Origin of the sequence: Glaciimonas sp. Gout2, from assembly GCF_035018905.1 — a bacterium.
GTDB lineage: Bacteria > Pseudomonadota > Gammaproteobacteria > Burkholderiales > Burkholderiaceae_D > Glaciimonas.
Window position 1 is genome coordinate 115,343 of record NZ_JASJXA010000007.1, and the last position, 56,312, is coordinate 171,654.

The following is a 56,312-nucleotide window of genomic DNA, read 5'->3' on the forward strand; positions in this document are numbered from 1 at the left end:
GGTCGCACTTTGCCCTGGAACAAAGCCACTTAGCGCATAATTTCCACCACTTAGCGTGGCTGTTGTCGCGCCGTCGTAAACTTTAGTCGGGTTATTAGCAATAGCCACCGTCAATGGTGCTGGCGTGATAGTGCCGATACCAGTTACTGATGACGGGAAGCTATAGTTTGACAGCAAAGTGCCATTTGCTGCTGAAAAGTCAGGCCCAGATAAAGTAGAGGTAACGGCTTGCGTACCCGCATTTGGAGAACTATACGTCGCTGATGTAGTTTGTAAAACTGTTGCACTTTCCCCTGATATAAAACCTGAGACAGAAAAATTACCGGTTCCGAGCGCGGCGGTACTGCTGCCGTTATACACCTTGGTGGGATTGCCGATGAGTGAAATGGCAAGCGCCGCTGGTGTAATATCCGCCACGAGACCGGTGGGCTGAACGAGTTGATAATTTAAAGCTGCCGTGCCCGAAATGCCAAATCCTGATGAAGACACCGCTAATGCGCTACCAACGTTAGCTGACGCAAACGCGCCGGTCGCATTGGACGAAGAAAGTGAGACGTTGGATGCATCGCTATTCACCACCCCGGATAGCGCAGCACCGCTGATGTTCAGGGCGTCTGCACGCGTGGCATCATAAACTTTATTGGTTGCTGACAAACCGGTGATCGTGAGAGATTTTGGTGTGATATTGGCTACCAGATTCGATGGCTCAACTATTTGATAATTGGCTGCGCTATTACCCGACAAAGCAAAACCGCTAACACTTACTGCTAGATTGTTACCGACATTTGACGTCAAAAACTGACCGCTCGCACCGCTACTGACTAAGACAACAGCACCAGAATCGATTGGAATAACACCATAGATTCCTGCATTAGTAGTATTTAATGCGTCCGTGGCTGTTCCGTTATAAATTTTGTTGCTTGACAGAACACCTGTCACTTCGACTGCCGCTTTATTGATTACTCCGGCTCCGCTGGCCGATGTAGGTAAAGTGTAATTGAGTAAATTGGTACTGCCGCCGGCGACAAAATTCGAGGTAGAAAAGGTCGCGGAGACCGTTTGTGCGCCGGCATTGGCCGCACCGTATGACACGCTGGAAGGTTGATTCACGGTGGCGCTCTGACCGGCCGTGAATCCTGCAAGCGCGTAATTTGACGCAATTAAGGTTGCAGTCATCGTACCGTCATACACCTTGGCAGGCGTACCTATTATCGATGCAGTGAGCGCCGCTGGTGTAATAGTACCGATACCTGCAGTTACAGCCGGGCCGACAATCCCGTAACCATATACGTCAATACCGGCGGTATTTTTTGCCAATAAACCTGCAGATGCAAGCGAGGACGAAACAGCCATATTAGTACCAGCATTGGATGATCCAAAAATACCCGCCATGGATGCAAACGTATCGCTATTTATCAAGCCCGACACAGCAACATTTGAGGCTGATAGCGCTGCACTCGTGTTGCCATCGTAGGTTTTGCTTACCGCTCCTGACAGTCCTGTCACAGTCAATGTGGGCGCGATGCTATACAGAGAAGCGTTACCTGCGGCTAAGGCTGGCGTGGTTTGATAGGGGGCGTTGTATTGGATAAAATTGGGGATTAGTCCACCAAGCGTATCTAATGTTGGGCTCGTGGAATAGATGACCCATTTTGAGGCCGATGCTGACACCGCCGAGGCACCCGCGTTATTGACAAAATTTGCCCCGGTAGCCAGGGTGACCCCGGCATCACCACTTACTGAACCGGCAGAACCGATGGTTATATTTCCACCGGCTGCTTCCATGACTACGGAACCCGTACCATGAACGGCAGCGTTGACGTTAATGGCATGATAAGCGGAAAGCGTCAACTTTATACTGGGATCTACATTGGTCCAGTTGATCGCCGCATTGACATTAATGTCACCTGCACCAGCCGTTTGCGTACCCGATCCACTCGCACCGTTGGCAGTCGTCTGCTCGGTAACGCTGGTTCCGCCCGTCAACGTACTGGCGATCGTCGTTGCTGCGCTGGCGTCGATAGTTAAGTCAGTTGGATCAATTAACCATGTGCCCGCCTGCCCTTGCCTGGCGCTGGCAGTGATGATTGCGTTGTTCGCAACCCTTACTTGCGCTGCACTGGTTTCGATAGCACCACCATTGCCGCCATTGGGTGCGCTGGCATCCAGCGTGCCACCAACATTGACCTGGCCAGACTGCATGCCGCCTAACAAAGTGATGACACCGTTGTGATCGTTGACGGTACGCGCATAAATCACACCGGTATTGTTCACCACACTGGCCAATACTGTGTCTTTTGCACCGGCTGTCATAGTCACCTGACCGCCATCAGCCTGGATCAATTGCTTGTTTTCGGCAAGGTTATCCAACGTACTTTGATCAACTTGCAGATGGACTAGCTGGTCACCGCTAAACGTCAATGTCTCAGCGCTGCCGCCACCCAGCGCCACCGTTCCTAGCGTGGCAGAAATGACACCCTGATTCGAGACAGTATTACCGATCAGCGCGACATAGCCTCCGCTAGCCGCGGTGATCGTTCCTTTGTTAATTATGCTGCCGGTGCCAGAGCCGCTAAAGCTGACGCTGCTTGATCCAAGGGCGTTATCCGACACATTTAGAGTCGAAGCCACTAAACCACCGACATTAACCTGCGCGTTCTGACCGAATAAAATCCCGTTCGGGTTAATCAACCACACTTGACCATTGGCATTCAGATGCCCGAGTATCTGACTTGCGGTTGAACTTTGAATCCGATTAACTGCGATTGAATTACTTCCCGGCTGAACAAAATTTACCGCCTCATTAGCAGCCACATTAAAGCCTTGCCAGTTCAGCGACAGATTTTGGCTCGATTGCTGAATCGTAGTGGTGGATGCTGCCTGATTTATAGTGCCGGTTCCCGCCGTTATCTGGCCGCCAAATGGTGCGGCCTGAACAATCCCTGCAAGGCCTAGCGAAATAGACAGTAAAGAAAGCATAGGAATGGCGCTACGCAGACTAGTGCCGGCACGACGCGTGCAGCTTGCACCGCGCTGCGTACTGCGGGCAAATTCGCAGGCTACCACCCATTGATTAATGGCGCGATTCCAGACCAGACGGTAAATATTGTTCATGTTATTTTTTTTAGAAGCGTGTTTTTGAATGGGGCGCACGTCCGCTTCTATTAAGAAGCCATTCCGCGCCTACTGATTGCACTGCAGTCTTGTTCCGGGGGAGCTTGAAACTGGTTGGAGTCGTAAAGTGATACCGAGACCAAATACACTAGGAGGAGGTGCGCGCGACATTGATGCGCTGGGCTTGTTCCGCGTTTGGTTGCAGTGCCGTAATATGAACGACGCAGACTGCCCTCGCGGATGCATCACGATGTGCTCCTGACCGCCGAATCGCTTCCGAGTACCATCTTTCATGAAATAATTATATTCAGGAAATAATGTCAGCAAACCGACCAATATCGATAGTTTCTGACATTGAGAATTGGGGATATGCATAATTCTTCTGATGCACTGCGAAGAAAATCTAGTGCACTAAAATGCAAAAATCCAATAAGGATCCTGATGTGTCCAGTTACAACAAAATACAACAAAAGCGGAGGGAAGCAGATGCATTTAGGCAATACGTATACTATATTTCGGCTTAACCGATGATGGCAGTCGATGCATTGACTAGTCATTGAACTACAACAGAATTAACCGTAACAGAAGACGTCGGCGTCCCCGATTGCCATTGGCGTGCGCGTCGGTTCAAGTTGAGTCGAGAATGTTCGTAACAACGTCTATCGCCTTTGTCGTATGCTGACAATTATCTGCAGCAGATCGTATGGGGTGTGCGGTAACCGACATTCGGCGATAGGCTTTGCAGTTTTTAAAAATGAATTATCAGAATTTTGGAAACTGCTAGTGAATGTAGTCACTCTGATTCGGAATCAATTTTAAGGAAAATCATATGTTTAAACTCATCAGCGCAACACCTAGTCCATACGCACGTAAGGTACGCATTGCATTGGCCGAAAAAAAGATACCTTTCGAACTGATCACCGAAATTCCATGGCATGACACAACCAGTACCCCGCGCTACAATCCATTGGAAAAGCTCCCGGTATTGATTCTTGAGGACGGATCTGGCGTCTATGAATCAAGCTATATTCTGGAATATCTGGAGTTGAAATATCCTCAAATACCGCTACTGCCACAGGATATCGATGAACGGCTTATTGCGCGAAAACTGGAGGTGCTATGCGATGGCATATGCGATGCGGTTGTGCTCACGCTGTTCGAGAAAACACGTGAAGGTGGCGGAAGCCCAGAATGGCTTGCGCGTCAGCGTCGAAAAATTGAGGGTGGTTTGGCTGAGATGGCTAAAATTGTTGGCTCACGGAATGTCGCAGTAGGTGAACATTTTGGACTTGGCGACATTGCTGTTGGTACGGCTGTCGGCTATCTCTCGGTACGCTTTCAGGAACTGCCGTGGCGCACGCTGTATCCAGAGCTTGCATTATTTAATGATCGGCTTGACTTGCGACCATCGTTTAAGGATTCGGTCCCTTATGCGCAAACCATTACGGCTAAAATTATGTAGGATGTCTTCTTGCAACACTCGCGCACTCATATAGAGTAAAAAATATTACTCAGCGACAAGCCTGATGTATACAAATAGTACAGCCATTAAAATAGCACCACTTTACGCTATTCAGCACGGTGCTAATCTATTCTTAGACTCTAGTTGTATACGATCACGCGTCGGCGATTATTTTTGATATGGATATCCGATAGCGCTACGTGGCCCTACTCTCCCGCATCCCGTATTTTATTGAGTGCGTCGTCAATCCGCTCGACACCGATCACGGTTAAACCTTCGATTTTATGTTTCGGTACATTCGATTTTGGAATGACCGCAATCGAAAATCCTAATTTTGCTGCTTCACGCAAGCGTTCCTGCCCCCGTGGCGCTGGCCGAATTTCACCGGCTAGTCCAACTTCACCAAAGACAACTAAACCACGCGGTAGCGGCTTATTGCGCATGGATGAATTAATCGCCAGCAATACCGCCAGATCAGCCGCCGGTTCAGTAATTTTTACACCACCGACCGCATTGATAAACACATCCTGATCAAATGCAGCAATCCCGGCGTGACGATGCAAAACTGCCAGTAACATGGCGAGTCTGTTTTGGTCAAGACCGACCGACAGACGACGTGCGTTGGGCGCATGCGATGCATCGACCAGCGCCTGAATTTCAACAAGCAAAGGGCGTGTTCCTTCCTGCGTGACCATCACACAGGAACCGGCCACAGCGACATCGTGTTGCGAGAGAAATAATGCGGAAGGATTAGACACGCCCTTCAGCCCTTTTTCGGTCATTGCAAAAACACCTAACTCATTGACCGCACCAAATCGATTTTTGACAGCGCGCACCAGACGGAAGCTGGAATGGGTATCGCCCTCGAAATACAGGACGGTATCGACGATATGCTCCAAAACGCGCGGTCCCGCTAATGCGCCCTCTTTTGTCACATGACCGACCATGATGATGGTGATGCCGGTCTGCTTGGCAACGCGGGTTAACTGCGCTGCGCATTCACGCACTTGCGCGACCGAACCGGGCGCAGAAGACAGAGCGTCGGAGTAGACGGTCTGAATCGAATCGATCACCACCACTTCTGGCTTGTGCTCAACCAAGGTGCTGAGAATTTTTTCTAACTGAATTTCTGCCTGTAATTTAAGGTCTTTGGCGTCTACCGCCAGCCGTTTGCCGCGCATGGCAATTTGCGCACCCGACTCTTCGCCGCTGACGTACAGCACTTTTTTGACACGAGAGAGATTTGCCAGCGCCTGCAATAGCAACGTCGACTTACCGATACCGGGATCGCCGCCGATTAATACTACGCCGCCAGCCACCAAACCGCCGCCCAGCACGCGATCAAACTCTTCGATTCCTGTGCCAAAACGTGGGATATCAATCGCATCGATATCCGACAAACTGACTACCGGCGCGGTCTGTGCCAAGCCTTGATGCTGAATTGAAAACCGATTGCTGCCGGATTCGACGATGGTTTCGACCAACGTGTTCCACTGTCCGCAGGCTGGACATTGCCCAGTCCATTTGTTAGCAACGCCGCCGCATTCGGTGCAGGTGTAATTGGTTTTTGCTTTGGCCATCAGGATCGGAATCGTTTCTATAAAAAAGGGACAAACCAGAGCGCGACCATGGCTAAGAAAGGCGACAATCTCAACTTGGTGCAACGCTTAATAATGTTCGGTAAGCGGAACGTTTAATAACAGTGGTCTCGTTGAGGCCACTCCAAAACATATTTAATATGGCTCGGAAAATATGAGGTGAAACGATGGAAATAAAGAACAAAACAGCTAAGTCACAAACTAAGTCACCAAAAGCCGATGCTGATTGAGGAATATTGCTGACACCACGGGCTGGTAAGCATACAAACTAAATTTAACATTAACACACGCTAAAACAAACCTTACTCAGGTGCATCAACAGTCATCCTCAATCCTTACATTGCTCCTTCAATCGCCCATCGCTTCAGATCTCGATAAATCGAACGCGCGGTGCAACAGCGCAGAGTAACTCATAACCGATAGTACCGGCCGCGTGTGCGACCTCATCAACGGATAGCGCACTTCCCCACAGCACCACTTCGCTACCCACATGCGCACCCGGTACGTTCGTGAGATCGACCGAGAACATGTCCATCGATACCCGTCCGACGGTGCTAGTCCGAACACCATCCACGATCACTGGCGTACCGGTTGGTGCATGACGCGGGTATCCGTCGGCATAACCGCAGGCAACGACACCTACAATCATCGGTTCGTCCGCAACAAAACGGCTGCCGTAGCCGATCGCTTCTCCGACGGCAACTTTCTGCATACCGATAATCCTGCTAGTCAACGTCATCGCAGCGCGCAGACCGAACGATTCTGCGGTTCCACCACCCGGCGTTGCGCCGTATAACATGACGCCGGGCCGAACCCAATCAGAGCGTAACTCGGGGTGCATCAAATCGGCGGCTGAATTGGCCACACTATGATCGCCCGGAAGGTCGGCAATTCCGCGCTCAAAACGGGCGAGCTGCTGTTCTAACGGCAGTCCGGGGTTAAAGGGATCGTCGGCATTAGCGAGATGGGTCATTAACGTGATGCTGCCAATTTCCGGCATTGCACGCAGACGTTGGTATGCCGCACGGAAAGCTTCGGGCGCAAAACCGAGACGGTTCATGCCGCTATTCATTTTAAGATGAATCGATAACTTGTAAGGCACTTGTTGCTTTGGCAATGCATGCTCCAGTAATGCAATTTGCTCATCACAATGGACGGTGGTTTCTAGTTTTGCGCTGATAACAAGATCGAGGTCATCCGCATCAAAGAATCCTTCCAATAATAATATCGGCTTTTTCCAGCCAAGTTCACGCAGCTGCACTGCATAATCCGGCTCAATTAAGGCTAGTCCGTCGGCTTCGGCAAAGGCGCGCACTCCCCGCTCCAGACCGTGACCGTAGGCATTTGCTTTAACGACTGCCCAGACTTTGGCGTGCGGCGCACGCGCTTTGGCGATGCGCAAATTATGTTGTAAGGCTGAAATATCAACGCTGGCAAGAATAGGCCTTGGCATAAGAATGGCTGTCTCATGAAAATGTGATTGACTGCCTATTTTACCGGATGCCAAGGCAACACGAATCCTCCATTTTTTATTCAAGGAAATAACTTAAAGTCAAACAATAGACGGGCAAATCGGTGCATTAATGTTGGCCCAACGTTGGACCAACGTTCTTTACAAGCAAATTGGAATACAAGCTTGCCTTAAACTTGGGCGAGCGATATTTTCATGGTATAAAGCATGCCGGGGACACTAAGAACAACATTTTTAAGATGCGAATGAATCGCGGTTTTTACACCATCATGGCGGCGCAGTTTTTTTCTTCGCTGGCTGACAACGCCCTGCTTATAGCGGCGATAGCATTATTGATTGAAATGTCGTCACCGACCTGGATGACGCCGTTACTCAAATTGTTTTTTGTCTTGTCTTACGTCGTTTTAGCGCCTTTTGTCGGCGCGTTCGCCGATTCACTGCCCAAAGGGCGCGTGATGTTCGTGACCAATTTAATCAAAATTTTCGGTTGCGTGATGATGTTTTTCAGCATCCATCCATTACTTTCCTATGCAATGGTGGGCTTCGGTGCCGCAGCATATTCCCCTGCTAAATACGGTATTCTGACCGAATTGTTACCGGCAGAAAAACTGGTAGCCGCAAATGGCTGGATTGAAGGTTTAACGGTCTCATCCATCATTCTTGGCACAGTAATGGGTGGCGCGCTGGTCAATCCGCATGTCTCGGCGGTACTTTTGACGCTGCATGTGCCGATCCTTAACTGGAGTCCGAATACACCAACTCAGGCGGCACTTAGCGTGATCGCTGGCCTTTACATTGTAGCCACCATCTTTAATCTGAAAATTCCGGATACAGGCGTGCGTTATCCGCATCAGGAGCGCAATCCAATCAAACTGGTCGCTGACTTTGCCCGCTGCAATGCCACGCTCTGGAAAGATAAACTGGGACAAATTTCTCTCGCTGTCACCACGTTGTTTTGGGGCGCGGGTGCCACGCTGCAATTCATCGTGCTGAAATGGGCGGAGAAGTCACTTCATATGCCCCTTGATAAAGCGGCAATTTTACAAGGCGTCGTTGCAGTAGGCGTTGCTATCGGGGCCGTGGCGGCCGCCCGCTTTGTCCCACTAAAGAAGTCGCTGTCCGTGATGCCGATGGGCATCGTCATGGGCTTGGTTGTCATGTCAATGACACTTGTTCACTCAATTTGGGTGGCCTATCCGTTATTAGTGCTGATTGGTGCGCTTTCTGGCTACTTTGTAGTGCCAATGAACGCCTTGCTCCAGCATCGTGGTCACGTCCTGATGAGCGCCGGCCACTCGATCGCAGTACAAAATTACAATGAGAACTTGTCAGTATTAACCATGTTGGTACTGTATGCAGTAATGGTAAAACTAGATTTGAACGTCAATCTGGTCATCATCATGTTTGGTGTCTTTGTATCCGGCACCATGTTTTTGGTGATGCGCAAACATTCTGCCAATCAACGAGAGCATGATTCGCTGGCTTTGATCGGTGAGCACAAACATTGAGGCGCTGATTGATTCTCTGAATATGATTCTTTGAATAGATTGAGTTGTACGTGAAGGGATTGAATTGTAGAAGTGGGACGTTTACCCATCTACTCCGGTTTTACAAATCGTTCATAACAGCTTGATGCCAACGGAGTCAGGACTTAAGTGCAACCTTCACCGTCGCCAGTCTTCGCGTCGTTGCAGCTCGCGTCGCCCAATCGTCTGGCACGATAAATCCCCTTCTGCTCTCTAATCCCTCGTTATCGCAGACCCGTAAAGTTGCCAGTAATACCGGTCCGCTGTCCTGATTAAAATGCAACAACAGGGCATTACTTAGCTCAGCAGCAGTTAACGTATCTGTAAGAGACGCCTTTGCAGGTGCCAACCAGCGTTGTTTCGGCAGAATCAGATAACGAAAGTTGTCATCAATCACAAGCTGCGACCACGCGCACCAATAACCACGGCAATGTCCAGCCGAAACACCTAGCCCAGTGGGAACAATGAATCCATCATGTTGATAAAACAGCCAACCTTTGATTAGGGCCAGAGCAGAAACTACTGGTTCGGTTAAATACGCTTTAGCCACTGGATTCTGCGACAACATCAATTGGCGACTAAGAATTTTCTGGATTTTTTGGCCTAACGAATCTGTGAGATTAGGGCCAATAAAATCATCGGCCACTAAATTACCGTCTACCGTTTCCAGCAGATAAAATTTGGTAGCAAATTCCCAATGGACTAAGCCGGATGGCTGCCGTAAAAGAAAGTCAAATTCACCGACGGTAGATCCTTTTTCGGTTCTGACCTGCAACCCATGGGCGACCAATATTTCTTGTTGCTGAAAATAAAATGCCATTAACTTTTCTGCATACAGTCCCAGCCGCGTGGATGAAAGAGTATCCATAAAAGCATGTAAAACCTGAAGCTTTTCGGGCTTGCTATCCAGCGCCTCAAGCCATGTCGCCCAGCGTTGATTTACTTTAAGATTGCCATCATCCGCGCGCCCGATGTGGGCAATCTTGCCCTGCCATTGCGATGCCTGGGTATTCAGTAAATCGGGAGAGTCAAGCAGCCAGGCAAGCGCTCTGACGTGGTGATCATTGAGGTGATTCCAGCGCTGATGAAACCGGCCCTGAAAGCCATCCCAATGGTCCGAGGACGCCTGCGGAAAGGATGTCGACGTGCTGCGGCTATTCGAGAACGGGCGCATGGCAGGTCATCGCGAGGCACAAATCACTCCATACTTTGGCTTTATCTGCTGGCTTACGCAATAAATAGGCGGGATGATAAGTCACCACCAACGGCAATCCAGCATAACGATGTATCGTCCCACGCAATGAGGCGACCAGCGTTGACGGATCTAATGCCAACAGTGCCAGCGCCGCTGTTTTACCTAAAGCGACCAAAACAGTGGGCTCGATAAGCGCAATCTGCCGCTGGAGATGCGGTAGACATGCGGCGATTTCTTCGGCTGACGGTGATCGGTCATGACCTTCATCATTGGTAGGGCGACATTTGACGATATTAGCGATGTAGGCATTCTCGCCGCGCTTGACACCTATCGCTAAAAGCATATTGTCGAGCAATTTGCCAGCCGGGCCGACAAATGGCTCGCCAACTTGATCTTCGGACTGACCCGGTCCCTCTCCAATGAATAGCCATTTGGCGCGTTCGTCACCGACACCAAATACCGTATGCGCACGACCGTGGCACAAACCGCAGCGGGTGCATTCACTCACTGCAGCCTTAAGTTGCCGCCAATCCATTCCAGCGATATCGGCTAGAACCGTGTCGGAGTCGGTCGCAATATTCTGCGGTATTTGCTGCAATGGATCGAATGTAGTCGGCGCTGTAGATATCGGCAACGATGTCTCTTCCCAGGCTGACATTAAATCGTCTGCTTCAGCTTGGGCACCAGGCGCTTGCGCTGCTGGCAGCGCAAGCGCTGGAGTTAATATTATAGCAACACTATCAACAAATTCCGCCTTTAGGATCGCAGGCGCCAGAGCAACTATTGTACCAACAGGAGCATTCGCAATCTCGGCTATCAAGACCTCTGGCTGGGTTACCAGTTGCACAATCTCAGCGTGACGTCGCACCCACAAAGGACCGACACCGCACTCGTCAAGAAAAATAGCACGCCGCGTCGAGGTATTCATAACGACAACCTCATGACGATGGCGTCTTCACGTTGATTACCAGCAGCGGGATAATACGATGGCCGCCGGCCAATCTCGATGAAACCAAAGCGCTGATAAATGACGATAGCGCGGGGATTGGATGGTCGCACTTCCAGAAGCACTGACGCCATAGCGTGTTCTCGTGCCAGCAGCGCGACCTTATCAAGTAACTGCATACCAATACCACGCCCCTGATAATTGGCGTGGACACTGATGTTTAATAAATGTGCTTCATCCACAACGTACATCATAAAAAAATAGCCAAGCAATTCTTGATTGGCATGGCGTAGTGTCCAGCATTGATAACCATGCGCGATGGAATCAACAAAATTACCATGCGTCCATGGATGCGAATACACCCGATTTTCGATTTCGACCACTTCCTCCAGGTCATCAATTGACATGGGCATGAAAGAAAATGGCGATAGTAAAGTATCGTTACTTTTATCGTTACTTTTATCGTTACTTATTGGTCCCAGGCTCGCACTCATACTGCCACCTTGGCAGCGCGTTCTGCTGTAGTAAAAGCCACTTTATTGCGAAGATAAAGCGGCTGTGCCTCAACCGCTGGCAGACCTAGACCTTGTTCAAATGCCTTTAAACCAAGCCGTGCGATTTGCCGCGCATGTGGCATGAGTCCAGGCTGTGCATTTGCGGCAAATGGGGCCGCAGCAAACAGTTCGGCGTAAGCCGACAATCCATTGCCACACGCCAGTAGTGCCGATGGCGTATTTAGCACCAACGTATCTAACGGTAATACGTGTGCGGGTGCGGAAAGCGTTGGCTCAACAACAATCTCCCATGCATCATTGGTATAGCGATACTGTGCCCAGTAAACCTCGCCCATGCGGGCATCCAGAATACTCAGCACTTCATTGGCACCAACTGCCTCCTGACAAGCTTGCGCCATGGCGGCCAAAGTGACTATCGGCAATACCGGCAGGGCAGCGCCAAACGCCAGCCCCTGAACAATACCGCAAGCAGTCCGAACCCCGGTAAACGAACCGGGGCCGATACCGAATGCCAGCGCATCACATTGCGCCAGGCTGATACCGGCTTCAGCCAGCAGGCTTTGTACCATGGGTAAAATGGTGTGGGAATGGGTTTGAACGCCGGCGGATTCACGGCTAAATACCTGACCATCGCGCAGTAGCGCAGCGGAGGCAAGTTCGGTTGAAGTTTCGATGGCTAGAATAATCGGCATACCACTATTTTACCGCGCCAGACCGATCCAGCGCAGTTTCAATCGATGGTTCTCATCGCGACATTGAATAAATTTTGCCTGTACACCACTCTTACGCCTCAGAAGCCGTTTTGAACACCCCAAGAAAAGTCTAGTCACGGTAAAATAGTGTAATGCCTGTCCTGATTATTGATAACGAAAATCGCCCCCAACTTGCTCAGATTCTGGCTGATGACGGCTGGGTGGTCGCTTGCCTTTGCGCTGCATGGTGTGGGAGTTGTCGTGAATATCAAATAAACTTTACGGCATTGGCGCACCGCCACCCTGATACGCGATTTGTTTGGATTGATATTGAGGATCAAGCCGATCTTATGGATGATCTTGACGTGGATGATTTTCCGACATTGCTGATTCAGCGTGGTCAAGTCGTCACATTTCTTGGTCCCGTCGAACTCGACCTGCGGTTAGCTGAACGTATATTCTTGGCGCAACATAAAAAATCACCAGCCGATCTGGCCGCTGAAGCTCACAGCACCGCCGAACGACGTCATTGGCAAAGCAATGGCAATTTGGTATTACGGCTTCAAAACGCTGTTGCAAAAAAAAACCTCTCCTAAGCTCGTTGCGGACTATCGCGTCAGCGCCTTAACTTAGGTTTCAGATGGTGTAAATATCCAAATATGCGGTTATGGCCCTCGAAACAGGAAATTTTTGAGTCCCGTTTAGCATCGAACCATTAAGCCTAATAAATCCTGCCGCTAATTTTGAGCGCGTCCTAAAACAATATTACCCCGCCAACCAGGGATCGCGATCTGGATACGGAAATTCAGCCATCATAAAGTCAACAAAACTGCGGACTTTGGCTGACAATAACCGTCTACTCGGATACACCAATTGCACCGAAACCTTGCTGATGGGATGATCCGCCAGGACCCGTACCAGACTCCCTGTTCGCAGATCATCGCCGAGCGAATACGAACTGCGCATCGCAATTCCCATTCCGGCAAGAGCGCAATGACGCAACAAGTCAGCATTATTCGACATCACCTTGCTCGTAATCGGTACAGTCGAGACCCCATCTGGCGAGTGGAAACTCCAATGATGGCGGAGATGCTCTAAAGAGAAATTGAGGCACGCATGGTGCTGAAGATCTTCGGGTAGTTGAGGACTACCGTGTTTGCGCAGATAATCGGGCGAAGCACATAACAATACTTCGGCAATCCCCAATTGGCGGGCTACCATGCTGACGTCGAACTTCTGAAATACCGTAAAAATACCAACATCGAAACCTTCTTCGACCAAATCGACCGTACGATCCGACATTGTGACGTCAAGCGCGACATCTGGGTATTGCATAGAATATTTGGGTAATAAGCGGGTTAATTGCAATTGCCCAAAGCTAATTTGAGAATAGATATTTAAGGTTCCTGCAGGCCTTTTGGATACTGCTGAAGCAACCGCATCAGCTTCGTCTATCTCGGCAAGTATGCTGCGTACGCGCTCCAAATAAGCTTGCCCGGTTTCGGTCAATGACATTCGACGTGTTGATCGATTCAATAAACGCGTGCCGAGATGGTTTTCCAAATCAGCGACGTGACGGGTAACGACCGCATTGGACAGCTCCATAACTTTGGCCGCGCCAACAAAACTACCCTGCTCCACCACTTTTGAAAATACCCGCATTGACTGTAGGCGATCCATATTTTTATGCATCCTTTATGAGATTTACTACATTTTAAGTCATCTAAATCTGGTGTTTACTCAATCTAACTATCTACCTGTGCGTGCATTTTTTTATCATCAGGTACGCCAAAAATGTTACCAATACCAAATGGGGCTCCATGAGCTGACTTTTAAGCAAAAAACCAAATCATTCATTAAACGCTTAGCCGCAACGGCAAATCACGCAGACGCTTACCGGTTAACGCAAATACTGCATTCGCTACGGCAGGCGCGATGGGTGGCACTCCCGGCTCACCAACACCTTGCGGCGCTTCAAGGCTAGGCATAATCACCGTTTCAATCACTGGCACCTGATGTATTCGCAAGACCGCGTAATCATTGAAATTTTGCTGTACCACTTCGCCATTCTTTATTGTCACCTCGCCGAGTAGCGCCGCACTCAAACCAAAGACGACAGCCGACTCCATCTGCTGGACGATAATATTGGGATTCACCGCGAGACCACAATCGATTACGCACACTACTTTATGCACTTTAATATTTGGTATCTGATCATTCTCAATCGAAATTTCAGCCACCTGCGCCACGATACTCCCAAATGACTGATGTAACGCGATACCGTGAGCACGACCAGCGACCGGTTGACCCGCCCGTACCAAAGCCACTTCCAGAACAGCACGATGACGCGGATGATTTTTTAATAGATTTAGTCGAAACTGTGCGGGATGAACAGCCGCTGCATACGCCAACTCATCAATAAAACTCTCTTTAAAAAAAGCGTTATGTGAGTGCCCGACCGAACGCCAATTTCCTAACGGGACGGCGCTGGGAACAATGACATGCGCGATCTCCTGATGCGGAATTTCATATTGCATATCGAACTCTCCTTCTGCCGCCGCCCTATCCGGCCCGATCAAAGGAAATCCCAAATTGCGACGTACAAACTGCTGCGTGACAGAGCCGCTGGCAGATTTATTTTTATACCAAAGTATCTGGCCTGTAGTATCGAGCGCCGCCGAAAAATGGGCGACTGCGGCAGGCCGATAAACATCATGCGTCATGTCATCTTCGCGCGTCCAGATCATTTGCACAGGTTTACCATCGGCCTGCTTCGCAATCGCGACCGCCTGCACAATCATGTCAATTTCCAGACGCCGCCCAAAACCACCCCCCAAATACAGTTCGGTGATGGTCACATCCTCGATCTTGACACCTGCGAGCTTAGCGGCACTAGCGACCGCCATGCTCGGCACTTGAGTCGACACCCACAAATTGACTGTGCCATCTTTGACCTGCGCCGTGCAGTTGACTGGCTCCATTGTTGCGTGCGCAAGGAAGGGTGCAGAGTACATCGCCTCCACCGTATGCAACGCCGCTTCTCTATTTGTGTCAGAAATCAGGCCACCGGTACGGTGATAGATATGTCCTGATTCTGTGGCTAATTTTTCTCTTAATTCCCGAAAAATGGCGGCAGTGGACAGTACCCGATTCTCAGCGTCGTCCCAGGTAAGCCGCAATTTTTCCGCACCCTGTTTTGCTTGCCAAAAAGTTTTTGCGATAACGGCAACACCGGCTGCGGCCCCAAAGTGAGGAAGAATTACTGATGAAAAATCGACCGTTTTAATCACGCCTGGTGTGCGCAACGTTTCCGACGCGTCAAATTGTTGCAGTCGCGCTCCGATCACGGGCGCCATTTTGACTGCTGCAAATAGCAAATCAGGTGGTCGAGCGTCAATCCCAAAAATCGCCTTTCCGTTGATCTTGCAAGCGGTATCGCGCCGCGCCTGAGGCTGCCCGATTAATGTAAAATCCTCCACACGCTTGAGCGATACATTGCCCGGCGTCATCGCAGCAGCCCTCGCTGCCAGACTGCCATAACTGGCACGCCGTCCATTAGCATGACTCACCACCCCGTCGGCGGTAGTGCACTCGGTGGATGCTACCTGCCATTCTTGTGCTGCCGCCTGTATCAACATGGCACGCGCAGTCGCACCAGCCTCGCGCATCGGTTGCCATGCATCCCGCACGCTGTTTGAGCCACCGGTCAAGACGATACCCATTTCACTACCAACTTTAGTCATCAGCCATTGCGCACTGAGTTTTAATAACCCATCATCATCTGGATGAAAAGGTAACATCTCGGAAAAAAGGGCGACGTTACCAAATATACGGTCCAACGGCGCTTGCTCTATACGGACCATGCTAAGTGGCACATCCAGCTCTTCTGCGATTAGCATTGGTAGCGCGGTATGGACTCCTTGGCCCATTTCACAGCGTGCTATTGCCACAGTAACCATTCCGTCCGGGGCGATCTTGAGCCAGCCGTTCAATGCTATCTCACCATTCTTTGTCCGCATCGGAAGATGACTATTCAAGCGTTGTCGCGGCGGCATGACACCCCATCCGAGGATAAATGCCGCAGTCACACCAGCGCCAATACCTATCCCGCTCAGCAGGAAGCGACGCCGCGATTTTTTATGGGCTTGCACTGGTCGGTCTTCCTTGTGATTTCAAACGCAATTTCAGGTTTGATTTGAAGATTGCTACTTGGCAGATGCATATCGTCATATTCTGTCAAATTAGTTTGCTGCGACGTCGGAAAGCTATCTTGGCGAAGGCACGTTAATAGCGTAAAAGACCGTCAACGTAAAAAGACTATCGTCACCAGTCCGAGCGCTACCAATGTCAATGCCAGCGAGAGTGTGGCAATCCAATTGGCACGTCGCACCTTGTTGTGCGTTGTCGATAAAGTCTGTTCGAGCGCAGAAATGGATGATTGTAATTGTTCGGCAAGTGCCTTGGCGTTTTGAATATTCTGCAAGGAGGCATTTTGCAATTCAGCTACTTGCTGTTGCAAAATCTCTATCTGGCTACTTTCGCTCCCACCTTTACGTTTCGTAAAAGCTGGCTTGGCGGCTGTAATAATGTCACCAAGATAAGGAAGAATAGCCTTTGCTACGGGTAACCATGCCGCCATATTTTTCTCCTTATATTGTCAAATATTGATAACGATGCTCCTATTCTGGCATTAAAAAATATGGGCGTCACTAGGTGTAAAGTCGCCATGATGCAGTAAACGTCCCGCCGCAATCGTGATAGTTTGCCGACATTGCACCGCGATGGACGTGTCGTGCGTGACAAGCACCAGAGTCGAACCGCGCTCCTGATTGAGATCAAACATCAGTTGTATCACCGCGTCACCGGTAGCGGCATCGAGACTGCCAGTCGGTTCGTCAGCAAACAAAAGCGGTGGTTCTGTGACAAAAGCGCGGGCTAACGCCACTCGCTGCTGCTCGCCGCCGGACAAGTATTTTGGGTAATGACGCAAGCGACTTGCCAATCCAACGCGCCCGAGCATAATCTCAGCTTTTTCTTTAGCGCTGGGATCGCCATGCAGTTCTAATGGCAGCATGACATTTTCCAAGGCATTCAAATGCGTCAACAATTGAAAGGATTGAAACACGAAACCGAGCTTTTTCTTGCGTACTCCAGCACGACCATCCTCATCCAGCGCAAAAATATCTACGCCATCAATGAGGACTGTTCCACTTGATGGGGTATCAAGACCAGCCAACAATCCCAGCAAAGTTGACTTGCCGGAGCCGGAAGCGCCGACAATTGCCAGCGTCGTCCCAGCCTGAACGGTAAAATTGATGTCATTGAGAATCACAAGTTCTCCACTAGCGTCAGCTACCCGTTTGGTCAGGTTTTGCGCAACTATCGAAAAATCGGTGCTGGACATGGTAGCTTGTAGATCAGATGAATTAATCGAAGAGGATAGTGGCATGCGGATTATCAGTCAAAAATGTGGAAACGTTATTCGGGACGGGCGCGCGCAAGCATTATTACCGCCAGATCGACCTACAAAACTTAACGGCATCCGCGAAATCAGCGGTATAAGCAGTATCAACGGTATCAATAGCTTCAATGGCTTAGAGCAAGCATTAAAACATAAGGCAATAAAACAGTTAAAACTTAATGCCTGGCAATCCAATATCTTACGACGTAGCGTTTTAGTAATCATCACGCTCAGTGCATTTGCTGCAAGTGGAGGAAACATTGCATCAGCAGCAACGAGCGACCATTCTGCATCAAAATCGGTTCTGGTGTTGGGTGACAGTCTATCAGCTGAATATGGCTTGGCCCGCGGCACCGGTTGGGTGGCACTTCTACAAAAACGCCTTAAGACTGAAAATATCCCTATCGACGTGATCAATGCCAGTATCAGCGGCGATACCACAAGCGGTGGCAACGCCCGCTTACCAGCACTGCTGAAGCAGCGCCCCAATATCGTGATCATTGAACTTGGCGCAAATGATGCATTACGCGGCCTTCAATTAAAGGCGACAGAATCAAACTTACTCGCAATGATAGCAGCGGCACAAAAAGTAAATGCAAAAATCCTGCTAATCGGAATGCGCATACCACCCAACTATGGGCCCGACTATACAAACAAATTTTTCGCACTATATTCAACCTTAGCCAAGCAGACTAAAGTCCCTTTAGTGCCATTTTTGCTGGAAGGCGTTGCCAATAAACCGGAGTGGTTTCAAGCGGACCGCATGCACCCGACAGCGGAAGCACACCTAACCATCCTGAACAACGTTTGGCCGAAATTACAACCCTTAATGAAAGCAACGCTCTCCTCAGCAAAATAATCGATGCTGATTTCCTGGAATCGCCGGCGATGGAGATTTGTTTTTAAAGGCATCTTCCCAAGATAAGATCACTGGCTGACAACTTCTCTTCGGAGCGGGAAGAGAACTGGTTATAAGACGGGTAACGCAAAATAAAAAAGCCACTCGAAAGTGGCTTTTTAAATATTATTAGTCTACTAAACGAAGTGTTATTTCGACGCCAAATTATCATCAACAGGCGCGCTGGCGACGATAGGTTTGAGTATCTTTGCCTTAGCCTTTTTCTTCAGCACTTCAACGTAAGCACTCATTTCCTGCTGAGCTAATGCGGACGAAATTTGTTTTTGCTCTGACTGTCGCCGTGCCTGGTCTATCGTCGCTGGCTGCGCTACTTTGCCAATACGATAGATGGCATAGCCTTGGCCGGGTAATGAAACACCAACGAAAGCAGGCAACTTACTTACGTCCGCTTTCATTACTGCATCAAATACGTTGGGAGCAACACCTTGCTGATTCGCGCGCGAAACCGTCTTAGCCACTGCAAATCCGGCCGTATCGTCTTTTACCTTCAGAGCCGCAAATTTGGCAGCGCCGGCCTTTTCAGCAAGTTCGACTTCGGCAGCCTGGATGACCTTAGTGCGAACCAATTCCTTAACGTCTTCAAACGCTTGTTTTGTGACTGGCTTATAGCTGATCACATGTCCAGCGATCAGCGTGCTTGGCGCAACTTCAATCGCAGCAGTATTACGCTTATTTTTTACAGAACCGTCTGCAAACAAGGCTGTGAGAAATTTCTCATTGTTGTACAGCACTGTTGGTGCAAGTGCCGGATTCGGATGACGGCCCACATTCGACACAGTCTGGATCGACAATTTTAATTTATCAGCAGCAGGCTGCAAGCTATTTGCCTGCTCATAGACAGTGTCATTAAACGCATCTGCCATCTCTGCAAATTTCTTGGTTGCCAGTTGTTTTTTAATTTCAGCGGATATCTCGTCCTTGACTTGCGCCAACGGTTTCACTTCGGCTGGCTTAATGCCCGTCAACTGAATGATGTGATAGCCAAAATCAGACTCAACAACATTACTAATCTCACCTTGTTTGAGTTTCAACGCAGCATCTGAAAATGGCTTGACCATCATACCGTCACCGAAATAACCCAAATCTCCACCATGTTCCGCAGAAGCAGTATCTTGAGAATTTTCTTTTGCCAGCTTAGCGAATTCTGCAGGATCCTTACGCAATTGGGCCAGCAGGCTTTCAGCTTTTGTTTTAGCAACCGCTTTATCCGCAGCAGAAGCGTCTTTGTTAGTTGTAATCAAAATATGACTCGCACGACGCTGCTCTTGCGTCGAATAGCGCGCCAGATTTTGCTCGTAATACGATTTTACATCTGCGTCATTAACTGTCACTTGCGCCGCTACGGCAGCGCTATCCAGGACAATATATTCCGCTTTCACTTGTTCAGGAATTTCAAACTGTTGACCATTCTTGTCGTAATAAGCCTTCAGCATCTCATCGGTTACTTTGACCTGCGAGGCATAATCTGCAGTCTTAAATAACAACTCTTGCGTGTCACGCTCTTGATCGCTTATATTGGAGAACCGTAACGCCAGCGACTTTGGAGCGAATGCAGTGGACTCAATTGCGCCAGCCAACTGTTGCAACGCCAAATCCTGACGAAGCCCCGCTTCATACATTTTCGGCACCGTCCCTTGCGCAGCCAACAGCGAGCGATATTTCTCGTTGTCAAACTTGCCGTCAGCACCGTGCAATTCTGGAATGCCCAGTAGTGTTTGTTGCAGCGTCAGGTCGGACACCATCAGGTGCTCCCGGGCTACCGCAGCCAACTGTGCACGTTGCGCAATCAGATTCTCCAAAACACCTTGCTTGGCTTGTGGCGTATCAAACATTTTGGCATCGAATTGCGCGCCGAACATTTGTCGCATGCGATCCATTTGCTGCCGTTGGGCCGCATCAAGCTCTTGCTGCGTAATTGATTGGCCAGCCACTTTTGCCACGGCATTAGCACTGTCGCCAAAGCTTGTATAGCTCTGCAGACCAACAAGCGCGAAGGAAGGAATAATCAACAGCAGAAGCAGGAACTGCATCAGGCGTTGATGGGAGCGAATAAACTCAAACATAGTCAGCCAATCAAAGACAAGTTGCTAAAATGACTAGCAGATACGAAAAAAGGCGAACTCTCGTTCGCCTTTTTAATTCTGGCGGAGTGGACGGGACTCGAACCCGCGACCCCCGGCGTGACAGGCCGGTATTCTAACCAGCTGAACTACCACTCCTAAAACTACCTGTTGGAAAAAATTCTCCAAAGTTGAATACAACTATTTTTGTCTGACTATATTGGTGGGTGCTGAGAGGCTCGAACTCCCGACCTACGCCTTGTAAGGGCGCCGCTCTACCAACTGAGCTAAGCACCCTACGCTTCATATTCAAACCACTTGTGATTTAAAACTGAGGGCCAAGCTAGTCAAACATTTGACGTATGTCACCACGCCAAAGAACCTTAGTTTACAGCATCTTTCAACGCTTTGCCAGGCTTAAATTTAGGAACTTTGGCAGCCTTAATTTTAATCGCCTCTCCGGTACGCGGATTTCGCCCGCTCCGTGCCGCACGTTTGCCAACTGAAAAAGTACCAAATCCGACTAACGTAACAGTGCCATTCTTTTTGAGAGTCGCTTTAACTGCGCCGATCAATGCATCCACAGCGCGTGACGATGCGGCTTTTGAAATTTCTGCCGATGTAGCAATATGCTCGATTAGATCAGTTTTGTTCAATTAAGTCCCCCTCAAAAGGTTTAAATTCGGAATGAGATTTTTTTAGTCGAAGCTTTTGCCAGGACCAAATATCGTCTTATAAATGAAGACACCACCCTGCATATTAAACAAGCGTGCAAGCGGCATGTCAAGCAGTTTGCCCAACCTTACCGCTTAACGCACAAAGCTTAACACTTCCCATAAGAGTCACTGACAACCTAAAAAAGGTTACAATTTTTGGCAAAAAAAAAACGCTCTGATGAGCGTTTTTTCTGACCATTAATCACTTTACCAATCACCCAAAAGACCAGCAACGAAAGCTTAACTACCACTCATTCTCCACTTTCGTTATCTGGCTTTTGACGAGACTAATTGCAAATTAATGTTTAACTACTGTCGTATCGGTCTTTTCACCAGCTTTGGCGACGGCAGCATCAACTACTGACTCGTCCTCAGCGAGTGGCACCGGTTGACGCTCCAGAGCGACTTCCAGTACTTTATCAAACCAGCGCACCGGTACTATTTCCAACTTATTTTTTATATTGTCAGGGATTTCTGCAAGATCCTTAACGTTTTGCTCTGGAATCAATACCGTCTTGATGCCGCCACGATGCGCTGCCAACAACTTTTCTTTCAAACCACCGATTGGCAATACCTCACCACGCAACGTAATCTCACCAGTCATTGCAACATCAGCCCGCACCGGAATTCCGGTAAAGATCGATACCAGAGCGGTAGCCATCCCAATACCTGCGGAAGGTCCGTCTTTCGGTGTTGCACCTTCAGGCACGTGAATATGAATATCGGTTTTCTCGAACGCCTCGTTCTTGATACCGAGCTTCTTGGCCCGACTGCGCACGACCGTACGAGCGGCCTCAATGGACTCTTTCATTACGTCACCGAGTGTGCCGGTGCGGATGATCGCGCCCTTGCCTTGCATCGCCACCGCTTCAATCGTCAGCAATTCACCACCGACTTCAGTCCATGCCAATCCAACAACTTGACCAACCTGATTTTCTTTTTCCGCAACACCAAAATCGTAGCGACGAACTCCGAGGAATTTGTCGATATTTTTTGATGTGATGGCAACTTTTTTCTCCTGCTTTTTCAGCAGCAGAAGTTTCACTACCTTACGGCAAATCTTGGAGATTTCACGTTCCAGAGAGCGGACGCCTGCCTCTCTTGTGTAATAACGGATGATGTCGCGAATAGCGCTTTCAGCGACGCTAATTTCATCGATCTTCAAGCCATTATTCTTGATTTGTTTAGGCAGCAAGTAGCGCAATGCAATGTTAGCTTTTTCATCCTCGGTATATCCCGACAGACGAATCACCTCCATCCTATCCAGCAATGCCGGTGGAATGTTGAATGAGTTCGATGTCGCGACAAACATCACATCCGACAAATCAAAATCGACTTCGATGTAGTGATCCGAAAACGTATGATTCTGTTCAGGATCCAGTACTTCAAGCAATGCCGACGATGGATCGCCGCGGAAGTCCATACCAAGCTTGTCAATTTCATCAAGCAAGAATAAAGGATTACGCACGCCAACCTTTGCCAGACTTTGCAAAATCTTGCCAGGCATCGAACCAATATAAGTCCGGCGATGACCGCGAATTTCAGCCTCGTCACGCACACCGCCCAGCGCCATACGCACAAATTTACGATTAGTCGCACGAGCGATTGATTGACCCAACGAAGTTTTACCAACGCCAGGAGGACCTACAAAACATAAAATAGGGGCTTTTAGTTTGTCAACGCGTTGCTGCACGGCGAGGTATTCCAGAATACGTTCTTTGACCTTATCCAGGCCATAGTGATCGCCTTCCAGTACTTTTTCGGCATTACCCAACTCGTTGTTGACCTTGGATTTTTTCTTCCAAGGCAAACCAACCAGCGTATCAATATAGTTACGCACGACTGTTGCTTCGGCCGACATTGGCGACATTAGCTTCAATTTTTTCAGTTCGCTCTGGGCTTTTTCCAGTGCTTCTTTCGGCATCTTGGCAGAAACTATTTTCTTTTCCAGTTCCTCCAGATCAGCACCTTCTTCGCCTTCACCAAGTTCTTTTTGAATAGCTTTTACTTGCTCATTCAAATAGTACTCACGTTGCGATTTTTCCATCTGACGTTTCACACGTCCACGAATCCGCTTTTCAACCTGAAGGATATCCAATTCACCTTCGAGCTGTCCTAACAAATGTTCGTAGCGTTTACCGACATTGAAAATTTCCAGAATGACTTGCTTTTGTTCAAGCTTAAGCGGCAAGTGCGCGGCGATAGTATCTGCCAAACGACCGGCATCATCTATTCCTGCCAGTGAAGTCAAAATTTCTGGCGGGATTTTTTTATTCAGTTTTACGTACTGATCGAACTGCTGGACGATGGCGCGGCGCATCGCCTCGACCTCAGCTTCATCGCCCGACTCCGATTCAACTGGCGTCAGATCCGCAACGAAATGGGTATCGAGTTCACTAATGCGATGAATGCGTGCGCGTTGCGCACCTTCCACTAACACCTTGACGGTGCCATCGGGAAGTTTCAACATCTGCAAAATATTGGCGACGCAACCAATTTCATAAATATCGTCAGCCGACGGTTCATCTTTTGCGGCAGCCTTTTGAGCTGCCAACATGATGCTCTTGCCCTGTTCCATTGCGGCCTCAAGCGCCTTTATGGATTTTGGGCGACCGACAAACAGAGGAATCACCATATGCGGGAATACCACTACATCCCGTAAGGGCAATAGCGGCAACCGGGTTTGTTCAGTAACTGTAGAAGTTGTCATGGCGAGCCCTATCAAAGAAACTTATTATTGATGTTGGCACGAGTAGCCTAAACACAAGCCCTAGTTGAAACAAAAAATCTTCATACTATTTGCGTGAGGCAATAAAAAAGCCACACGCGAAGTTACCTTCGGGTGGCTTTACGATTGAAGCCAAATATTTTCTATGTAGAAATTGTACTTCTTTTGGTAAAAAAACGGGGTTTTTTGCCCGTTTTTTACTTAGATTTACAAATTTATGACTTTGCGCCAGAAACCTTCGGCTGATCATGGTAAATCATCAACGGTTTGGCGCCGTGTGTGATGCTATTTTCATCTATCACGACTTTTGACACATTCTTATGACTTGGCAAGTCATACATCACATCAAGCAGCGCGTGCTCCAGAATCGACCGTAAGCCTCGAGCACCAGTTTTGCGTGCCAAAGCCTTCTTAGCTATCGCTTGAAGTGCAGCTGGCCGGATATCCAGTTCGGCACCCTCCATTTGCAACAGCTTCGCATATTGCTTGATCAATGCATTCTTCGGCTCAACCAAAATCTGAATTAAGGCCGCCTCATTAAGCTCCGTCAAAGTCGCGATAACTGGCAAACGACCAACAAGTTCAGGAATAAGTCCGAAACGTGTCAAGTCTTCTGGCTCAGCGTCGAGTAATACTTCGCTCGACGTGCGCTGAGTCTGACTCTTTACATTTGCCGAAAAACCAATGCCGCTCTTTTCAGAGCGTTCTGAAATAATTTTGGTCAGGCCGTCAAAAGCCCCACCGCAAATAAACAGAATATTTGTTGTATCAACTTGAACAAAGTCTTGATTTGGATGCTTGCGTCCGCCCTGCGGAGGGACCGAAGCCATCGTACCTTCAATCAGCTTCAACAAGGCTTGTTGGACGCCCTCGCCGGAGACGTCACGCGTAATTGATGGGTTATCCGACTTACGGGTAATCTTATCGATTTCATCGATATAGACGATACCCTTTTGCGCTTTTTCAACCTCATAATTGCAATTTTGCAGCAATTTTTGAATGATATTTTCAACATCTTCGCCGACATAACCAGCTTCGGTTAGCGTCGTTGCGTCAGCAATCACAAACGGTACATTTAATGTACGCGCCAATGTTTGTGCCAGCAAAGTCTTTCCGGAACCAGTCGGTCCCACTAGCAAAATATTACTTTTTGCCAGCTCGATATCGTCTTTTTTGCCCAGATGCTTAAGGCGTTTGTAATGGTTGTACACCGCGACCGCCAGAATCCGCTTGGCGGTTTCCTGACCGATCACGTATTGGTCGAGCAAATCGCAGATTTCTTGAGGAATCGGCAGTTCTGACTTCTGACCATCCAACGTTTCGACGCTTGATGCCTCGTCACGAATAATGTCATTACATAGGTCAATACACTCGTCGCACACGAAGACCGATGGTCCCGCAATGAGTTTTTTTACCTCGTGCTGGCTTTTCCCGCAGAAGGAACAATAAAGCAGTTTTTCGCCGCTGGAAGTTTTTTTATCAGACATAGGGCAATGTTTAAGCGATCATCAGTAAAGGTTGTCCGCGAGGTAATAGCGGTGTCAGACTACGACTAAATTAGCTATAAATAGGCTATAGCTCAGCTATAACTCGGCGTCCACGTGACATTAAATTGATATTACCTGCGAAACACCGCCTCGTCACGGCACAGACCAATTTAAATGACAGTCACGCCATTTTTTCTTAAAGGGATAAATCACATCAGAAAGAAAAAAACGCCCGACCCAATGGGGTTCGGGCGCTTTGTATCACGCCCAACTATCAGGCGCGCGTCGTAAGAACTTTATCAATCAGACCATATTCTACTGCGGCATCTGACGACATAAAATTGTCACGATCAGTATCTTTACCAATTTGCTCAATGGTTCTGCCGGTTTTTTCAGCCAGAATACCGTTCAGACGTTCGCGTAAATACAGAATTTCCCGCGCCTGAATTTCGATATCTGATGCTTGCCCCTGAGCGCCACCCAAAGGTTGATGAATCATAATACGGGAATTAGGCAACGAAAAACGCTTGCCTTTAGCACCAGCGGCCAGCAAAAAGGCACCCATCGATGCAGCCATACCAGTGCATAACGTCGAGACGTCAGGCTTGATAAATTGCATCGTATCGAAAATCGCCATACCAGCCGACACCGATCCACCAGGCGAATTGATGTAAAGAGAAATATCCTTTTCTGGATTTTCGCTCTCGAGGAAAAGTAATTGTGCAACGATAAGATTGGCCGTCTGATCATTGACCGGTCCAACCAGAAATATCACACGCTCACGCAGCAGGCGTGAATAAATATCGTATGAACGCTCGCCACGACCGCTTTGCTCAACCACGATAGGCACCATGCCGAGCATGTCAGTGTCTAGCGCTGAATTACGATGAAAGCCTGTCATATTCTTCCTTATTGAAACGCAATCAGAGCCTGCTCAGATTACACCACCCTATTTTCGCAGAATTTTGAATAGCGCGTTATTTCTGCTCAGGCCCATAAAAGCCCACTAGGCTTAGCAAGGCTTGATTATGCTTGTTGTCCGTTGTTACCCATCAGTTCATCGAACGGGACCGATTTTTCAGTCACTTTCGATTTACTTAAGACGTAATTGACGACGTTTTCTTCTAATACAAGTGCTTCGACTTCGGCCAGACGGCTACGATCGCTGAAATAATATTTCAGGACTTCTTTTGGATCTTCGTAGCTTTGAGCGAAATCTTCAACTTGCGCTTTAACTTGCTCAGCGCTTGCTTGCAATTGGTTTTCTTTCACTACGTCGGCCAGAATCAAGCCCAGACGCACGCGACGCTCAGCCTGGGCCGCGAACAGCTCAGGAGGAAACGGCATGTTCTTAGTGTCCATACCGCGTTGCGACATGTCTTGACGGGTCATTTCAACCAAACGTTGAACGTCTTGATCGATCAATGACTTCGGTACGTCCAGTTCACTGACTTTGATCAACGCGTCCATCACGCTGTCTTTATTCTTCGCTTTAACGCGAGCACCAACTTCACGCTCCAGGTTGAGCTTGATATCTGCACGCATTTTTGTCAGATCGCCATCTTCCATGCCCAGCGATTTAGCGAAATCTGTATCGACTTCCGGTAGGTGCGCCCATTCCAGTTTCTTCAGCGTGATAGTGAATTCTGCAGTTTTTCCAGCAACGTCTTTACCGTGATAATCGGCAGGAAAAGCCAATTCAAAAGTCTTTGCTTCGCCAACTTTAAGGCCGATAGTAGCGGCTTCAAATTCTGGCAACATTCGACCTTCGCCTAACACAAATGCGTAGTCATCCGCTTTTCCACCGGCAAACTCAACGCCGTCGATCTTACCGACGAAATCGACTGTTACGCGATTTTCGTTTTGCGCTGCCAGATCACTGCCACCATCGCCGTGCTCGCCTTGCTCACCTTTAACGTGGTAATGCACGCGCTGCTTACGCAAGATATTGATAGTCTTGTCGATTTCGGCGTCGCTGACTTCAGCTTTAGTCTTTTCGACTTCAACACCGCTCAAATCACCGATTTTGACTTCGGGATAGACTTCAAAAGTTGCCTCAAAAGCGATAACGCCTTCAGGTACACCTTCGCTGTTCTTAGGCTCGATGTTTGGGAAGCCGGCAACGCGCAAATTATTTTCAGTTGCAGCGTCGTTAAAAGCGCGGCCGACTTTGTCGTTCAGCACTTCATTTTCGACCTGAAAACCATATTGCGCGGCAACCATTTTCATCGGCACTTTACCAGGACGAAAACCCGGTGCCTTGGCGGTGCGTGCACGCACTTTAAGACGCTTTTCAACTTCGGTTTGAACTTCGACCATAGGAATAGTTATGGTGAGACGACGTTCAAGTTTGTTTAGAGTTTCGACTGCAATTGCCATGTGAATCGTCCAAAAATTAGAAATTCTTTGTTTTATATGTGTGACCTGAGTTAACCAAATGACCAAAAACATCTAAAAACAATGCTTTCCATCACTTAAACGGCTAAATGTTGCCATTTATACGTGGTTCTCGGCACGCTAAAGTCCGATATTCTATACGTAAAACGGTTCCTTGCGCCAAAACCGGTCACTACCCGGTCATTGTTCTGTCATTACACTAGCATCCTACGCGGCAACTCTCTTCACAGCCTATCGCATAGCCTATAGCTAAACACCGCCCACTACTTTACCGGTATCGGCATGGCCGATGGGACCGGCACGGCGGTAACACCATTTTGAGGACTGCCATCCACTAATTTATCCGAGTATGTCAAATAGATCAATGTATTGCGCTTCGGATCGACCATTCGTACGATATGCAGGCGCTTAAACAAAATCGACATCCGTTCCGTAAATACATCCTCTTGCAGCGGTAACTTGCCAACAAAGCGCACGCTTGTTGCTACCTGGCGGCAGGCGATTGATGCTTCAGCACGGTCTTCGGCCAAGCCAACTGTGCCTTTCACGCCACCAGTTCGTGCGCGTGACACATAGCATGTGACGCCTTCTACTTTAGGGTCATCGTAAGCCTCAACTACCACTCGATCGTTATGTCCAAGCCAACGAAAAGCAGTGCTGACCTCACCCACCTGTTCGGCTTCTGCATGTGAAGTATTTGCTAAACCGAGACCGAGCGCCGCAATTGCTAACGCGGCAATCAAGGATTTTGAGGATTTAGTAGGCATATCCATCCGTTAAAAGAAGTGAATACAAAAAATCCAATTTAAACTTCAAAGTAAAATTTCCACCAAAAATCGGGTGTGAAGGATCGTAATTTATCTGCGAAACGGTTTTACAAGCCAATATTCGGAAAACGTTCGCACGATGTCTATCGGAACATAACCCGCCATTTTTGCCGCCCTATCATTATCGCGCAAAAAGGCCAGCAAAAAAACCCGACAAATTCAGATAAGAAGTCAAAAAACAAAAGAGAAAGAATAAAAATAACCTGTCATAAATAATATAAACAGGCACAAAAAAGCCCTCATAAGAGGGCCATTCTGACATCGTACAACTTAATTAATTACTTATAACCGAGGGTTACAACTATTAATCGAGGTCGCTACGATTATTTTTAATGCTGCTTTTGGTGCGGATAGAGGGACTTGAACCCCCACGTCTTACAACGCTAGAACCTAAATCTAGTGCGTCTACCAATTTCGCCATATCCGCTTCAAGAGGCCGCATTCTAACAAAGACCAGCCATAAGCGCTACTCAATTATAGAGCCATCGCTATATTTTGTCGCGCAGCGCGATTTCTTTGAGATTAAGTCGCCTTAGACGACCAATTCAGTATGCTCACCGGATTAAGTTACATCTCGCTGAAACAAGAATTGACGAGATCAGCCATGAATTTGTTCGAGATGGCAGGTTTTTACTTTACTATTCGAAACTGAAAAATGTTTGCCTTAAGCAGCAAAAGAAGTCGCGCCGCAGTACTTTTGCTTTCGACAAGAAAACGCTTGGCGCTGAATGGCTTTCTTATTATCAATCTTGTCAAACTGATGTTGCTTACTCGCCAACATCGCCCTTGACTAGCTGGCTTTTCAAATCTTTCCATACGCATCAATATGACCGCTCTTTTGACCGCTTATGACCGCTAATCATTATGAAAACTTTCCCGTGGCATCTTTTTTACTGCCTGCGCGGTTACGGCCGGCAGTACAAGCCATTTATGCGTTCGCTCGCAGCGCCGACGATATTGCTGATGAAGGTGATGCCAGCGCGGAGGAAAGACTATCCGCATTAAACGATTATGAAGCAGCACTGGATCGGATCGAACAAAGAAAGCCAGCCGAAAGCGCTTTATTTGCGTCATTGCACATAATAATCAAAGAATACGCGCTACCGATAGCGCCCTTCCGCGCATTATTATCAGCATTTAAACAAGACGTCGTGACCTCGCGATATGCCAATTTTGAAGATTTAAGCGATTATTGCCGACGCTCCGCCAATCCGGTCGGATGTCTGATGTTGCATCTATACGGCGCTGCGACGGCACAAAACATGCGCGACTCGGATGCGATTTGCTCGGCTTTGCAACTGATTAACTTTTGGCAAGACGTCGCCATTGACTGGGATAAGCAGCGCATTTATTTACCGCTAGAAGATTTACGCCGCTTCGGCGTTAGCGAGGCTCAGATTGACACAGCCAGCGACAACCAGGCTTGGCGAGATTTGATGCAATTCGAAGTCTTCCGGGTAAGGAAAATGATGCTGGACGCCGCACCACTCGCCTTGCGACTTCCAGGGCGAATCGGCTGGGAACTGCGCCTTGTCGTCCAGGGAGGACTGCGAATTCTGGAGCTGTTGGAAAAAGTTGACTACGATGTTTTTCGGCGTCGCCCAAAGTTGGGCAAGTTCGATTGGTGTATTTTGGCGGTGCGGGCGATTCGTATGCGCTAAATTGCTAACACTTATCGCCATCATTTTTACCAGTGTAGTCACATAGACTTCGCTTTATAGTATTTATTTATAGATAGATATTTGTTTATATCTCTTTCTTTATAGCGTTAGCCTTAACAATTTTTCGTTATAGAAAATTCTTGAAGGCGATTAACGTTTTTAAATAACAGTTTTTTGAGCGCATTCCGTTTGTCCTGCTCTGCACACTCGGATAGCATAGCGACTTTGCACACCACATTTTACATTCTGCTTTAAATAAGACTACATAACTACGACAACTTCGGTTGCCCTGAAACAAGAATACAAAAGATCCTTCATGTCTCCTGACGACTACTGCCAGCAAAAAGCCGCCCAGAGCGGATCAAGTTTTTATTACAGCTTTCTGTTTTTACCCGCTGAACGGCGTCGTGCAATTACTGCTCTCTATGCATTTTGCCGGGAGGTTGACGACACCGTCGATGACTGCACCGACGAAGCGGTGGCACGCACAAAACTGATGTGGTGGCGCAAAGAGATTGCTTCAATGCTTGCCGGTAACCCGTCGCATCCTGTTACGCGTGCCCTGCAACCCCATCTGCTGAGCTACAAACTGGATGGTCAACACTTGCAGGCGATCATCGACGGTATGGAAATGGATTTGAATCAAACTCGTTACCTGGACTATCCCGGTCTCAAGCAATATTGCTGGCACGTCGCAAGCGTGGTGGGTATTTTATCGGCGAGTATCTTTGGCGTTACGCAGCCGCAGACACTGCAATTCGCTGAAAAACTCGGACTCGCCTTTCAGCTCACGAATATCATTCGCGATGTGGGCGAAGATGGTCGCAAAGGGCGCATCTATTTGCCGGTCAACGAATTGCAGCAATTTCACGTCACCGCCGCCGATATACTGAATGCGCGGCATAGCGAAAACTTTGAAAATCTTATGCGTTTTCAAGTGGCACGCGCGCAACAAATGTACGACGAAGCGTTTGCCTTACTGCCGAAAGAAGATCATCGCGCGCAACGACCCGGATTGATGATGGCAGCCATCTACCGCGCATTGTTAAACGAAATTGAGCGCGATGGTTATCACGTGTTAAATCAGCGTATTTCACTCACACCAATTCGCAAATTATGGCTGGCGTGGAAGACTTATATCCGTGGCTGATATGTCCGTTCAATCATCATCGCACTTTTTGAATCAGCTTCAACTGCCATGAGCACAGTCAAACAAAAAGTCGCCGTTATCGGAGCCGGTTGGGCGGGCTGTGCAGCGTCGGTCGCCCTCGCCAGCAGCCAGCATCAGGTCACGCTATTCGAAGCTAGCCGCGTATTAGGCGGGCGGGCCCGGCGCGTGATTAGCCATGTTGCTAATCCGGTCTTTGGCGACAAAGCGACTATAGATATACCGCACGATAACGGTCAACACATCTTGCTTGGCGCCTACAAGCAAACCCTGCAACTGATGCGCAAGGTCGGGATCGATGCTAAAACAGCGTTGCTGCGCCTACCGCTCCAAATGTGTTATCCCGAAGGCAGCGGCGGCATCACCTTTGTGGCACCCGCCCTACCCGCACCATTTCATCTCCTCGCAGCTTTGTGGCGTGCCGATGGGTTAAGCAGGGAAGATAAAATAGCGCTGGCACGATTCAATTCCGCTGCGCGTTGGATGGGCTGGGAATTACATGACGATTGCACCGTTAGCACGCTATTAGAGCGATTTGATCAGACTGAGCGATTGACACGATTACTTTGGCATCCATTGTGTGTCGCCGCACTGAACACGCCACCGGATCGCGCATCAGCGCAAGTTTTTCTGGCGGTGTTGCGTGATAGCCTGGGTGCGCGTCGCTCTGCTTCGGACATGCTATTACCGCGCTGCGATCTGAGCAGTCTGTTGCCCGATAGGGCAGCCGATTTTGTCAGACAGCAAGGCGGCACTGTTCATCTTGGTTGTAACATCAGACGGTTACAGGCTAACGGCACCGGTTGGCGGTTAAGCTCCGCTGATTACGAAGGGGATTTTGATGCCGTTGTTATCGCGACGCCGCCTGACATTGCAGCCAACTTGCTCGGCCCTTTAACGGATACGACGCTACTCAAAAACTTCTCCTATGAGCCAATTACCACCTGCTATTTACAGTACGCCCCGACAACCTCCTTGCCACGTCCTTTTTTCGCACTGATTGAGGATGGCGCTGTCGGTGATTGGGGCCAATTTGTATTTGATCGCGGTCAACTTGATGCGACACAAGCTGGCATGTTGGCAGTTGTCATCAGTAGTTCTGGCGCAGCAATTGCCGATGGTCACGCGGCATTAACCGCTGGTATCACCGCGCAACTAGCTAAAGTATTCAATCAGCCTGAACTGGCACATCCAAGCTGGACCAAAGTCATTTCTGAAAAACGTGCAACCTTCGCCTGTACACCAGCCCTCGTCCGTCCTGACAATAATAGCGGCTTGGACGGTGTATGGTTGGCCGGTGATTATACGATCAGCGACTATCCCGCGACGCTGGAGTCGGCCGTCAGGAGTGGCAATCAGGCGGCAGCGCTAGTTGGCTTAAAGAGCAAGACTTCACCTTGACGGGGAATACCTAATAAATCAGGTCCGAACAGCGGGTCAATCAACAGCCTTCTAAAATGTTACATATTTTCTCTGCAATAGTTAATAACTACGCGTTATGTTATTCCCGCAATTAATCCAAAATTAATCCCAAGATTTCCTAAATCACCCGGCGCAATACACCCGTCGGGCTGATGACTTGAAAAGTCTTCATCTAAAAACCATATCATTTTCTCCCAACGACGGTGCATTTTGCCCTAGCATACTAAGGGTTCAGAAAATCAGCTGAAAATTTTCAGCATCTCACCCATCACATTCACGGAGAAATAATGCCCGTCATCACCTGCATCGAAGATCTGCGCGTACTCGCACAGAAACGGGTACCAAAAGCCTTCTACGATTACGCCGATAGCGGCTCGTACACCGAAGGCACTTATCGCGCCAATAGCAGCGATCTGGCCGCCTTGAAATTACGTCAACGCGTCGCCATCAACGTCGACGAGCGGAGTACCGCCACGACCATGATAGGCGAAAACGTGACGATGCCGGTTGCGATTGCCCCGACCGGATTAACCGGCATGCAATGGGCCAACGGCGAAATGCTGGGCGCGATTGCCGCCGAAAAATTTGGAATCCCGTTTACGCTATCGACGATGAGCATCTGCTCAATTGAAGATGTTGCCAGCGTGACGACCAAGCCGTTCTGGTTTCAACTTTACGTGATGCGTGACCGTGGCTTCGTCAAATCATTGATTGAGCGTGCCAAGGCCGCGAAATGTTCGGCCCTTGTTCTCACGCTGGATTTGCAGATTCTCGGCCAACGCCATAAAGATATTAAAAATGGGATGTCCGTGCCGCCGAAGTTAACGTTGGCAAACATCATTGACCTGGCGAGCAAACCAGCTTGGGCATTGCGTGCACTAAGTGGTCGTAAAACATTTGGTAATCTGGCAGGTCACGTCAAAGGTGCTGATGGAATTTTGACATTGAGCAAATGGACTGCCAGTCAATTCGATCCCACTTTGTGCTGGGATGATATTGCCTGGATCAAAGAACAATGGGGCGGCAAACTGATACTGAAAGGCATTCTGGATGTCGAGGATGCCAAAATCGCCGCCGCCAGCGGTGCTGATGCGATCGTCGTCAGCAACCACGGCGGCCGTCAACTTGATGGCGCTGTGTCGTCTATTTCGGCACTTCCGGCTATCGTCGAAGCGGTCGGTGATGAGATCGAGGTCTGGTTCGACGGCGGTATTCGTAGTGGTCAAGACGTGCTGAAAGCCGTTGCATTGGGCGCCAAAGGAACGATGATCGGTCGCGCTTTCTTGTATAGCCTGGGCGCGATGGGCGAAGCAGGCGTCACCAAAATGCTGGAGATCATGCGCCAGGAACTGGATGTCAGCATGGCCCTGACCGGGACCAAAAATATTAACGATGTTGGACCGCAGATTTTGACGCGCGGCTAAATGCGATTAAGCGCCTGGCCAATCTTGGCCAAGCGCGGCTTTGCTTCAAACCATGTGATTTGTACGCAAACTTGCATACCAATCTTGCTCGCCTACGACCGGGTAGCACGCCAAAAATACTTTCTCAGCGAAAAAATAGCAATCGCGTTAAAAATGTACTATGCGCTTCTGCCGCCATTAACGCCACCAACACCAACAAGCAAAGTGGTGGGATCAGAATGGCATACACCAACGCTAACCGCTCCCAGGCCATGTGCATAAAAAAAGCGACTATCAGTCCCGCTTTCAGCAACATCAGCAACAAAATCAGCGTCCATCGCAAATAGCCATGAAACTGCAAATAGTCGACCATGTAAGAAAGCGTGCTGAGTACGAATAGCAAGCCCCAAATCTTAAGGTAAAGACTCGTGGGGTGCTGCTGTCCGGTATGAGAACTGTGTGTTTCCATGACGGCCTCTTACCAAAGATAAAATAGTGCAAATATAAACACCCACACCAAGTCTACAAAGTGCCAATACAATCCGGCAATTTCGACAATCTGATAGTTACCACTGCGTTCGTACCGGCCAAGCAATACACGTACAGCGATCGTTACCAGATAAATGACACCGATGGAAACATGCAGGCCATGAAATCCTGTGATCATAAAAAACGTCGCGCCAAATTGCGGCGCGCCCATCGCATTTCCCCATGGCCGCACGCCTTCGTTGACGATTAGATTAGTCCATTCAAAGACTTGCATGCTGACAAACGCCACACCGAAGGCTGCGGTGACCAACATCAAAATGGCAGCACGGACGCGTTCACGACGATAGGCAAAATTCACCGCCATTGCCATCGTGCCACTACTACTGATGAGCACAAAGGTCATAATGGCGATCAACAGCAACGGCACCGGCGTCCCGCCAATATGTAATGCAAACACTTCACTGGTATTCGGCCAGACTGTCGTACCTGACATCCGCACCGTCATGTAGCCGACCAGAAAGCAGCTAAATATGAAGGTATCGGAGAGCAAAAATATCCACATCATGGCCTTGCCCCAAGAGACCTGAAATGCCTCCCGATCTGCCGACCAGTCATTCACCAACTGCCGCCATCCAGATGCCGACGACACCGGCCTCGTCAGCAACACCGGTTCTTGCGCGGTCCGAATGGATAGGTCTTCTGACTTTTGTCCGCTCATCGACAGGTTCATTTCGCCCTCCCTTTCCTCTTTTTGATGCCGTATCAACGCGTGCCACAAATGAACCGGACTACTTCCGGTGTCAGCCAGCGTAACGCTGCAAAAAGCACGACCCATACCGCTAGCAAAAAATCCCAGTAACGGGTGCACAGTCGGGCGCGCCATCTCAACTCGAACATGGCGCTATCCAATACGGGGCCAAATCGTACAAAACGCACTGTTCGTAGCCAACCGACCAAACCGCCCAGAACGTGCGCGCCATGCATCGCGGTGAGTAAGAAGAAAAAACTGCCCGCCGGATTACCCATTGGCGTTATGTGGTTTGCTTGGAGGGCATGCCAGCTCCAGAATTGGCATCCTATGAACGCAAATCCGAAAAAACCGCCCATTACTAAAAACTTACGCGTCGTTAATGGTCGGCCAGCTTTATTTGCACCATGTAACATCAAGCTCGTCGCCAACAACAAAATGGTACTGAGCCAACACTGCCAGGGCATCACAATAGGCGACCAGTCACTACCATCCATTCGCATCACATACGCCGCCATGAACAAGGTGAATAACGCAGTGGCCACGCCAATAAAAACCCACAGTGCAACGCTGACAGCAGCGATTGTTGACGGGCGCGTAATTCTGGCCCGTATAGTCATTCGACCAGAGTCGCGTCTGGTGACTTTTAATGTATGAGAAGTACTCACGCTAATGCCCCTTTACTCACAACGGGTAGCGGCGTGTCCAGTGCAGGTGGCGCATTCTGCGCGACAAAATCCTCCTTCTCGCCTGGAAGACTGTAGGCGTAAGCACCGCGATAGACGACCGGCAATTGCGGCCCCCAATTACCGTGTTCTGGTGGCGTTTTTGGTGTCTGCCATTCCAGAGAAGCAGCGCGCCATGGGTTGGATTCCGCTCGCTTGCCCCGGAACGTACTCCACACCAGATTAAATATGAATACGAGTTGCCCCGCCGCTACCACCAGTGCCACCACGGTAATGAAAACGTTCAGCGATTGCGCCGATGATGGAATAAATTTATATCCCTGAAAAACGTAGTAACGCCGCGGCATGCCCAAAATGCCGAGATAATGCATTGGAAAAAATATCGCATAAGTACCGATAAAGGTAAGCCAGAAGTGAATCTTTCCCAGCCGATCATCCAACATGCGTCCTGATACTTTTGGGAACCAGTGATAGATACCGCCAAAAATCACCAATAACGGCGATACCCCCATCACCATGTGGAAATGCGCAACAACGAAATATGTGTTGGATAGCGGAATATCAACGCTGACATTGCCAAGAAACAAACCAGTCAAACCGCCAATCAGAAAAGTACTGATAAAAGCCAGCGCAAACAACATCGGCACGGTCATGTGAATATCCCCGTCCCATAACGTCAGCAACCAGTTGTACACTTTGATCGCAGTAGGAATCGCGATAATGAGAGTTGTCGTGGCAAAGAAAAATCCGAAATACGGATTCATGCCGCTAACAAACATGTGGTGCGCCCATACCACCACACTGAGGACACCAATAGCAAGTATCGCCCACACCATCGTGCGGTAGCCGAAGATACACTTTCGGGCGTGAACGCTGATCAAATCCGAGACAATGCCAAATGCTGGCAATGCAACGATGTAGACCTCGGGATGACCAAAGAACCAGAATAAATGTTGAAACAGCAGCGGACTTCCGCCGTTGTAATTAGTAGCTTTGCCCATTGATAGCAAAGCAGGCATAAAAAAACTGGTGCCGAGCGTGCGATCAAGCAACATCATGATGCCGCTGACAAACAACGCAGGAAAAGCTAATAACGCCAAAATAGTCGCGACAAAAATACCCCACACGGTCAGTGGCATGCGCATCAACGTCATACCCTCAGTACGCGCCTGCAAGACGGTCGTCACGTAATTTAATCCACCCATCGTTGCAGCGACGATAAATATCAATAGCGACACCAGCATCAGAATAATGCCCCACTCATAGCCGGGCGTACCGGGCAAAATAGCTTGCGGCGGATAAAGAGTCCAGCCAGCGCCAGTCGGACCTCCTGGCACAAAGAAACTCGCCATCAACACGATTACCGACAAAAAATAGGTCCAGACACTCAGCATATTTAAGTAGGGAAATACCATGTCACGTGCACCTACCATCAATGGAATCAGATAATTGCCGAAGCCGCCTAACAGTAAAGCTGTCAGCAGATAAATCACCATAATCATGCCGTGCATGGTCATGAACTGGTAGTAATGCGTCGCATCGATTCCAGAAAAACGACCAGGAAAGCCAAGTTGAAGACGCATCAAATTTGATAGCGCAACACCGACCAAACCAGCGAAGATAGCGATACAGGAATACTGAATAGCAATCACCTTATGATCCTGACTCCAGACATATTTCAAAAAGAAGCTCTGAGGCGCCTGGTGCGCCTCATCATTCTGGTGTGTGATCATCTCTTCGGTGCTAGTCATGGACTTCCCCGTTAAACGCTGGCGACGTTAAGGCCGCTACTCATATGATAGGGACTGCTTATTGACTGCTATCGCTTGTCGCTTCTGCCTGTTTTTGCGGTGATCCCTGCGCAGCAATGCCAAATGATTTTATATACGCGACGAGTGCCGTTAGCTCCGCATCGCTCATATCGATCTTGGGCATGATCGGCGTGAATCCTTTGACGACGTGTTCCTGCGGGTTACGAATAAAATTCCGTAAATAGGCTTCATCGACCAACGCGGTACTGCCGTTTTCCATGATCTCCATTTTGCCAAATAATCCCTTCCAGGTTGGCCCGACCAAGGGATTACCGTCGACCGTATGGCAAGAAATACAGGCCTTGGAAGCGGCGAGCGCCTTACCTTCCGCTACGAGGCTAACTCCGCCACCTGAATTGCCCGCTTGAGTACGCGCTTGCGGCAACATAGACACCGCAAATGTCGGTTGACCCTGTAACCAGCTTTTAAAGCTGGCCACATCCTCCACCACGACATAAGCGCGCATGTTGGCATGACCCACTCCACATAGTTGTGCGCACAACACTTCATAGCGTCCCACTTTAGTTGGGGTGAACCAAAATGAGGTGACGGTACCGGGAACCATGTTCATCCGGGCACGAAAGGGTGGAACATAAAAGTCGTGCAATACATCTTGCGATCGAAGCACCATTTGAATCGGATAGTTAAGCGGCAAATGTAGTTCGTTGCTATTGATAAGTATATTGCCGCTGCCAGCATGATCGGCTGGATCAATACCAAATGGGTTGGCTCCGCTGACCAAATGAACGTTCGTGCGACCAAATTTTCCGCTAGCACCGGCAAACCGAAAACGCCACTGCCATTGTTGTCCCAATACCTCAACTTGTAGCGCATTTTTAGGCACGTTAACAAAGTCGGCATACACCAGCAATCCCGGCGCCAACAGTGCAATAATTCCGATCGTGGTGATCCCTATCAGCCACAATTCCAGCTTTTTATTTTCAGGTTGATAGGCTGCACGCCTACCTTTGCGATGGCCGAAGCGCATCAACATGTAGACCAGAAAAAGATTAAGCACGATAAACACAAAACCGGTGATCACCAGCGTAATGGTTAACGTGTTGTCCATCTGCTGCCAGTTCGAGGCCAGCGGCGTTGCCGTCCACGGACTCAATAAGTGGAAGAGGACCGACAGGTCCACCAATACGATAAGTACGACGGCCATAGTCATATCTACCCTCTTCCGCTGCCATTACTCCACCAAGCGAATAGGCGGCGACAGGTCAATCAAGATTCAGATTTATTGTGTACATTTTCACGATCTCACGCGCACTTGCGGTGACTCCTTTCAGGCGAATACTCCTTGAAGCACTGAACGTAAGGTCCTACCGATGTCCATTTCTCCGTTCGAGCGTCCAATAAGAGACTGCCGTCACCATGCCGAAAATCAGATGCGTCCCCAAAGACGCCCAGCCGCGCATTCCGTCGAACCACGAGAAAAATTGCGACATGACATAAAAGTTAAACAGATACAACAACAAACCGAACACGGTACCTGTCAGAAATACCATGCCCATGCTGGAATCGAAATGAAATGGCGCAATGATCCCGCATAAAACAAGACCAAAAACGATGCCCAGCACATAATGCGTCACCAACGCCGTGGCGACCACCGATACGCTGAAATCAGTGGATTGGAGGACGTCAGGTCCCATGACAATAGCGGAAATCATGTGAGATATTGCCCATGGACTAGATCTCCCGATCAGTGACGACCAGAGCAATTCTAAAACCATCACAACTGCACCGCCAACAAATCCGGCAACCACAGCCGCCATCCAATCCGGCACCCGCGACTCCAGATGATGAGTATGCATATGAAGTTCCATAGTGATCTCCTGAACACAGCGACAGCACCTAAAAACACATTAACAACGCCATGTAAGAGCAACGTTGGAACGTGCATGGGCGAGCAGCTAAATCATTTTTTGGGGCGCTTATGAATTTAGTGTAGTACAAATTTGACAACGTGCAAAATACTCTGCATGTTGCACCGCACACGCAATAATCGCATCTTGATCGAACTACGAATAGAGCCGTAAACGATTGGGAATAGAGCGGAATAGTGCCGGAATAAGCGGACGGGAAGGAGGCGAAAAGAAAAGAAGTTTGAAGAGATAGTGATGATGGTTGGAGCACAGGAATAACGTGTCAACCTGCACTTGGCATCGCTTGAGGCGCACGACACTTTTTCCCTTAGTGCAATAACTGAAAGTGAAATCGGTTATAACTGACCTTGACCAGCTAGTGCGTGTTTGTCCTTGCTGTTCTTATTTGTTCTTATTTGTTCTTATTTGTTCTTATTTGTTCTTATTTATCATGTTCCCTTCGGTTTATCGCTGTCTAGCTTTCTTCAATCGAGACATTAATCCATCAACGATATCCTGATGATCAAATTTCTTCGCAAAATCAATTGCGTTCATACCCACATCATTTTTTAAGGTTTCATCGGCCCCTGAATCCAACAGCAATTTGACCGTCAGAATTTTGCCTTCACGCGCCGCCATCATCAACGGTGTCGTCTGGTTTGGCGAGCCTGCATCAATGTAGGCCGATGCATCCAATAACAATTGCACAATTTCATCATTGCCAATCGTCGCCGCGTAATGCAGCGCAGTCCAGCCAGTACTATTCGGCTCAGCCTCTTTATCCAGCAAGGCTTTTACTGCAGCAACATTTCCCTTATACGACGCCACCATAAGGGCAGTATCACCATTGTGCGCACGTGCGTTAAGGTTAATTCCGCGTGCATTTAGTAATATATTGAACGACCTCATTGCATCTTCACGTATTGCCAACATCAAACCGGTCTCACCGCGTTTGCTCTCAACAATATTGGGATCCAGTCCGGTCGCAAGCAATTTGGGTAGACGACGATAATCATCCATCTGGACCAACTTGAAGAATTCGTCCGAGTTGGCAGCTTTGCTTACCATCGGAAACGCGCCCAACATGATTGCCAGTATTCCGCCACTGGCGCTCGACAAAAAGCGACGACGCGTGGCCGTTGCATTGACGGTTTCAACAAATTTAAGCATGGGCGATCTCTTGAGGCAGTTTGAATAACGTAAAGAAGTTATCTGTGGTTTGCTGGGCAACCTGGGCCACGGGCAAACCCTTCAGGTTGGCCAGATATTCTGCTACATGCACCACTAATCCGGGCTCGTTCATCCTGCCACGATACGGCACAGGAGCGAGATACGGCGAGTCGGTCTCAATTAAGGTACGTTCCAACGGGACCTCCAAAGCAACGGCTTGCAGGTCTTTTGCGCTCTTAAAAGTAACGATGCCGGAAAACGAAATATAAAATCCCATTTCAATCGCCGCTTCAGCCACCGCCAATGACTCGGTAAAGCAATGCATGACGCCGCCAGCGCCACCGGCATTCGTACCCGCGCCCTCTTCACGCATAATTTTTATCGTATCTTCCGATGCAGCGCGTGTGTGGATAATCAATGGCTTTCCGGTTGCTCGGGAGGCGCGTATATGACGACGAAAACGTTCACGCTGCCATTCAAGATCACCTTTAAGCCGAAAATAATCCAGACCGGTCTCACCAATAGCGATGATTTTTGGATGATCGGAAAGTCTGACCAAGTCATCCACCGTCGGTTCTGGCGTATCTTCGTAGTCGGGATGAACACCCACTGAGGCGTAGATATGCGGGTAAGTTTTTGCCAATTTCAGAACCTGCGGAAAATCAGGCAAATCGACAGAGACGCACAGCGCGTGCGTCACCTTGTTTTCTGCCATCTTAGCCAATATTTCTGGCATTTTCGCAGCAAGCTCGGGAAAATTGATATGACAGTGAGAGTCGATGTACATGATATAAGTAGATTAAAAACAGGGCAAATCGGAGTAGAAAATCATCTGAACAACGAAAACAGATGAAACACGACAGGAGGCTGCGGATAGACATGCTGCACATTATTACTGGACGTGGAATTGATTTGTATCGATTTATCTAACGAGTTGGCAATCCCGCGATCAAGCAAAACAAATGGATAGTACAAATAGCGCTCGCACAACCAGCATAAATTTATGCGACGCGCTTGCCTAATATTACTAAATCGCGCTCAATGCCATCAAGCGTTGCCACCCTTGGCATGTTGGCCCAGCGCTCGAACCCAAATACTTCAAATAATTTCAAACTTGGCGCGTTGTGACCGAAGACAAAACCCAGCAAAGTGTGAACCCCAGCTTGCGGTGCATAAGTCAGAGCCTGCTCCATCAGATAACGGCCAATCCCTTTGCCACGCGCGACTTCATGTATGTAGATCGAAATTTCAGCAGTTCCAGCGTAGGCGGGACGACCGTAAAAATCAGAATACGACAACCATCCAACGATGGCAGGCGAGGCGGCATCATCAACCGATTGATCGACGGATTGATCAAGTTCCTGCTCAACAACCCATAACGGACGCAAAGTTGCGTTGTGGTGATCGAACCAGGCTTGACGCGATTCAACCGAAACCGGCTCTGTATCGGCCGTCACCTCACGCGAGGCGACGGTACTGTTGTAGATTGCAACTATGGCGATGAGATCCTGTTGCGTGGCGATTCTGTGATGATATTTCATATTTATAAAGTGTGAGTAGGTCGGCTGGAACTCAGTGCGGAGCCAAGAATTTCTTCAATACGAGTACGTAATCTATGTCCACCATCATCATCTGGAAAGTGAACGCCAATCCCCTGGGCCCGGTTATTATTTGCGCCGGATGGTGTAATCCAGGCGACTTTGCCAGCAATCGGATATTTTGCGGGGTCTTCCATCAAAGTGAGAATCAAATAAATCTCATCTCCAATAACATGCGCTTTGTTGGTCGGCACGAACACCCCACCAAAGGTTAAAAACGGCATATAAGCCGCATATAAAGCCGATTTCTCCTTGATCGCCAGGGATAAAACCGAGGGTCTGGCTAACCTTACACCACCACCAACGATTGAATTTTCTGCCATGTGCTTTCCCTTTCGAATAATTAAAACCCGCGATTGCATGACGCATGTTTGCTGGCAATGTGACCCCCGATCGCAACATTGCGTTCACTTCACTTACTAGCGACATCGCACAAGTGGCATCAGCCTGACGTACCATCATACCGTCTTCATCAGTAAGTTCTCAATAAACCGCGTCGGAACAATCTGTCGATACTTCTGAAATTAATGCCGAGAACAAGACTCAGGCAAATATTTTTGCATAATCCAACAGCATATCTTCAATAAAAAGCCGCGCAGATAACGGATGCTCCGCAATCGCCCGTCGCTCGTTACAAGCCTTTAATCCACGCAACAAATCACCCGTTTGTGTCCTTGCGGCAAGGGTAACCAGAGCCTTTTGATGGCGCGGATAATAGCGAACGGTGTTGGTCATTTTCAGCGAAAATAAATCATAGAGCCAGCGCTGCTGCCAACCGAGTAGTTCTACCACGGGCGTTTTCTGCAAGCGTTCCGCGCATTTCAGCGCCCCATCAATACCGGGCGCACTCAGATAAGCTAACAACTCGTTGATCAGTTCACGCCCTTCACTTTGTGACTGAATCTGTGCGGTCAACGGCGCGCCACCCTGCTCGGCTAGCCACATATCAGCATCAGCGACACCTTGTTGTTGTAACCAGAGAAGCGCCTCCTGACGTGAAGGAACCGGCATTGGAAATTTACGGCAGCGCGATAATATCGTCGGCAACAACCGATCCAGGCTATTCGAAATCAACAAAAATACAGTGTTCGGCGGTGGCTCTTCCAAGGTTTTTAAAAGGGCATTGGCGGCGGCGGCATTTAGCGCTTCTGCTGGATACAGCACCACTACCCGTTGCCCCTGACGATGCGTAGAAATATTCATGAATCCGGCCAACGCACGAATTTGATCAATCTTAATTTCTTTCGATGGCGCTTTAGTCGACTTTGCAGTTTTTTTGCTATCCCCTCCATCGTCGGCCCCGTCGCCGACATCGCGTGCATCCTCATCCTCCAAAATTTCTGGCCGCACCCGACGATAATCAGGATGATTATGCTGAACAAACCAGCCACATGATGGACAAACGCCACAGGCGTGACCATCCGCTAGTGGCGCATCGCAAAATAACGACTGTGCAAATTGCTCGGCAAAAATGGTTTTACCAATTCCTTCAGCACCGTGAAACAAGATCGCGTGCGGCATGCGGGCGCGCATTGCTTGCAGCTGCTGCCAAGCATTACTTTGCCATGGGAATATCAAATTACTCATTAATTTAACAATCACTCAATCCATTAATTAATTACTTTGTTGGCAACTCGGCAAGTGTACGCCAACGCTAATACTAGACCACCGGTCCGGCAATCACGCCCCGTTACAAAGCCGCGATGATTTTTTCCAGGCCTCGCTGAATGTCAGCAATAGGTTGTGTCGAATCGATTACCCGGAAACGGGCAGGAAACTGCGCCGCTCGACGCAAATACTCCGCACGCGTATCGGCGAAAAATGTTGCCTTCTCCTGTTCAAACCGATCCAGATCACGCGTCGCATCCAAACGTGCCCGCGCCACTTCTAATGGCACGTCAAACAATAGCGTTAGATCCGGCTGCAAATGTGGATGTACCCATTGCTCTAAAACATCCAATTTATTCAGAGAAAGTTTTCTGCCGCCGCCCTGATAGGCAAACGTCGCATCGCTAAAACGGTCAGAAACGACCCAATCGCCGCGTGCCAATGCCGGCTCAATGACTTGCGCCAAATGCTCGCGGCGGGATGCAAACATCAGCATAGCCTCGGTTTCAAGATGCATTTTTTTATGCAAGACCAATTCACGCAATGCTTCGCCCAGTGCCGTTCCGCCGGGCTCACGGGTCGTAACTACGATCAGTCCACGACTGCGTAATAATTCAGTAACGTAGCCGATGTGCGTTGATTTCCCCGCCCCATCGATACCTTCAAAGGTAATAAATTTTGCAGATGTCATAGATCTCTGAACATTTCCGTAAGTAACTCTTTGTTTGTCATAGTGTAACCGACCAAATACGTGATAATGCAAGGCAATGTCCTGCAATGTCGATGAATACCATTGATTGCCCTTTGATTAACGCTGAATAGTAGCAACGGCAGCCGCAACGATTCAGCACCGAAGTCATCGCTGATATTTATTCACGGCCTGATTATGCTCACCAAGACTGCTTGAGAAATGGCTGCTGCCGTCACCCTTGGCGACAAAAAATAACGCATCCGTTTTGGCGGGATTCATGGCAGCGTGCAATGACTCATCTCCGGGCAACGCAATTGGCGTCGGCGGCAGACCGGCACGTGTATAGGTATTGTAAGGCGTGTCGGTGGTGAGATCGCGCTTGCGGATGCGTCCCTCATATTGCTCTCCCATGCCGTAGATTACCGTCGGATCGGTCTGCAACAACATTCCGAGGCGTAATCGATTCACAAATACACCGGCGATATTGGTACGCTCCGCTTTGCGTCCCGTTTCCTTTTCGACTATCGACGCCATGATCAGTGCCTCATACGGGCTTTTGTAAGGGACAGACAGATCACGATTCTCCCATGCACTATTAAGCCTTTTTAATAGCAGTGCATGCGCTTGTTTATAGACCTGCAAATCGCTCGACCCTTTTGCGAACAAATAAGTATCCGGTGCAAACAGGCCTTCCGGCAGTGTGTAGTCAGGTGTGATTTTGGCCATCAGTTCAGCGTCCGACAGCAATTGCGTATCGTGCTTCAGCGCGCTCTGTGCCGCAATTGCTTGTCGCATTTGACGAAAAGTCCATCCCTCAATGACCGTCAATGACTCTTGCGCAAATTCGCCGCGCACTAATTGGGTGATCAGGCGCAAAGGCGTGGTACCGGGCTTTATTTCATAACTACCTGCCTTAAGCTTGCCGCTTTTCCCTGTTAATCGCGCCAGAATACCTAATATTTCAGGGTTGACGGGAACGCCTGCGCTGGCGATTTGCTGCACGACACTATCCAGCCCGCTACCCGATTTAATCGTGAAGGGTATCGGATCGCCAGTTTCAAACACCGGTTGTCTGCCCCAATAAGCCAAACCGCCAACGGCAAGCAATGCCAGTACAACAATACTTAACACTAATTTCTTAAACAAAGTCAATCGCTCCGCGGTTTTTCTAAATCAGTTCAGGATGTCGAAAATCGGTTAAACCCGACGCCTTTTTGAGACATCACTATAATCAACCCAACATGATAATCGCTGAATTGAAAATGCCCCACTTTTATGACTAAAATTGTAACCACCTGGCAAGAGTTTTTGAACCAACAGTCCACCAACAATCTGCAAACAATGCCGGATGCAGAAGGTAATTTTGTTACTCCGATAACGGATCTTGGGCTGATCGCGCTAACTGGCGACGAAGCTGCCAATTTTTTGCATAACCAATTGACTAACGATGTAGCGCAATTGCCATTGGATCAAATCCGGCTTGCGGGTTACTGTTCGCCAAAAGGACGTTTGCTGGCGACTTTGTTAATGTGGAAGAGCGATCAGACCATCTTTCTGCAACTTCCGCGAACTATTCAGGCAGCGGTCCAGAAGCGCCTGCAAATGTTTGTGATGCGCTCCAAGGCAAAATTAGCGGACGTCACCGAAGAGTATGCGGTGATCGGGCTTGGCGGGACGGCAGTTGGCGCTGCTTTAGCACCATGGTTCACTGACTTACCAACTGCCCCTTATGCCAAAATCGACAACGCAAACGGTACGTTAATCCGCTGCAGCGATGCCAATGACGTAGCCCGATATCAATGGATCGCATCGCAGCAAATCGCTATCGCTGCATGGACACCATTGTCCGAAACATTGCCGGTAGTGGATGATCGCGTATGGCGTCTCGGGCAGATTCAAGCCGGGATTCCACAAATTACGCTGGCGACGCAAGAACAGTTCGTCCCGCAAATGATCAACTATGAAGTGGTAGGCGGTGTCAATTTTAAGAAAGGCTGTTATCCCGGCCAGGAAATCGTCGCGCGCAGTCAATATTTAGGTAAACTCAAACGCCGCGCAGTACTGGCAAACGTTGATGCAATTGACGTAGACGCTGGTACCGAAGTATTCTCCAGCGCCGACCCTTTGCAACCTTGCGGCATGATTGTCAACGCGGAGCGACTTGACCCGAATGGCAAAACAACCACCTGCCTCCTGGAAATCAAACTGGCGGCACTAGACAATGGAAGCGTGCATATTGGCTCTGCCAGCGGACCGCAATTAAGCTTTATTCCGCTACCTTATGCCATGCCGGATCCTGTGGCACCGGCCGTCAAGCTGTCATAAACGTCTATCGCAACAGGATGTTGGATCAGTATGGATCTTTATATTTATTACCGCGTAGCGGCCACCAATGCTACGCAATTGATGCAAATGGCGACCGCGATGCAGACTAAACTGTCTCGTGATTTTCAGATTTCCTGTGCGTTAAAACGGCGACCGGAGGCCGAAAACGGGCAACATACCTGGATGGAGGTTTATCTGGAAGTACCGGACAATTTTACGTCGCATGTCGCGCAAGCGGTTGTGCAAAGTGGCGTGATTACCTTGATTGAAGGCCCACGTCACACCGAATTTTTTATTTCTGAATCTTTTGCTACTGGTTCATTATGTGCCTAATCGTTTTTTCCTGGAAAGTCGTTCCGGGCCTGCCGTTAATCGCAGCCGCCAACCGTGACGAGTTTTACGCACGACCCAGCGCACCTGCAAACTGGTGGGAAGATCGTCCCGATATTTATGCAGGACGTGACCTCCAAAATGGCGGGACCTGGATTGGTATTAGTCGAACCGGCCGATTCGCCGCGATAACGAATGTTCGCGCGCCGGCAGAACGCCATGAGAACGCGCCCAGCCGAGGCGGATTAGTGGCTGATTTTCTCAGCAGTAAAGCAACCGCAGCAGAATATATTGCGCAGATCAGCGTGGGTGCAAACGACTATAACGGCTTTAACTTGCTTATTCATGATGGCCAGGACTTAGTTTGGTATTCCAACAAAGGCGAGGCCGACCCACGAAACGGGAAGCCATTGCCCGCCGGCATATATGGTTTGTCTAACGCGTTGCTGGATGTCTGCTGGCCGAAAGTGGTCAGAACAAAGGCGCAATTTGCCAGCTTGCTATGTCAAGGCGCACCGGACGAAACCTACTTTGACATGCTGACCGACACCACGATCGCTGGTGATTGCCGCTTGCCATCGACAGGAGTGGGCATCGAAAAGGAGCGTTTGCTATCCTCGGTATTTATTAGCTCGCCAGATTACGGCACGCGTACCTCAACATTAGTAAAACTGCACGCGTGCGGCACGGCTGTACTGGACGAGCGGCCGGTGCATTAATCAACAAAGGGCAAGCGGCAAAAAGGGGCAGGTAGCGACCGCAATCAAAAGGGTGGATTGCCTGCCGTAACCGTTTAAATATTAACTTCAGGCAAATACGTGGCGTATGCAAATATGGGAAATATATAACGCCATAAATCAACGAAACCCAAAGCGCCTATAGAAAGCTTAGCTAGCCCCTTGTCTGTCCTTTGTTAGGCATCCGCTCCGCCATCAAACTCGCGCAGAACCTTGCGATCATTGGTTATATTTTTCAGATATTTAAAAGTACCCAGCGACTTTGCGACCAGTTTCTCATCATTCCATAATTCCGCTTCGCAAAAACACATCGTCGCAGAGCGATGAAAAGCCTTGCCTTTAGCAACAAGGTGACCGCCGATGCGGCCGCCCGGCTGCAAAAAACTGGTTTTCATTTCAACGGTGACAGCAGTACTTGCTTGAGGGTTCAGCGTACGTCCGGCTAACGCCATCACCACATCAAGCATGGTCATCGTCACGCCGCCATGAGTTACCTGACCGCTGTTCATATGATGCGGCTGCAAATCCAGCTGCAGTGTTGCCGTCCCCTCACCCATCTCTACAAACTCGACGCCGATGTACTTCAAAAAGGGATTATCGAGCGGGAAAACTTCTTTGGGAAACATAGAGGCTAACTATAAAAAGTGATGTAAATTGACGCAAAAAACGATGGGACACCACAGAAATAACGGATACTACCGAAATGTAGCGTTCAACGACGATTGCGCATTTTAGCTCTCGTAATCGAAACATTGTCGCGCTTCACGCACCGCACCAACGAACGCCTTGATCGCAATGTGCGTGGGATGATTCTGATACGCTTCCAGTACTTCGCGTGAGGCAAATTCCGCGTTTAATATCACGTCATAAGTCGCCTCTAAGCCGTCCTGTGCAATTGCGGCATCAAATAGCAGAATGCCAGGAACTATCGCCGCACAACTATCCAGCAATGCCTTTAACTTAATCGCATTGGTCGCCTTATCGGCACCTTCGGCGTGATCCTTCAATTTCCACATAACAATATGTTTGAGAGTAATGGCCATAATGACTAATTTGTCCGTTAATGAAGTTTAATATCGCGGTTTTCCGAGCAAAGCGCTGAAGTGTAGCTGAAAAGTCAGATTCGTTTTTAGCAAGAGGCGAACTGCAATTCAGGCTAGCAATTGATGGACGAAAAAAACAGCGTTTTGGACAGTCATTTTCTTACGGGCGGGATTTATGTCATTTTTTCGGTCGTCTTTTTAGGCTATGCGCATTAGCTACCCTTTGCATGGCAACCGGCTGTTGACAGCGAAATATGAAACAAAAAAAGAGCCACGAGTTGGATCTCGTGGCTCTTTGTTTTAACGATTGAACGATTTCGACAAGATCAGTTTATCGACTCCGTTTCCTGCAATGCGCTCAGGATTTAAGACACCTTATTAAAAATCAGTTCACTATCCTTAACGTTGATGTGAATACTATCTTTAGGCCCAAATTTCCCTTCCAATATGAGCTTGGACAGCGGGTTTTCAATTTGCTGCTGAATGGCGCGCTTTAGTGGTCGAGCGCCATATATCGGATCGAATCCCGCTTCCGCGATTTTTTGTAAAGCACTCTCGGAAATATCAAGTTGCATATCCAACTTGCCAAGCCTTTGCTCCAAAATTTTCAGTTGAATCTTGGCGATGGCACCGATATTTTTTTCATCAAGGCCATGGAAGACCACAATTTCATCGATGCGATTAATGAACTCAGGACGGAAGTGATTCCTGACTTCACCCATAACTTCCAATTTCACCTCTGCCGGATCGCTACCCTCCATGGCCTGAATGCGATGTGATCCCAAATTTGACGTCATCACAATCACCGTATTTTTGAAATCGACTGTGCGACCCTGACCATCGGTCATGCGCCCATCATCCAGCACCTGCAACAAAACGTTAAAAACGTCGGGATGCGCTTTCTCAATTTCGTCCAGCAAAATCACGCTGTACGGTTTGCGACGCACCGCCTCGGTCAAATAGCCGCCCTCTTCGTAACCCACATAGCCCGGCGGCGCACCGATTAAACGCGAGACCGAATGCTTCTCCATAAATTCGCTCATGTCGATACGGATCATCGCATCCTGCGTATCAAACAAAAAACCAGCCAGCGCCTTGCACAGCTCGGTTTTTCCGACGCCGGTTGGCCCCAAAAACATGAAGGAACCATAAGGCCGATCCGGATCGCTGAGTCCCGCCCGTGAACGACGGATCGCATCCGATACAGCGACGATGGCCTCATCCTGGCCCACCACGCGGCGATGCAATTCATCCTCCATCTTCAGCAGTTTTTCTCGTTCGCCCTGCATCATCTTGGAGACCGGAATACCGGTAGATCGCGAAACGATTTCTGCAATTTCTTCGGCGCCAACCTGCGTCCGTACCAAACGCGGTTTAGCGCCTGAATCAGGGTGCGCCTCTGCAAATGCATCCTGCCTCTGCTGCACTTCCAGCGCCTTCTCAAGCTCATTCATCTTGCCGTATTTCAACTCGGAAACTTTTTGCCAATCGCTATTACGCGTCGCCTCATCAATTTGCAGGCGCAACTTCTCAATCTCTTCCTTCAGATGCTGGCTACCAAGGGCGCTGGCTTTTTCGGATTTCCAGATTTCTTCCAGGTCCGCATATTCTCGCCCCAATTTTTCGATTTCTTGTTCGATCAAACTCAAGCGCTTTTGAGAAGCTTCATCTTTTTCTTTTTTTACTGCCTCGCGCTCGATCTTAAGCTGAATCAAACGACGGTCAAGTTTGTCCATGACCTCCGGTTTGGAGTCAATTTCGATCTTGATCTTGGCTGCCGCTTCGTCGATCAGATCGATAGCCTTGTCCGGCAAAAATCGATCCGTAATATAACGATGCGACAATTCAGCCGCAGCAACGATTGCAGGGTCGGTGATTTGCACGCCATGATGAACTTCATACTTTTCTTGCAAACCGCGCAAGATCGCAATCGTCGCCTCCACGGACGGCTCATCCACCAGAATTTTCTGAAAACGGCGTTCCAGCGCAGCATCTTTTTCAATATATTTGCGATACTCGTCCAGCGTCGTCGCGCCGACACAATGCAGCTCGCCCCGCGCCAATGCGGGTTTCAGCATATTGCCAGCGTCCATCGCCCCTTCTGCTTTGCCAGCGCCAACCATGGTGTGGAGTTCATCGATAAAAACAATTGTCTGCCCTTCGTCGAGCGCGATTTCTTTCAACACTGCTTTTAGACGCTCTTCGAATTCACCACGGAATTTTGCGCCCGCCAGCAACGAAGCCATATCCAGCGACAATACACGCTTGGATTTCAGACTATCCGGCACTTCGCCATTGACGATGCGTTGTGCCAATCCTTCGACGATGGCAGTTTTACCGACGCCCGGCTCGCCTATCAATACTGGATTGTTTTTGCTACGGCGTTGCAAAACCTGAATCGCCCGACGGATTTCATCATCACGACCAATCACGGGATCAAGCTTGCCCTGACGTGCACGTTCAGTCAGATCAAGTGTGTATTTTTTTAACGCTTCGCGCTGACCATCGCCATCTTGCGAGGCCACATTATCGCCACCGCGCACGGCGCTGATCGCCGCCGCAAGGGCCTTACGCGTCAGTCCGTGCTCGCGCGCCAATTTACCGGCGTCCGATTTATCATCGAGCAATCCAAGCAGCAGCATTTCACTAGCGATAAATTGATCGCCAAGCTTTTGCGCTTCCTTATCTGCCAGATTCAGCAAGCCGAGTAATTCACGACCAATCTGGACTTCACCGCCGTTGCCTGAAACCTTTGGTAACCGCTCCAACGCGGCCTTTAATCCGCTTGACAGCGCGGCAACATTCACCCCTGCGCGTTGCAATAGCGAACGAGCGCTACCGTCATCTTGATTAAGCAACGCAATCAGGACATGAATCGGGTCTATATATTGATTATCATTTCCGACTGCCTGGCTTTGGGCATCCGAAATTGCTTCCTGCAGTTTTGTGGTGAGTTTATCGAAACGCATGGTTCCCTCCAAAATGTCCGCTACATAGAGTCTATTACATCATCTAGACAGAAAATTGGGGCTCAACGATGCTTTTCAAGCATGCTGATAAAGTATAGTTGCCAAATATTAAATTTTAAATTTTTTATCGGCACTTATTATTGCTTAGCGTAATTAAGTACTATTTAGCATTACTTACGCATTTTTAGCGCCATTTTTGTAGAGCGGAGTCATCACTCTCGCGTGCATCAACCCATCGCTCGCCTTCAGGCGTCCGTTCTTTTTTCCAGAGCGGCGCTTCGGTTTTCAGATAATCAATGATGAATTCGCAAGCGGCGAAAGCCTCTCCGCGATGCGACGAAGCAACCGCCACCAGCACGATCTGATCCATAGGCAATAGCGGTCCGACGCGATGAATGACCAACGCGTCAACAAACTCCCAGCGCATTCGGGCTTGCTCCACTATTGCCGTCAATGCGTTTTCGGTCATGCCGGGATAATGCTCAAGCGTCATCTCTGCGACAGCGCTGCCAGCGTTGATATCGCGCACTGCCCCGACAAAACTGACGACCGCACCAATTTTTGGATTGCTCTGCCGCAATGCAAGCAATTCTGCAGAGAGATCAAAATCAGCGGTTTGAATACGTATAGACATAGTGCGAACCTGAACGGTGATCCTTTTAAATAGTTTACATGCGATCCAACGTAACCAATACAGCCGAATTACTTAGGGCTATGCTTCACAGTCGCCAACAAGGCACCGGCCCCGATAAAAACACATCCTGAGACCCGATTGAACAGGCGGGCGCGCCCTTGCGCACGCAACCACGGTGCGGCCCGTACGGCAAAGCTGGAATAAAACGTCAGACCAGCCAATTCGCAGCAAATAAAGGTCAAACCCAAAATCAGGAATTGCGGCACTTGTGGTGCTTGCGGATTCAAAAATTGAGGGAATAGCGCAGTAAAAAACAGAAGCGCTTTGGGATTACTAGCGCCCACCAAAAAACCATTTAAATATAAGCGCAATAGCAATCGTGGCGAAGTTGTTTTGACTTCAGCATTGTCACTTTCGACCTCAAAGTTTGATTGGCGCGAGCGAAAGGCTTTTACACCTACATAAATTAAATACGCGGCACCACACCACTTGATAATCAAGAATATTTTTTCTGAGGTCGCTAAGGCAGCACCCAATCCAAAAGCAGACACGGTCATCACCAGACAAACCGCTGTCAAGCTACCAAATGCGCCAAACAGCGCCCGGCGCACGCCAAAATTAACCGCATTCGTGACGCAATTAAGGACCGTTGGGCCGGGCGTCGCTACCAAAACGGCCACAGCAGCAAGATAAAAAAGCCACGCTTGAAGTTGCATACGATCCTTACCAAATCAGATTGAAAAAATACCACGCGCCAAGGACAAGATTGATAGTATGCCTTTGGCCAACCTTATTTTACGCAAAATACTACGGCTAAAAAAGACATGAGCTGACGCCATCCTGTTGCTTTTAATTGTTTTTCAATCAATCAACAACCATTCTTTAGCCACTACTCATCTTCTACTTATCCACTACTTAACCGCCGGTCACGGGCGGGAAAAACGCCACTTCACAATCCTCAGTCAACGGCTGATCAGCGGTCGTCATGATTTGATTGTAAGCCATCCGCAACGCCTTGCCATCTCCCAAAATATCTTCCCACACCCCGCCTCGCGCGCGTAAATAAACACGGACATCGCCGACCGTATGCACGGTTTCTTCTGGCACATCGATCGTCTCTTGCGTCAGGTTTAAGGCTTCACGCACACTGGCAAAAAAACGTAATTGAATCTTCATGGCATTTTCCAACTTGATAATCGAGCGTGACCTGCTTGCACGCAAGGTCGTTGATTTAAATAACAAAGGTAAATCAAGGTTATTCCTCTAGCGCAGTAACGCCGAAAATGGGTAAAAACGCACGACATCGCCAACGGCAATGGTCTCTCCAGCGGGATTATCCACCAGACCATCGCCCCAGACAGTCGACGTCAGCACACCCGAACCTTGATGCGGAAATAGATCAAGACCACCGCTTGCATTGAATTTTACGCGTAAAAATTCCTGGCGACGATCAGCCTTTGTCCAGGCAAAATCTGCGCGCATCGCGTAGGTCTCCGGCGCTACGTTATTGCAACCTTGCAAACGTAAGATGAAAGGTCGAACAAACAATAAAAATGTGACGAAACTGGATACTGGATTACCAGGCAAACCCATAAAAAACGCAGTGCCAACACGGTCGTCACCGATCCGGTTGATCTCACCAAAAGCCAATGGCTTGCCAGGTTTCATCGCGATTTGCCACATATTTAGTTGGCCTTCCGCTTCTACCGCTGGTTTAACGTGGTCTTCTTCTCCAACGGATACGCCGCCAGATGTAATAATCAGATCATGCTTTTCTGCAGCCAGACGTAATGTGTCACGGGTCACCGCGAGCGAATCGGGAACTATGCCGTAGTCGGTGAGTTCGCATCCCAAATTTTCCAGTAGCCCGCGCAACACGAAGCGATTTGAATTGTAGATTGCACCGGCTTTTAACGTCTCGCCGGGCATCGCCAATTCGTCACCGGTAAAAAACACCGCGACCCGTAATTTACGTAAGACTGGCAAATGTGCCAATCCGACCGATGCCGCTAATCCAAGATGTTGTGCTTGCAGTCGTGTACCCATTGGAAGAATTTCTTTGCCAGCCTGAATGTCTTCGCCTGCGCGACGTATCCATTCACCAGACTTGGGTGCGTGATTGATTATCACTGCATCGCCGTCTGTGGTGCACATTTCCTGCATCACGACCGCGTTGGCACCGGCAGGAATCATCGCGCCGGTAAATATCCTTGCGGCGGTGCCGGGCTGTAACGGTTGCCCAACGTGTCCTGCCGGGATGCGTTGCGATACTGGCAATCGTGCAGCGCCACTCACGCAATCTTCTGCGCGTACTGCGTAGCCGTCCATTTGGGTGTTGTCGGCTGGGGGGACGTTTAGTTGTGACGTTTGTGCACTTGCCAGGATGCGACCGTTGGCCGATAGCGTTGGGGTGATCTCTATGTCGGTTATTGGTTTTGCGGCGGTTAGTAGGAGATCTAGTGCAGCCGTTACGGTGAGCATTGGTGGTTTTTGCATCTAGTGTTGATCCGTTAATTTGGTTTTTGGATTATTTATTTTAGGTTGGGTTGATTGGGTGGGGCGGATGCAGTTCAGTTCAGTTCAGTTCAGTTCAGTTCAGTTCAGTCGTCGTTAAATAATAAATTTTCTACTCCGTGGACGCTTGTCGGGGGTGGCCCGACAGCCAGTTACTTTTTCTTGCTTGGCTCGGCGCCCCCCGCCAAGAAAACGTAACCAAAAAGAAGGCGACCGCAACTGACGCTGCCCTGCGGGTTCCCAAGCATTTCAGCCGCCAGTCGGGTTGAAAGACCAACTCGCTACGCTCAAACATGTCTTCCAACAATTCCCGACTGACAGCT

The 56,312-nt window shown here is 49.0% G+C and carries 49 protein-coding genes and 3 tRNA genes (1 of these 52 cut by a window edge); 11 read left to right on the plus strand and 41 right to left on the minus strand.

Going from position 1 to position 56,312, the window contains the following annotated elements; genetic code table 11:
• A protein-coding gene (locus QN379_RS07385; RefSeq protein WP_323506378.1) for a YDG domain-containing protein crosses the window boundary here: on the minus strand, positions 1 to 3,114 show its 5' portion. It extends 4,680 nt beyond the left edge of the window; the window shows 3,114 of its 7,794 coding nt (coding positions 1-3,114); the start codon lies at positions 3,112 to 3,114; its stop codon lies off the left edge, out of view.
• Positions 3,115 to 3,943: 829 nt separating this feature from the next.
• Here QN379_RS07385 and QN379_RS07390 point away from each other — a divergent pair.
• Positions 3,944 to 4,576: a glutathione S-transferase family protein gene (locus QN379_RS07390; RefSeq protein WP_322237882.1), complete on the plus strand. Its 633-nt coding sequence runs from the start codon at positions 3,944 to 3,946 to the stop codon at positions 4,574 to 4,576.
• Between the two features lie 206 nt (positions 4,577 to 4,782).
• Here QN379_RS07390 and radA read toward each other — a convergent pair whose 3' ends face one another.
• Positions 4,783 to 6,156, minus strand: a complete 1,374-nt coding sequence (gene radA / locus QN379_RS07395; protein ID WP_323506379.1) for a DNA repair protein RadA — start codon at positions 6,154 to 6,156, stop codon at positions 4,783 to 4,785.
• Positions 6,157 to 6,538: 382 nt separating this feature from the next.
• Complete coding sequence (gene alr, locus QN379_RS07400; protein ID WP_322237878.1) at positions 6,539 to 7,627, minus strand: alanine racemase; 1,089 nt, start codon at positions 7,625 to 7,627, stop codon at positions 6,539 to 6,541.
• A gap of 263 nt (positions 7,628 to 7,890) precedes the next feature.
• Here alr and lplT point away from each other — a divergent pair, with 263 nt between their 5' ends.
• Complete coding sequence (gene lplT / locus QN379_RS07405) at positions 7,891 to 9,153, plus strand: lysophospholipid transporter LplT (RefSeq protein ID WP_322237876.1); 1,263 nt, start codon at positions 7,891 to 7,893, stop codon at positions 9,151 to 9,153.
• Positions 9,154 to 9,289: 136 nt separating this feature from the next.
• Here the strand turns inward: lplT and QN379_RS07410 are convergent, their stop codons facing one another.
• From QN379_RS07410 to tsaB, 4 genes are read right to left on the minus strand one after another with little or no spacing between them, the layout of a single operon-like run.
• Complete coding sequence (locus tag QN379_RS07410) at positions 9,290 to 10,345, minus strand: DUF1853 family protein (RefSeq protein ID WP_323506380.1); 1,056 nt, start codon at positions 10,343 to 10,345, stop codon at positions 9,290 to 9,292.
• A complete protein-coding gene (locus tag QN379_RS07415) occupies positions 10,326 to 11,294 on the minus strand; it encodes a uracil-DNA glycosylase (protein WP_323506381.1) in 969 nt (322 codons plus the stop codon). Before QN379_RS07415 ends, QN379_RS07410 begins: the two co-directional genes overlap by 20 nt.
• The gene (rimI, locus tag QN379_RS07420; protein WP_323506382.1) at positions 11,291 to 11,806 is read right to left on the minus strand and encodes a ribosomal protein S18-alanine N-acetyltransferase; all 516 of its coding nucleotides are present in this window, start codon (positions 11,804 to 11,806) and stop codon (positions 11,291 to 11,293) included. Before rimI ends, QN379_RS07415 begins: the two co-directional genes overlap by 4 nt.
• Positions 11,803 to 12,519, minus strand: a complete 717-nt coding sequence (gene tsaB, locus QN379_RS07425) for a tRNA (adenosine(37)-N6)-threonylcarbamoyltransferase complex dimerization subunit type 1 TsaB (RefSeq protein ID WP_322237871.1) — start codon at positions 12,517 to 12,519, stop codon at positions 11,803 to 11,805. Before tsaB ends, rimI begins: the two co-directional genes overlap by 4 nt.
• 152 nt (positions 12,520 to 12,671) lie before the next feature.
• On the opposite strand from tsaB, the gene QN379_RS07430 reads away from it, so the two are divergent.
• Positions 12,672 to 13,115 (plus strand): thioredoxin domain-containing protein, encoded by a 444-nt coding sequence (locus tag QN379_RS07430; protein WP_322237869.1) that lies wholly within the window; start codon positions 12,672 to 12,674, stop codon positions 13,113 to 13,115.
• A 169-nt stretch (positions 13,116 to 13,284) separates the two neighbouring features.
• On the opposite strand, the gene QN379_RS07435 is transcribed toward QN379_RS07430, so the two are convergent.
• The 4 genes from QN379_RS07435 to QN379_RS07450 all read right to left on the minus strand — a co-directional run bounded on the left by QN379_RS07435 (position 13,285) and on the right by QN379_RS07450 (position 17,923).
• Entirely contained in the window at positions 13,285 to 14,199 is a 915-nt protein-coding gene (locus tag QN379_RS07435; protein WP_322237867.1) for a LysR family transcriptional regulator, read from the minus strand.
• Between the two features lie 176 nt (positions 14,200 to 14,375).
• On the minus strand, positions 14,376 to 16,574 hold the full coding sequence (locus tag QN379_RS07440) for a xanthine dehydrogenase family protein molybdopterin-binding subunit (RefSeq protein ID WP_323506394.1): 2,199 nt from the start codon (positions 16,572 to 16,574) through the stop codon (positions 14,376 to 14,378).
• 248 nt (positions 16,575 to 16,822) lie between these two features.
• Positions 16,823 to 17,158: a hypothetical protein gene (locus tag QN379_RS07445; RefSeq protein ID WP_322237865.1), complete on the minus strand. Its 336-nt coding sequence runs from the start codon at positions 17,156 to 17,158 to the stop codon at positions 16,823 to 16,825.
• Positions 17,159 to 17,209: 51 nt separating this feature from the next.
• A complete protein-coding gene (locus QN379_RS07450; protein WP_322240603.1) occupies positions 17,210 to 17,923 on the minus strand; it encodes an ABC transporter ATP-binding protein in 714 nt (237 codons plus the stop codon).
• A gap of 280 nt (positions 17,924 to 18,203) precedes the next feature.
• Here QN379_RS07450 and QN379_RS07455 point away from each other — a divergent pair, with 280 nt between their 5' ends.
• On the plus strand, positions 18,204 to 18,839 hold the full coding sequence (locus QN379_RS07455) for an arylesterase (protein ID WP_416348533.1): 636 nt from the start codon (positions 18,204 to 18,206) through the stop codon (positions 18,837 to 18,839).
• 188 nt (positions 18,840 to 19,027) lie between these two features.
• On the opposite strand, the gene QN379_RS07460 is transcribed toward QN379_RS07455, so the two are convergent.
• From QN379_RS07460 to QN379_RS07505, 10 genes are all read right to left on the minus strand, one after another.
• Positions 19,028 to 20,962, minus strand: a complete 1,935-nt coding sequence (locus tag QN379_RS07460) for a SurA N-terminal domain-containing protein (protein WP_323506383.1) — start codon at positions 20,960 to 20,962, stop codon at positions 19,028 to 19,030.
• A gap of 79 nt (positions 20,963 to 21,041) precedes the next feature.
• Positions 21,042 to 21,118 (minus strand) — tRNA-Asp (locus QN379_RS07465).
• A gap of 62 nt (positions 21,119 to 21,180) precedes the next feature.
• A tRNA-Val gene (locus QN379_RS07470) sits at positions 21,181 to 21,256 on the minus strand.
• Between the two features lie 86 nt (positions 21,257 to 21,342).
• Positions 21,343 to 21,615, minus strand: coding sequence for an HU family DNA-binding protein (locus tag QN379_RS07475; protein ID WP_322237861.1), 273 nt, complete (start codon positions 21,613 to 21,615; stop codon positions 21,343 to 21,345).
• 358 nt (positions 21,616 to 21,973) lie between these two features.
• The gene (gene lon / locus QN379_RS07480) at positions 21,974 to 24,385 is read right to left on the minus strand and encodes an endopeptidase La (protein WP_322237860.1); all 2,412 of its coding nucleotides are present in this window, start codon (positions 24,383 to 24,385) and stop codon (positions 21,974 to 21,976) included.
• Between the two features lie 233 nt (positions 24,386 to 24,618).
• Positions 24,619 to 25,890 carry an ATP-dependent Clp protease ATP-binding subunit ClpX gene (gene clpX, locus QN379_RS07485; RefSeq protein WP_322237858.1) on the minus strand — a complete coding sequence of 424 codons (1,272 nt, stop codon included), beginning with the start codon at positions 25,888 to 25,890 and terminating at the stop codon, positions 24,619 to 24,621.
• Positions 25,891 to 26,164: 274 nt separating this feature from the next.
• Positions 26,165 to 26,791, minus strand: a complete 627-nt coding sequence (gene clpP, locus QN379_RS07490) for an ATP-dependent Clp endopeptidase proteolytic subunit ClpP (RefSeq protein ID WP_322237855.1) — start codon at positions 26,789 to 26,791, stop codon at positions 26,165 to 26,167.
• A gap of 125 nt (positions 26,792 to 26,916) precedes the next feature.
• Entirely contained in the window at positions 26,917 to 28,269 is a 1,353-nt protein-coding gene (gene tig, locus QN379_RS07495; protein ID WP_322237853.1) for a trigger factor, read from the minus strand.
• 281 nt (positions 28,270 to 28,550) lie between these two features.
• Positions 28,551 to 29,054, minus strand: coding sequence for a CreA family protein (locus tag QN379_RS07500; protein WP_322237851.1), 504 nt, complete (start codon positions 29,052 to 29,054; stop codon positions 28,551 to 28,553).
• Between the two features lie 402 nt (positions 29,055 to 29,456).
• Positions 29,457 to 29,541 (minus strand) — tRNA-Leu (locus tag QN379_RS07505).
• A gap of 421 nt (positions 29,542 to 29,962) precedes the next feature.
• On the opposite strand from QN379_RS07505, the gene hpnC reads away from it, so the two are divergent.
• From hpnC to QN379_RS07525, 4 genes are all read left to right on the plus strand, one after another.
• Complete coding sequence (gene hpnC / locus QN379_RS07510; protein ID WP_323506384.1) at positions 29,963 to 30,775, plus strand: squalene synthase HpnC; 813 nt, start codon at positions 29,963 to 29,965, stop codon at positions 30,773 to 30,775.
• 316 nt (positions 30,776 to 31,091) lie between these two features.
• Entirely contained in the window at positions 31,092 to 31,925 is an 834-nt protein-coding gene (hpnD, locus tag QN379_RS07515) for a presqualene diphosphate synthase HpnD (RefSeq protein WP_322237845.1), read from the plus strand.
• Positions 31,926 to 31,973: 48 nt separating this feature from the next.
• On the plus strand, positions 31,974 to 33,344 hold the full coding sequence (gene hpnE, locus QN379_RS07520) for a hydroxysqualene dehydroxylase HpnE (protein WP_323506385.1): 1,371 nt from the start codon (positions 31,974 to 31,976) through the stop codon (positions 33,342 to 33,344).
• Positions 33,345 to 33,652: 308 nt separating this feature from the next.
• On the plus strand, positions 33,653 to 34,789 hold the full coding sequence (locus QN379_RS07525; RefSeq protein WP_322237839.1) for an alpha-hydroxy acid oxidase: 1,137 nt from the start codon (positions 33,653 to 33,655) through the stop codon (positions 34,787 to 34,789).
• Between the two features lie 124 nt (positions 34,790 to 34,913).
• Here QN379_RS07525 and QN379_RS07530 read toward each other — a convergent pair whose 3' ends face one another.
• The 13 genes from QN379_RS07530 to mltG form a co-directional block, all read right to left on the minus strand.
• On the minus strand, positions 34,914 to 35,237 hold the full coding sequence (locus tag QN379_RS07530) for a cytochrome C oxidase subunit IV family protein (protein WP_322237836.1): 324 nt from the start codon (positions 35,235 to 35,237) through the stop codon (positions 34,914 to 34,916).
• Positions 35,238 to 35,246: 9 nt separating this feature from the next.
• On the minus strand, positions 35,247 to 35,987 hold the full coding sequence (locus tag QN379_RS07535) for a heme-copper oxidase subunit III family protein (RefSeq protein WP_323506386.1): 741 nt from the start codon (positions 35,985 to 35,987) through the stop codon (positions 35,247 to 35,249).
• Between the two features lie 32 nt (positions 35,988 to 36,019).
• Positions 36,020 to 36,673: a bb3-type cytochrome oxidase subunit III gene (locus tag QN379_RS07540; RefSeq protein WP_323506387.1), complete on the minus strand. Its 654-nt coding sequence runs from the start codon at positions 36,671 to 36,673 to the stop codon at positions 36,020 to 36,022.
• Complete coding sequence (gene ctaD, locus QN379_RS07545; protein ID WP_416348532.1) at positions 36,670 to 38,442, minus strand: cytochrome c oxidase subunit I; 1,773 nt, start codon at positions 38,440 to 38,442, stop codon at positions 36,670 to 36,672. The genes QN379_RS07540 and ctaD overlap by 4 nt, the downstream gene beginning before the upstream one ends.
• A gap of 58 nt (positions 38,443 to 38,500) precedes the next feature.
• The gene (locus QN379_RS07550) at positions 38,501 to 39,673 is read right to left on the minus strand and encodes a cytochrome c oxidase subunit II (RefSeq protein WP_323506388.1); all 1,173 of its coding nucleotides are present in this window, start codon (positions 39,671 to 39,673) and stop codon (positions 38,501 to 38,503) included.
• Positions 39,674 to 39,827: 154 nt separating this feature from the next.
• Complete coding sequence (locus QN379_RS07555; protein WP_322237828.1) at positions 39,828 to 40,331, minus strand: hypothetical protein; 504 nt, start codon at positions 40,329 to 40,331, stop codon at positions 39,828 to 39,830.
• A gap of 504 nt (positions 40,332 to 40,835) precedes the next feature.
• Entirely contained in the window at positions 40,836 to 41,540 is a 705-nt protein-coding gene (locus tag QN379_RS07560) for an ankyrin repeat domain-containing protein (RefSeq protein ID WP_322237826.1), read from the minus strand.
• Positions 41,533 to 42,327: a TatD family hydrolase gene (locus QN379_RS07565; RefSeq protein WP_322237823.1), complete on the minus strand. Its 795-nt coding sequence runs from the start codon at positions 42,325 to 42,327 to the stop codon at positions 41,533 to 41,535. The genes QN379_RS07560 and QN379_RS07565 overlap by 8 nt, the downstream gene beginning before the upstream one ends.
• A gap of 214 nt (positions 42,328 to 42,541) precedes the next feature.
• Entirely contained in the window at positions 42,542 to 43,081 is a 540-nt protein-coding gene (locus QN379_RS07570) for a GNAT family N-acetyltransferase (protein WP_323506389.1), read from the minus strand.
• A 2-nt stretch (positions 43,082 to 43,083) separates the two neighbouring features.
• On the minus strand, positions 43,084 to 43,461 hold the full coding sequence (locus QN379_RS07575) for a PilZ domain-containing protein (protein WP_322237819.1): 378 nt from the start codon (positions 43,459 to 43,461) through the stop codon (positions 43,084 to 43,086).
• A gap of 220 nt (positions 43,462 to 43,681) precedes the next feature.
• Positions 43,682 to 44,725, minus strand: a complete 1,044-nt coding sequence (locus QN379_RS07580) for a DNA polymerase III subunit delta' (protein WP_323506390.1) — start codon at positions 44,723 to 44,725, stop codon at positions 43,682 to 43,684.
• A 103-nt stretch (positions 44,726 to 44,828) separates the two neighbouring features.
• Positions 44,829 to 45,437, minus strand: coding sequence for a dTMP kinase (gene tmk, locus QN379_RS07585; protein ID WP_322237817.1), 609 nt, complete (start codon positions 45,435 to 45,437; stop codon positions 44,829 to 44,831).
• 165 nt (positions 45,438 to 45,602) lie between these two features.
• The gene (gene mltG / locus QN379_RS07590; protein WP_322237815.1) at positions 45,603 to 46,589 is read right to left on the minus strand and encodes an endolytic transglycosylase MltG; all 987 of its coding nucleotides are present in this window, start codon (positions 46,587 to 46,589) and stop codon (positions 45,603 to 45,605) included.
• Positions 46,590 to 46,712: 123 nt separating this feature from the next.
• On the opposite strand from mltG, the gene QN379_RS07595 reads away from it, so the two are divergent.
• From QN379_RS07595 to QN379_RS07605, 3 genes are read left to right on the plus strand one after another with little or no spacing between them, the layout of a single operon-like run.
• On the plus strand, positions 46,713 to 47,762 hold the full coding sequence (locus QN379_RS07595; RefSeq protein WP_323506391.1) for a folate-binding protein: 1,050 nt from the start codon (positions 46,713 to 46,715) through the stop codon (positions 47,760 to 47,762).
• A 30-nt stretch (positions 47,763 to 47,792) separates the two neighbouring features.
• The gene (locus QN379_RS07600) at positions 47,793 to 48,095 is read left to right on the plus strand and encodes a DUF4936 family protein (protein WP_322237812.1); all 303 of its coding nucleotides are present in this window, start codon (positions 47,793 to 47,795) and stop codon (positions 48,093 to 48,095) included.
• On the plus strand, positions 48,086 to 48,811 hold the full coding sequence (locus QN379_RS07605; protein WP_322237809.1) for an NRDE family protein: 726 nt from the start codon (positions 48,086 to 48,088) through the stop codon (positions 48,809 to 48,811). The genes QN379_RS07600 and QN379_RS07605 overlap by 10 nt, the downstream gene beginning before the upstream one ends.
• Before the next feature lie 194 nt (positions 48,812 to 49,005).
• Here the strand turns inward: QN379_RS07605 and QN379_RS07610 are convergent, their stop codons facing one another.
• The 7 genes from QN379_RS07610 to glp form a co-directional block, all read right to left on the minus strand.
• Positions 49,006 to 49,455, minus strand: a complete 450-nt coding sequence (locus QN379_RS07610; protein WP_322237808.1) for a PaaI family thioesterase — start codon at positions 49,453 to 49,455, stop codon at positions 49,006 to 49,008.
• 105 nt (positions 49,456 to 49,560) lie between these two features.
• Complete coding sequence (locus QN379_RS07615) at positions 49,561 to 49,872, minus strand: Dabb family protein (RefSeq protein WP_322237807.1); 312 nt, start codon at positions 49,870 to 49,872, stop codon at positions 49,561 to 49,563.
• A 365-nt stretch (positions 49,873 to 50,237) separates the two neighbouring features.
• The gene (clpB, locus tag QN379_RS07620; protein ID WP_323506392.1) at positions 50,238 to 52,841 is read right to left on the minus strand and encodes an ATP-dependent chaperone ClpB; all 2,604 of its coding nucleotides are present in this window, start codon (positions 52,839 to 52,841) and stop codon (positions 50,238 to 50,240) included.
• A 184-nt stretch (positions 52,842 to 53,025) separates the two neighbouring features.
• Positions 53,026 to 53,475, minus strand: coding sequence for a molybdopterin synthase catalytic subunit MoaE (gene moaE, locus QN379_RS07625; RefSeq protein ID WP_322237805.1), 450 nt, complete (start codon positions 53,473 to 53,475; stop codon positions 53,026 to 53,028).
• A 68-nt stretch (positions 53,476 to 53,543) separates the two neighbouring features.
• Entirely contained in the window at positions 53,544 to 54,191 is a 648-nt protein-coding gene (locus tag QN379_RS07630) for a LysE family translocator (RefSeq protein WP_322237804.1), read from the minus strand.
• A gap of 199 nt (positions 54,192 to 54,390) precedes the next feature.
• Positions 54,391 to 54,651 carry a molybdopterin converting factor subunit 1 gene (moaD, locus tag QN379_RS07635; protein ID WP_322237803.1) on the minus strand — a complete coding sequence of 87 codons (261 nt, stop codon included), beginning with the start codon at positions 54,649 to 54,651 and terminating at the stop codon, positions 54,391 to 54,393.
• A gap of 87 nt (positions 54,652 to 54,738) precedes the next feature.
• Complete coding sequence (glp, locus tag QN379_RS07640) at positions 54,739 to 55,971, minus strand: gephyrin-like molybdotransferase Glp (RefSeq protein WP_322237802.1); 1,233 nt, start codon at positions 55,969 to 55,971, stop codon at positions 54,739 to 54,741.
• Positions 55,972 to 56,312: the final 341 nt, after the last annotated feature.

Excerpts from the sequence above, each read along its gene's own strand:
- clpP (WP_322237855.1), bottom strand. The coding sequence starts at position 26,791 with ATGACAGGCTTTCATCGTAATTCAGCGCTAGACACTGACATGCTCGGC.
- QN379_RS07630 (WP_322237804.1), bottom strand. The coding sequence starts at position 54,191 with ATGCAACTTCAAGCGTGGCTTTTTTATCTTGCTGCTGTGGCCGTTTTG.
- QN379_RS07605 (WP_322237809.1), top strand. The coding sequence starts at position 48,086 with ATGTGCCTAATCGTTTTTTCCTGGAAAGTCGTTCCGGGCCTGCCGTTA.
- QN379_RS07595 (WP_323506391.1), top strand. The coding sequence starts at position 46,713 with ATGACTAAAATTGTAACCACCTGGCAAGAGTTTTTGAACCAACAGTCC.
- moaE (WP_322237805.1), bottom strand. The coding sequence starts at position 53,475 with ATGTCTATACGTATTCAAACCGCTGATTTTGATCTCTCTGCAGAATTG.
- QN379_RS07410 (WP_323506380.1), bottom strand. The coding sequence starts at position 10,345 with ATGCGCCCGTTCTCGAATAGCCGCAGCACGTCGACATCCTTTCCGCAG.
- QN379_RS07500 (WP_322237851.1), bottom strand. The coding sequence starts at position 29,054 with ATGCCTACTAAATCCTCAAAATCCTTGATTGCCGCGTTAGCAATTGCG.
- lon (WP_322237860.1), bottom strand. The coding sequence starts at position 24,385 with ATGACAACTTCTACAGTTACTGAACAAACCCGGTTGCCGCTATTGCCC.
- tig (WP_322237853.1), bottom strand. The coding sequence starts at position 28,269 with ATGGCAATTGCAGTCGAAACTCTAAACAAACTTGAACGTCGTCTCACC.
- QN379_RS07575 (WP_322237819.1), bottom strand. The coding sequence starts at position 43,461 with ATGGCAGAAAATTCAATCGTTGGTGGTGGTGTAAGGTTAGCCAGACCC.
- QN379_RS07560 (WP_322237826.1), bottom strand. The coding sequence starts at position 41,540 with ATGCTTAAATTTGTTGAAACCGTCAATGCAACGGCCACGCGTCGTCGC.
- QN379_RS07600 (WP_322237812.1), top strand. The coding sequence starts at position 47,793 with ATGGATCTTTATATTTATTACCGCGTAGCGGCCACCAATGCTACGCAA.
- QN379_RS07445 (WP_322237865.1), bottom strand. The coding sequence starts at position 17,158 with ATGGCGGCATGGTTACCCGTAGCAAAGGCTATTCTTCCTTATCTTGGT.
- tsaB (WP_322237871.1), bottom strand. The coding sequence starts at position 12,519 with ATGCCGATTATTCTAGCCATCGAAACTTCAACCGAACTTGCCTCCGCT.
- QN379_RS07415 (WP_323506381.1), bottom strand. The coding sequence starts at position 11,294 with ATGAATACCTCGACGCGGCGTGCTATTTTTCTTGACGAGTGCGGTGTC.
- hpnE (WP_323506385.1), top strand. The coding sequence starts at position 31,974 with ATGAGCACAGTCAAACAAAAAGTCGCCGTTATCGGAGCCGGTTGGGCG.
- clpB (WP_323506392.1), bottom strand. The coding sequence starts at position 52,841 with ATGCGTTTCGATAAACTCACCACAAAACTGCAGGAAGCAATTTCGGAT.
- radA (WP_323506379.1), bottom strand. The coding sequence starts at position 6,156 with ATGGCCAAAGCAAAAACCAATTACACCTGCACCGAATGCGGCGGCGTT.
- QN379_RS07430 (WP_322237869.1), top strand. The coding sequence starts at position 12,672 with ATGCCTGTCCTGATTATTGATAACGAAAATCGCCCCCAACTTGCTCAG.
- glp (WP_322237802.1), bottom strand. The coding sequence starts at position 55,971 with ATGCAAAAACCACCAATGCTCACCGTAACGGCTGCACTAGATCTCCTA.
- QN379_RS07450 (WP_322240603.1), bottom strand. The coding sequence starts at position 17,923 with ATGTCCAGCACCGATTTTTCGATAGTTGCGCAAAACCTGACCAAACGG.
- ctaD (WP_416348532.1), bottom strand. The coding sequence starts at position 38,442 with ATGACTAGCACCGAAGAGATGATCACACACCAGAATGATGAGGCGCAC.
- lplT (WP_322237876.1), top strand. The coding sequence starts at position 7,891 with ATGAATCGCGGTTTTTACACCATCATGGCGGCGCAGTTTTTTTCTTCG.
- QN379_RS07390 (WP_322237882.1), top strand. The coding sequence starts at position 3,944 with ATGTTTAAACTCATCAGCGCAACACCTAGTCCATACGCACGTAAGGTA.
- QN379_RS07435 (WP_322237867.1), bottom strand. The coding sequence starts at position 14,199 with ATGGATCGCCTACAGTCAATGCGGGTATTTTCAAAAGTGGTGGAGCAG.
- QN379_RS07610 (WP_322237808.1), bottom strand. The coding sequence starts at position 49,455 with ATGTTTCCCAAAGAAGTTTTCCCGCTCGATAATCCCTTTTTGAAGTAC.
- alr (WP_322237878.1), bottom strand. The coding sequence starts at position 7,627 with ATGCCAAGGCCTATTCTTGCCAGCGTTGATATTTCAGCCTTACAACAT.
- QN379_RS07460 (WP_323506383.1), bottom strand. The coding sequence starts at position 20,962 with ATGTTTGAGTTTATTCGCTCCCATCAACGCCTGATGCAGTTCCTGCTT.
- QN379_RS07580 (WP_323506390.1), bottom strand. The coding sequence starts at position 44,725 with ATGAGTAATTTGATATTCCCATGGCAAAGTAATGCTTGGCAGCAGCTG.
- QN379_RS07440 (WP_323506394.1), bottom strand. The coding sequence starts at position 16,574 with ATGCCGCCGCGACAACGCTTGAATAGTCATCTTCCGATGCGGACAAAG.
- QN379_RS07550 (WP_323506388.1), bottom strand. The coding sequence starts at position 39,673 with ATGACTATGGCCGTCGTACTTATCGTATTGGTGGACCTGTCGGTCCTC.
- QN379_RS07555 (WP_322237828.1), bottom strand. The coding sequence starts at position 40,331 with ATGGAACTTCATATGCATACTCATCATCTGGAGTCGCGGGTGCCGGAT.
- tmk (WP_322237817.1), bottom strand. The coding sequence starts at position 45,437 with ATGACATCTGCAAAATTTATTACCTTTGAAGGTATCGATGGGGCGGGG.
- QN379_RS07615 (WP_322237807.1), bottom strand. The coding sequence starts at position 49,872 with ATGGCCATTACTCTCAAACATATTGTTATGTGGAAATTGAAGGATCAC.
- QN379_RS07565 (WP_322237823.1), bottom strand. The coding sequence starts at position 42,327 with ATGTACATCGACTCTCACTGTCATATCAATTTTCCCGAGCTTGCTGCG.
- clpX (WP_322237858.1), bottom strand. The coding sequence starts at position 25,890 with ATGTCTGATAAAAAAACTTCCAGCGGCGAAAAACTGCTTTATTGTTCC.
- QN379_RS07535 (WP_323506386.1), bottom strand. The coding sequence starts at position 35,987 with ATGAACCTGTCGATGAGCGGACAAAAGTCAGAAGACCTATCCATTCGG.
- QN379_RS07530 (WP_322237836.1), bottom strand. The coding sequence starts at position 35,237 with ATGGAAACACACAGTTCTCATACCGGACAGCAGCACCCCACGAGTCTT.
- moaD (WP_322237803.1), bottom strand. The coding sequence starts at position 54,651 with ATGAAGATTCAATTACGTTTTTTTGCCAGTGTGCGTGAAGCCTTAAAC.
- QN379_RS07525 (WP_322237839.1), top strand. The coding sequence starts at position 33,653 with ATGCCCGTCATCACCTGCATCGAAGATCTGCGCGTACTCGCACAGAAA.
- hpnC (WP_323506384.1), top strand. The coding sequence starts at position 29,963 with ATGACCGCTAATCATTATGAAAACTTTCCCGTGGCATCTTTTTTACTG.
- QN379_RS07570 (WP_323506389.1), bottom strand. The coding sequence starts at position 43,081 with ATGAAATATCATCACAGAATCGCCACGCAACAGGATCTCATCGCCATA.
- rimI (WP_323506382.1), bottom strand. The coding sequence starts at position 11,806 with ATGAGTGCGAGCCTGGGACCAATAAGTAACGATAAAAGTAACGATAAA.
- hpnD (WP_322237845.1), top strand. The coding sequence starts at position 31,092 with ATGTCTCCTGACGACTACTGCCAGCAAAAAGCCGCCCAGAGCGGATCA.